This window comes from Pseudomonas sp. S150 (assembly GCF_004526365.1).
Lineage (GTDB): Bacteria > Pseudomonadota > Gammaproteobacteria > Pseudomonadales > Pseudomonadaceae > Aquipseudomonas > Aquipseudomonas putida_A.
In genome coordinates this window covers 6,231,189-6,288,859 of sequence record NZ_CP038207.1, presented here as the reverse complement: position 1 = coordinate 6,288,859, position 57,671 = coordinate 6,231,189, and the positions used below count along the sequence as shown (strand labels likewise).

The 57,671-nt window shown below is 61.1% G+C and carries 42 protein-coding genes and 2 pseudogenes (2 of these 44 cut by a window edge); 21 read left to right on the top strand and 23 right to left on the bottom strand.

Annotation, left to right across the window (positions count from 1 at the left end):
- From dbpA to betI, 7 genes are all read right to left on the bottom strand, one after another.
- Positions 1–1,236, bottom strand: the 5' portion of a protein-coding gene (gene dbpA, locus E3Z29_RS29260) for an ATP-dependent RNA helicase DbpA (protein ID WP_007962660.1). The gene continues 150 nt to the left of window position 1, outside the view; only the first 1,236 of its 1,386 coding nucleotides appear in the window; its start codon is at positions 1,234–1,236; the stop codon falls past the left edge of the window.
- A 299-nt stretch (positions 1,237–1,535) separates the two neighbouring features.
- Positions 1,536–2,975, bottom strand: coding sequence for a multidrug transporter subunit MdtD (gene mdtD / locus E3Z29_RS29255; RefSeq protein ID WP_047596520.1), 1,440 nt, complete (start codon positions 2,973–2,975; stop codon positions 1,536–1,538).
- A gap of 202 nt (positions 2,976–3,177) precedes the next feature.
- Positions 3,178–4,515, bottom strand: coding sequence for a TldD/PmbA family protein (locus E3Z29_RS29250; protein WP_134787519.1), 1,338 nt, complete (start codon positions 4,513–4,515; stop codon positions 3,178–3,180).
- The gene (locus E3Z29_RS29245; RefSeq protein ID WP_134787518.1) at positions 4,515–5,957 is read right to left on the bottom strand and encodes a TldD/PmbA family protein; all 1,443 of its coding nucleotides are present in this window, start codon (positions 5,955–5,957) and stop codon (positions 4,515–4,517) included. Before E3Z29_RS29245 ends, E3Z29_RS29250 begins: the two co-directional genes overlap by 1 nt.
- A gap of 271 nt (positions 5,958–6,228) precedes the next feature.
- Positions 6,229–7,932 (bottom strand): choline dehydrogenase, encoded by a 1,704-nt coding sequence (gene betA / locus E3Z29_RS29240; protein WP_098966005.1) that lies wholly within the window; start codon positions 7,930–7,932, stop codon positions 6,229–6,231.
- 210 nt (positions 7,933–8,142) lie between these two features.
- Positions 8,143–9,615, bottom strand: a complete 1,473-nt coding sequence (gene betB / locus E3Z29_RS29235) for a betaine-aldehyde dehydrogenase (protein WP_027610639.1) — start codon at positions 9,613–9,615, stop codon at positions 8,143–8,145.
- A gap of 62 nt (positions 9,616–9,677) precedes the next feature.
- Complete coding sequence (betI, locus tag E3Z29_RS29230) at positions 9,678–10,298, bottom strand: transcriptional regulator BetI (RefSeq protein WP_041063389.1); 621 nt, start codon at positions 10,296–10,298, stop codon at positions 9,678–9,680.
- 485 nt (positions 10,299–10,783) lie between these two features.
- Here betI and E3Z29_RS29225 point away from each other — a divergent pair, with 485 nt between their 5' ends.
- Positions 10,784–12,724, top strand: coding sequence for a BCCT family transporter (locus tag E3Z29_RS29225; RefSeq protein WP_256662092.1), 1,941 nt, complete (start codon positions 10,784–10,786; stop codon positions 12,722–12,724).
- Positions 12,725–12,923: 199 nt separating this feature from the next.
- Here E3Z29_RS29225 and choV read toward each other — a convergent pair whose 3' ends face one another.
- The 3 genes from choV to E3Z29_RS29210 all read right to left on the bottom strand — a co-directional run bounded on the left by choV (position 12,924) and on the right by E3Z29_RS29210 (position 15,958).
- Positions 12,924–14,102 carry a choline ABC transporter ATP-binding protein gene (gene choV, locus E3Z29_RS29220; RefSeq protein WP_007962646.1) on the bottom strand — a complete coding sequence of 393 codons (1,179 nt, stop codon included), beginning with the start codon at positions 14,100–14,102 and terminating at the stop codon, positions 12,924–12,926.
- On the bottom strand, positions 14,099–14,944 hold the full coding sequence (gene choW / locus E3Z29_RS29215; protein ID WP_007962645.1) for a choline ABC transporter permease subunit: 846 nt from the start codon (positions 14,942–14,944) through the stop codon (positions 14,099–14,101). The genes choV and choW overlap by 4 nt, the downstream gene beginning before the upstream one ends.
- A 66-nt stretch (positions 14,945–15,010) precedes the next feature.
- Positions 15,011–15,958 carry a choline ABC transporter substrate-binding protein gene (locus tag E3Z29_RS29210; protein WP_027610641.1) on the bottom strand — a complete coding sequence of 316 codons (948 nt, stop codon included), beginning with the start codon at positions 15,956–15,958 and terminating at the stop codon, positions 15,011–15,013.
- 436 nt (positions 15,959–16,394) lie between these two features.
- Here E3Z29_RS29210 and E3Z29_RS29205 point away from each other — a divergent pair, with 436 nt between their 5' ends.
- Positions 16,395–17,771 (top strand): L-serine ammonia-lyase, encoded by a 1,377-nt coding sequence (locus E3Z29_RS29205; protein ID WP_007962642.1) that lies wholly within the window; start codon positions 16,395–16,397, stop codon positions 17,769–17,771.
- Between the two features lie 600 nt (positions 17,772–18,371).
- Positions 18,372–19,475 carry a GlxA family transcriptional regulator gene (locus E3Z29_RS29200; protein ID WP_007949927.1) on the top strand — a complete coding sequence of 368 codons (1,104 nt, stop codon included), beginning with the start codon at positions 18,372–18,374 and terminating at the stop codon, positions 19,473–19,475.
- A 153-nt stretch (positions 19,476–19,628) separates the two neighbouring features.
- On the opposite strand, the gene E3Z29_RS29195 is transcribed toward E3Z29_RS29200, so the two are convergent.
- The 6 genes from E3Z29_RS29195 to E3Z29_RS29170 all read right to left on the bottom strand — a co-directional run bounded on the left by E3Z29_RS29195 (position 19,629) and on the right by E3Z29_RS29170 (position 25,111).
- Positions 19,629–19,892 carry a hypothetical protein gene (locus E3Z29_RS29195; RefSeq protein WP_103304375.1) on the bottom strand — a complete coding sequence of 88 codons (264 nt, stop codon included), beginning with the start codon at positions 19,890–19,892 and terminating at the stop codon, positions 19,629–19,631.
- 369 nt (positions 19,893–20,261) lie between these two features.
- Positions 20,262–21,425, bottom strand: a complete 1,164-nt coding sequence (locus E3Z29_RS29190; protein WP_134787516.1) for a gamma-butyrobetaine dioxygenase — start codon at positions 21,423–21,425, stop codon at positions 20,262–20,264.
- Between the two features lie 23 nt (positions 21,426–21,448).
- The gene (locus tag E3Z29_RS29185; protein WP_103368835.1) at positions 21,449–21,925 is read right to left on the bottom strand and encodes a thioesterase family protein; all 477 of its coding nucleotides are present in this window, start codon (positions 21,923–21,925) and stop codon (positions 21,449–21,451) included.
- 127 nt (positions 21,926–22,052) lie between these two features.
- A complete protein-coding gene (locus E3Z29_RS29180) occupies positions 22,053–23,018 on the bottom strand; it encodes an L-carnitine dehydrogenase (RefSeq protein WP_134787515.1) in 966 nt (321 codons plus the stop codon).
- A gap of 142 nt (positions 23,019–23,160) precedes the next feature.
- Positions 23,161–24,048 (bottom strand): 3-keto-5-aminohexanoate cleavage protein, encoded by an 888-nt coding sequence (locus E3Z29_RS29175; RefSeq protein WP_086793588.1) that lies wholly within the window; start codon positions 24,046–24,048, stop codon positions 23,161–23,163.
- A gap of 118 nt (positions 24,049–24,166) precedes the next feature.
- Entirely contained in the window at positions 24,167–25,111 is a 945-nt protein-coding gene (locus E3Z29_RS29170; protein ID WP_134787514.1) for a choline ABC transporter substrate-binding protein, read from the bottom strand.
- 191 nt (positions 25,112–25,302) lie between these two features.
- Between E3Z29_RS29170 and E3Z29_RS29165 the strand changes: the two genes are divergently transcribed.
- Entirely contained in the window at positions 25,303–26,247 is a 945-nt protein-coding gene (locus E3Z29_RS29165) for a GlxA family transcriptional regulator (protein WP_134787513.1), read from the top strand.
- A 139-nt stretch (positions 26,248–26,386) separates the two neighbouring features.
- Here E3Z29_RS29165 and E3Z29_RS29160 read toward each other — a convergent pair whose 3' ends face one another.
- From E3Z29_RS29160 to E3Z29_RS29145, 4 genes are all read right to left on the bottom strand, one after another.
- Complete coding sequence (locus tag E3Z29_RS29160; RefSeq protein WP_098965993.1) at positions 26,387–26,803, bottom strand: DUF3010 family protein; 417 nt, start codon at positions 26,801–26,803, stop codon at positions 26,387–26,389.
- A 28-nt stretch (positions 26,804–26,831) separates the two neighbouring features.
- Positions 26,832–27,155 carry a helix-turn-helix domain-containing protein gene (locus E3Z29_RS29155; protein WP_098965992.1) on the bottom strand — a complete coding sequence of 108 codons (324 nt, stop codon included), beginning with the start codon at positions 27,153–27,155 and terminating at the stop codon, positions 26,832–26,834.
- A complete protein-coding gene (locus E3Z29_RS29150; protein ID WP_098965990.1) occupies positions 27,139–27,393 on the bottom strand; it encodes a type II toxin-antitoxin system RelE/ParE family toxin in 255 nt (84 codons plus the stop codon). The genes E3Z29_RS29155 and E3Z29_RS29150 overlap by 17 nt, the downstream gene beginning before the upstream one ends.
- Positions 27,394–27,605: 212 nt before the next feature.
- On the bottom strand, positions 27,606–28,007 hold the full coding sequence (locus E3Z29_RS29145; RefSeq protein ID WP_027610649.1) for a lysozyme inhibitor LprI family protein: 402 nt from the start codon (positions 28,005–28,007) through the stop codon (positions 27,606–27,608).
- A gap of 234 nt (positions 28,008–28,241) precedes the next feature.
- Here E3Z29_RS29145 and E3Z29_RS29140 point away from each other — a divergent pair, with 234 nt between their 5' ends.
- The 9 genes and pseudogenes from E3Z29_RS29140 (at position 28,242) to E3Z29_RS29100 (ending at position 43,964) form a co-directional block, all read left to right on the top strand.
- A complete protein-coding gene (locus E3Z29_RS29140) occupies positions 28,242–29,219 on the top strand; it encodes a dipeptidase (protein ID WP_007962626.1) in 978 nt (325 codons plus the stop codon).
- Between the two features lie 106 nt (positions 29,220–29,325).
- Positions 29,326–29,856 carry a DUF5943 domain-containing protein gene (locus tag E3Z29_RS29135; RefSeq protein ID WP_008083165.1) on the top strand — a complete coding sequence of 177 codons (531 nt, stop codon included), beginning with the start codon at positions 29,326–29,328 and terminating at the stop codon, positions 29,854–29,856.
- 15 nt (positions 29,857–29,871) lie between these two features.
- The gene (dgcA, locus tag E3Z29_RS29130; protein WP_134787512.1) at positions 29,872–31,932 is read left to right on the top strand and encodes a dimethylglycine demethylation protein DgcA; all 2,061 of its coding nucleotides are present in this window, start codon (positions 29,872–29,874) and stop codon (positions 31,930–31,932) included.
- Between the two features lie 154 nt (positions 31,933–32,086).
- Positions 32,087–34,036: a dimethylglycine demethylation protein DgcB gene (gene dgcB, locus E3Z29_RS29125; protein WP_134787511.1), complete on the top strand. Its 1,950-nt coding sequence runs from the start codon at positions 32,087–32,089 to the stop codon at positions 34,034–34,036.
- Complete coding sequence (locus E3Z29_RS29120; RefSeq protein WP_134787510.1) at positions 34,036–35,256, top strand: electron transfer flavoprotein subunit alpha/FixB family protein; 1,221 nt, start codon at positions 34,036–34,038, stop codon at positions 35,254–35,256. The genes dgcB and E3Z29_RS29120 overlap by 1 nt, the downstream gene beginning before the upstream one ends.
- A 10-nt stretch (positions 35,257–35,266) precedes the next feature.
- Positions 35,267–36,037 carry an electron transfer flavoprotein subunit beta gene (locus E3Z29_RS29115; RefSeq protein ID WP_134787509.1) on the top strand — a complete coding sequence of 257 codons (771 nt, stop codon included), beginning with the start codon at positions 35,267–35,269 and terminating at the stop codon, positions 36,035–36,037.
- A gap of 1,126 nt (positions 36,038–37,163) precedes the next feature.
- Positions 37,164–40,617: pseudogene (locus E3Z29_RS29110) on the top strand (GMC oxidoreductase).
- A 208-nt stretch (positions 40,618–40,825) separates the two neighbouring features.
- A pseudogene (locus E3Z29_RS29105) lies at positions 40,826–42,694 on the top strand (hypothetical protein).
- A 25-nt stretch (positions 42,695–42,719) separates the two neighbouring features.
- Positions 42,720–43,964 (top strand): metallophosphoesterase, encoded by a 1,245-nt coding sequence (locus tag E3Z29_RS29100; protein ID WP_134787508.1) that lies wholly within the window; start codon positions 42,720–42,722, stop codon positions 43,962–43,964.
- Positions 43,965–44,060: 96 nt separating this feature from the next.
- Here E3Z29_RS29100 and gbcA read toward each other — a convergent pair whose 3' ends face one another.
- Positions 44,061–45,356, bottom strand: a complete 1,296-nt coding sequence (gbcA, locus tag E3Z29_RS29095) for a glycine-betaine demethylase subunit GbcA (protein WP_027610658.1) — start codon at positions 45,354–45,356, stop codon at positions 44,061–44,063.
- A 281-nt stretch (positions 45,357–45,637) separates the two neighbouring features.
- Between gbcA and gbcB the strand changes: the two genes are divergently transcribed.
- The gene (gene gbcB, locus E3Z29_RS29085) at positions 45,638–46,738 is read left to right on the top strand and encodes a glycine-betaine demethylase subunit GbcB (RefSeq protein WP_095187122.1); all 1,101 of its coding nucleotides are present in this window, start codon (positions 45,638–45,640) and stop codon (positions 46,736–46,738) included.
- A gap of 214 nt (positions 46,739–46,952) precedes the next feature.
- Here the strand turns inward: gbcB and E3Z29_RS29080 are convergent, their stop codons facing one another.
- Positions 46,953–47,777, bottom strand: coding sequence for an NAD(P)-dependent oxidoreductase (locus E3Z29_RS29080; protein WP_134787507.1), 825 nt, complete (start codon positions 47,775–47,777; stop codon positions 46,953–46,955).
- 164 nt (positions 47,778–47,941) lie between these two features.
- Positions 47,942–48,982, bottom strand: a complete 1,041-nt coding sequence (locus E3Z29_RS29075) for a low specificity L-threonine aldolase (protein WP_003228968.1) — start codon at positions 48,980–48,982, stop codon at positions 47,942–47,944.
- Positions 48,983–49,108: 126 nt separating this feature from the next.
- On the opposite strand from E3Z29_RS29075, the gene E3Z29_RS29070 reads away from it, so the two are divergent.
- The 7 genes from E3Z29_RS29070 to purU form a co-directional block, all read left to right on the top strand.
- Positions 49,109–49,819 carry a TraX family protein gene (locus E3Z29_RS29070; RefSeq protein ID WP_134787506.1) on the top strand — a complete coding sequence of 237 codons (711 nt, stop codon included), beginning with the start codon at positions 49,109–49,111 and terminating at the stop codon, positions 49,817–49,819.
- Positions 49,820–50,105: 286 nt separating this feature from the next.
- Complete coding sequence (glyA, locus tag E3Z29_RS29060) at positions 50,106–51,359, top strand: serine hydroxymethyltransferase (RefSeq protein ID WP_027610662.1); 1,254 nt, start codon at positions 50,106–50,108, stop codon at positions 51,357–51,359.
- 20 nt (positions 51,360–51,379) lie between these two features.
- Positions 51,380–52,630 carry a sarcosine oxidase subunit beta gene (locus E3Z29_RS29055; RefSeq protein WP_003206307.1) on the top strand — a complete coding sequence of 417 codons (1,251 nt, stop codon included), beginning with the start codon at positions 51,380–51,382 and terminating at the stop codon, positions 52,628–52,630.
- Positions 52,631–52,644: 14 nt separating this feature from the next.
- A complete protein-coding gene (locus E3Z29_RS29050) occupies positions 52,645–52,974 on the top strand; it encodes a sarcosine oxidase subunit delta (RefSeq protein WP_007962600.1) in 330 nt (109 codons plus the stop codon).
- Complete coding sequence (locus E3Z29_RS29045) at positions 52,971–55,988, top strand: sarcosine oxidase subunit alpha (protein ID WP_027610663.1); 3,018 nt, start codon at positions 52,971–52,973, stop codon at positions 55,986–55,988. The genes E3Z29_RS29050 and E3Z29_RS29045 overlap by 4 nt, the downstream gene beginning before the upstream one ends.
- 160 nt (positions 55,989–56,148) lie before the next feature.
- On the top strand, positions 56,149–56,781 hold the full coding sequence (locus tag E3Z29_RS29040; protein ID WP_134787505.1) for a sarcosine oxidase subunit gamma: 633 nt from the start codon (positions 56,149–56,151) through the stop codon (positions 56,779–56,781).
- 216 nt (positions 56,782–56,997) lie between these two features.
- Positions 56,998–57,671: the 5' portion of a formyltetrahydrofolate deformylase gene (gene purU, locus E3Z29_RS29035; protein ID WP_027610664.1), read on the top strand. Its footprint extends 184 nt past the window's final position; the window shows 674 of its 858 coding nt (coding positions 1–674); its start codon is at positions 56,998–57,000; the stop codon falls past the right edge of the window.

Below are 57,671 nucleotides of genomic sequence, written 5' to 3'. Positions count from 1 at the left end.
GTCGCCGGTCAGTGCGCCGAGGATGTCGCCCGGACGCACTTTGTCTTTACGCCCGCCGGCGATGCACAGCGTGCTCATCGGTGGCTGCAGCGGGGCGCCGCCCTGGGACTTGAGGTTGTCGACCTGATCCCAGTTCAGCGGAGCTTTCTGCAACTGTTCGATGGCTTGCGCGCGATGCGCTTCGGACGGCGCAACGAGGCTGACCGCGATGCCTTTCTCGCCGGCACGACCGGTACGGCCAACGCGGTGAATGTGGATTTCCGAATCGCGGGCCAGCTCGACGTTGATCACCATGTCCAGCGCATCGATGTCCAGACCACGGGCGGCCACGTCGGTGGCGACCAGGACCGAGGTACTGCGGTTGGCGAACATCGCCAGCACCTGATCGCGATCACGCTGTTCCAGATCGCCGTGCAGGCCGACGGCGGAAATGCCTTTGGAGGTCAGGTGGTCAACGGTTTCCTGCACTTGCTGCTTGGTGAAGCAGAACGCCACGCAGGAAGCCGGGCGGAAGTGGTGCAGGACTTTGGTCACTGCGCTCATGCGCTCTTCCGGAGAAATTTCGTAGAAGCGCTGTTCGATCTGCGTGTCGTCGTGGAACGCTTCGGCTTTCACCGTTTGCGGATCTCGCATGAATTTCGACGCCAGTTGCTTGATGCCCACCGGGTATGTGGCGGAGAACAGCAGGGTCTGACGGCGTGCCGGAGTCTTTTCGATGATGTCTTCGATCGCGTCGTAAAAGCCCATGTCGAGCATGCGGTCGGCTTCGTCGAGGATCAGCGTGTTCAGACCGTCGAGCACCAGCGAACCCTTGCGCAGGTGCTGCTGAATACGTCCCGGGGTGCCGACGATGATGTGCGCGCCGTGCTCCAGCGAAGCGATCTGCGGGCCGAACGACACGCCGCCGCACAGGGTCAGGACCTTGATGTTGTCTTCGGCACGGGCCAGACGCCGGACTTCCTTGGCGACCTGGTCGGCCAGCTCACGGGTCGGGCAGATCACCAGCGCCTGGCAACCGAAGTAGCGCGGGTTGATCGGGTTGAGCAGGCCGATGCCGAACGCGGCGGTCTTGCCGCTGCCGGTCTTGGCCTGGGCGATCAGGTCCATCCCCTTGAGGATCACCGGCAAGCTCTGCGCCTGGATCGGCGTCATCTGGGCATAACCGAGGGATTCGAGGTTAGCCAGCATGGCGGCGGACAGCGGCAGAGTATTAAAAGCGGTGGCGATGGTGGTCACGGGACTGGCCTGCAAAACAAAATGTCGCGCAGTGTAGCAGCCCCGTGCCACTTTCCTCGAAAGTTCTGGACGAACAGTGCCTGATTTCATTCCCCCAGGCTTTCCTTGAATGAAGATAAACCTGTGGCGAGGGAGCCTTTGTGGCGAGGGGATTTATCCCCGATGGGGTGCGCAGCACCCCCTGAAAAGGTTGAACGCGATCAGCCAGATGTACTGAGGCGGCAGATTATGGGGCTGCTGCGCAGCCCATCGGGGATAAACCCCCTCACCACAAAAGCATTCACAAGACATGACACTGCCTAGTGTTCAATGTGCTCATCCGGATGTTCATCCGGGCGTTTGACCCGACGACCGTCCTCTTTCGACAGTTGCGAGAAGATCGTCGCCGCCAGCATCGCCATGATTCCGACCGTGACAAACGTCAGCTGGAACGCGCCCAGTACGGTCTCGACGCCATCGTTGCCGATCTCCGCCGTGAAGCCACCAAGCAGCGCACCGGCACAGGCCACGCCCAGACTCAGCGACAATTGCGCCACCACCGACAGCAAGCTGTTGCCGCTGCTGGCGCTGGCGTCGTCGAGGTCGATCAGGGTCACGGTGTTCATCGCGGTGAATTGCAGCGAGTTGATCGCGCCGAGAACCGCCAGCAGGCACAGCAGCAGCCAGTAAGGTGTCTGCTCGCTGACCAGGCCCATGCTCGCCAGCATGATCCCCAGCGCCAGGGTGTTGCCGGTGAGCACGATGCGATAGCCAAGGCGTTCGATCAGCGGCCGCGCCATCCACTTGGCAAACATCGCCGCTGCAGCCAGCGGCAACATGCTCATTCCGGCTTGCGATGGCGAATAACCCAGCGCCACCTGTAGCAGCAATGGCACCAGAAACGGCAGGGCGCCGCTGCCCAGACGGGCGAACAGGTTGCCGATAATTCCGACCGCGAAGGTTCGGGTCTTGAACAACGACGGGGCGAACAGCGGATTCTCGACACGCCCGGCGCGCAGCCAGTACGCCGCCAGACAGGCCAGACCGCCGAACAGCAGCAGCATCACCCGCAGGTGCGGCAAGTGCAATTCGCCCAGACCTTCCATGGCGATGGTGATCAGGATCATCGCCGCGCCAAACAGCAGGAAACCGAGGCTGTCGAAGCGCGTGCGTTCAGTACCGCGCAGGTCGGGGATGAATTTCCACACCGCGTAGCAGCCGAGAACACCGACCGGCAGGTTGATCAGAAAGATCCAGTGCCACGTCAGGTATTGCACCATCCAGCCGCCCATGGTCGGACCGATCAGCGGGCCGAGCAGGCCGGGAATGGTGATGAAGCCCATGATCCGCACCAGCTCCGAACGCGGATAGGCGCGCAGCACCACCAGCCGTCCGACCGGCAGCATCAATGCGCCGCCCAGACCCTGGATCACCCGCGCGCCGACCAGCATGCTCAGGCTGCTGGACAAGGCGCAGAGCAGCGAGCCGAAACTGAACAGCAGGATCGCGCCGAAGAAGATTTTCTTGGTGCCGAAGCGATCGGCGATCCAGCCCGAGGCCGGAATCAGCAAGGCCACGGTGAGCATGTAGGCGATGACCACACCTTGCATGCGCAACGGGTCTTCGGCCAGATCCCGGGCCATGGCCGGCAGGGCGGTGTTGAGGATGGTCCCGTCGAGGGACTGCATGAAGAAAGCAATGGCGACGACCCACGGCAACCAGCGGGCGGTGATGGCGTCGAGAGGCGGGCGAGTGGGCATGGAACCTCTTGTGGGTGGTTAATCCAAATGGCTTGTTGTGCATGAAACTCTGTGGTGAGGGGATTTATCCCCGATGGACTGCGCAGCAGTCCCCTGCATTTGATTTTAAAAGCGGGGCCGCTACGCGACCCATCGGGGATAAATCCCCTCGCCACAGGGTTCACTCCAGTACTTGATCCCAAGGTGTGCTGGAGGTTTGCGTTTACAGGGTCAAGGTCAGTCGGCTCACCAGCGCCCCCGGCAACAACGCCGACGAGGTATTGCGCTGGCTATACGTGCTCGCCGACAGCAGCAACTCACGCTCGGCGGTCAATGCTTCCAGCTGCGAACCCAGCAGACTGTAGGCGCTGTCGTCGAAGCGCATGGTGCTGACCGGCGCCTGAATCTCGCCGTTCTCGACCCAGAAAGTTGCGAAGCGGGTCATGCCGGTCAGGCGCGCCGCCGGTTGATCCGAGTAGTTCAGGTACCACAGATTGCTGATGTACAGCCCGGTGCCCAACTGCTTGAGGATCTCTGCCTGTGACAGATCACCGGCGGCCATGTTCAGCGCACTTGGCATTTCACCGCCGCTGGCGCCGTTGGCGGTCAGGCCGTACTCGGCGGCACTGCGCGAACCGACCAGTTGATCGCCGGCCTTGCCTTCGACAATCAGCCGCAGATCGCTGCGCGGATAACCCTCGCCGGAGAATGCCGGGCTCAACGAACCGCTGACTTGCTCATCCAGCGAGACCAGCGGACTGAACGTCTGATCGCCGACATACAGCTTCTGCAGCGGGCTGCTTTTGCTGGCAATCGACTGCGCCGAGAAGCCGCCCCAGCTGAGCATGCCCATGATTTCTTCCAGCGCGGCCGGCGCCAGGTACGCGCGGTATTGCCCCGGTGCGAGGGTGCGTAACGGTCGACCAAGGAACGCCAGTTGCTCGCGGGCCTGCTGGAAGCGTCGGGTGAAGCCTTCGCTGCTCCACTCGTGCCCGGCGTAGCTGGCTTTCACTGCTTCGCCGTTGTCGTGGAACAGGCTGAAGTCGAAGTTGAAGCTGTTGGCCTGATGCCAGCCGAACGCCCCCGAGGAACTGGCGAAACCGCGGCTGATCGGGCCGGCAGCATAGAATCCGACCAGATCCAGACCTTCAGCAGCGGTGCAGATTTCCTCGACTACCTGCTCGGTGTCCGGCAGCGGATGTTCCTGCACGTTGTTGCTCTGCCAGCCGTTGTGGTTGAGCAGCAGGTACGGATCCTGTGGCAGCAGCGGCAGGGTTTCGCGCAGTTGTTGCAGGCCTTCGGCGAGGCGTTGCAGATCGGCTTCCTGATCACCGGACAGGGTGATGTGCAGATCGGCGTGACGCCCGTCGTTGATCAGCTTCAGCCCGACGTCGGCTTGCTGCACCTGGCCGGCCTGACGCACCTTGGCGTGATTGAAACGCACGAACGCCGAGGATTCGGCGGCATAGCTGAGGGTGAATTGTTCCGGCTCGCGCACGCTGTCGCGCAGCCAATTGACCATGACCTTGAAGGCGTCGGACTGACTCTTCGAAATGCTCATCAGGCGTCTCCCCCAAACACATCAACGTTGCTGAATACGCAGGCCGGTGAAGCGTGGCCGACGCGGATCACCTGGTTCGGCTCGCCCTTGCCGCAGTTTGGCGTGCCCAGCACCCTACGGGTGCCGGCATCGCCGACCGCGCGCAGACTCTTCCAGAAGTGCGCGGATATGCCCCGGTAGTTCGGATTTTTCACCACACCTTTAAGTTCACCGTTCTCGATCAACTGACCCCACTCGCAACCGAACTGGAATTTGTTGCGCGCGTCGTCAATCGACCACGAACGGTTGGTGCTCATCAGAATGCCATGCTCGATGCCGCTGATCAGTTGCGTCAGCGACTGATCGCCCGGCTCGATGTTGAGGTTGGCCATGCGGTCGATCGGCGGCCGGTTCCAGCCGCAGGCGCGGCTGTTGGCAACGCCGTCGAGACCGGCGCGGAACTGCGACAGCGCGCCCCCCAGTGGCCGCAGCAGCAAGCCTTCGCGAATCAGGAATTGTTTGCTGGCCTTGGTCCCGTCGTCATCGTGGCCGTAGCTGGCCAGCTCTTCGGGAATGTCCGGGTCGAAGGTCACGTTGAGCAGCTTCGAGCCGTATTGCAGGCTGCCGAAGTCGCTGGTTTTGACGAAGCTGGTGCCGGCGTAATTGCGCTCGTCACCGAGGATGCGGTCGAGCTCCAGCGGGTGCCCGATCGACTCGTGGATCTGCAGCATCATCTGGTCAGGCATCAGCAACAGATCGCGCGGCCCTTGCGGGGTGTTCGGCGCGAGCAGCAGTTGCAGGGCCTGATCGGCCACTTTCGGGCCGGCGCCGACCAGGCCGCAACGGCTGATCACGTCCGCGCCGCCCTGCTGGCCGAAGTTCTCGCGGCCGAGGGAGCGGGTCTGGCTGTCGTGGCCGTCGTAGGCGGTGACATCCAGGCTCGGATAGACGAAGCGCTGGGCCTGGCGCAATTCGGCACCGGCGCTGCTCAGGTAGATCTGCTCGACGTGGGTGATGCCGATGCTCGCTTCCCAGTTCACCAGGCGCTCATCCTTTGGCACCGAGGCGGATTCCGCGCCGAGCAGCTCGAAGCATTCGCTCAGGGACGGGAAGGGTTGCTCAAGATTGGGCGAAAAGTAATCAGCGCGATCGCTCGACACCGGCTGGTTGCGCAGGTCGAGCAAGGCGTGCGGCTTCAGTCGCCGGGCCTGCTGTTCGGCGCGCTCAAGGGTGGCTTGCAGGCCTTGCTGCGACAGGTCGTTGGTCGCCGCGTAAGCCTCGACGCCGTTGACGCGCACAGTGAGCATCGCGCCTTCGTCGCGGCTCAGGCTTGGCGGCTCGGCGACGTTCTTGCGCACCGACAGGTACTGGCCGGACTCGCGTACATACCGCAGGGAAAAAAACTCGGCGCCCGTGCGCAAGGCAGCGAAGCGCTGCTTGAGCTGGGGGTGGAAATCGAACATTCGGGAACCTCCTTGTTATGGAGTTGCGGGGTGAAGCGATTCGGCGGGGAGGGGGGAAACGATTGCGCGAGGTCTAGAGTAGGCCTGCGTGGGGGTAGGATCAAGTGAAGAGGGGGTGTAGGAGGATTTACTGTGCAGCAGGGGAATTTGTGCTGAATGTGAGGGCCCCTTCGCGAGCAAGCTCGCTCCCACCTTTGAAATGCATTCCAATGTGGGAGCGAGCTTGTCTCCGGGCGGCGTTCCGACGAAGGTAGCGCCTCGGTATTACGTCTTACTGAGCAGCCGGGGTGATATCACGCATCGGCTTGCCCTTCACTGGCGCACCGCCAGCAACGTAGTAGGCAGCATTGCTACGCGGCAGAGGCTTGCGGCCACGGATCTTGTCGGCGATTTTCTCGGCGATCATGATCGTCGGCGCGTTCAGGTTACCGGTGGTGATGATCGGCATGATCGAAGCGTCGACCACACGCAGGCTCTGCATACCGTGCACGCGACCTTCGCCATCCACTACGGCCATCTCGTCGGTGCCCATCTTGCACGAGCAGGACGGGTGGAACGCGGTTTCGGCGTGCTCGCGGATGAACTTGTCCAGCTGCTCATCGGTTTGCACGTCGATGCCCGGGCTGATTTCGCGGCCACGGAAAGCGTCCAGCGCAGGCTGTTGCATGATTTCGCGGGTCAGGCGGATGCCGTCACGGAACTCCTGCCAGTCCTGCTCGGTGGCCATGTAGTTGAACAGGATGCTCGGGTGCTGACGCGGATCCTTGGACTTCAACTGGATGCGACCACGGCTCGGCGAACGCATGGAACCCATGTGTGCCTGGAAGCCGTGCTCTTTCACACCGTTGCTGCCGTTGTAGTTAATCGCTACCGGCAGGAAGTGGTACTGGATGTTCGGCCACTCGAATTCCGGACGCGAACGGATGAAACCGCCAGCTTCGAACTGGTTGCTGGCGCCGATGCCGGTGCCGTTGAACAGCCACTCGGCACCGATGGCCGGCTGGTTGTACCAGAGCAGCGACGGGTACAGGGAGACCGGTTGGGTGCAAGCGTATTGCAGGTACAACTCAAGGTGATCCTGCAGGTTTTCACCGACGCCCGGCAGGTCATGCACCACCGGGATGTCGAGGCTTTCCAGCAGTTTTGCCGGGCCGACACCGGAGCGCTGCAGAATCTGCGGCGAAGCGATGGCGCCGGAGCACAGCAGGACTTCCTTGCGCGCTTTGGCTTCAACACGCTCTTCTGCCGAACCGACCAGGTACCGCACGCCGACCGCACGCTTGCCTTCGAACAGAATCTTGTCGGTCAGGGCGTGGGTGACGATGGTCAGGGTCGAGCGCTTTTTGGCGACGTCGAGGTAGCCACGGGCGGTGGAAGCACGACGGCCGTTCGGCGTCACGGTGCGGTCCATCGGGCCGAAGCCTTCCTGCTGGTAGCCGTTCAAGTCTTCGGTGCGCGGGTAACCGGCCTGCACGCCGGCTTCAACCATGGCGTGGAACAGCGGGTTGTTGCCCGCCTTCGGCGTGGTCACGCTGACCGGGCCGTCGCCACCGTGGTAGTCGTTCGGGCCGATATCGCGGGTTTCCGCTTTACGGAAGTACGGCAGGCAGTCGAGGTACGACCAGTCTTCCAGACCTGGCAGCTTCGCCCAGCCGTCGTAGTCCATCGCGTTGCCACGGATGTAGCACATGCCGTTGATCAGCGAGGAGCCGCCAAGGCCTTTGCCGCGACCGCACTCCATCCGGCGGCCGTCCATGTGTGGCTCCGGATCGGTTTCGTACGCCCAGTTGTAGCGACGACCCTGCAGCGGGAATGCAAGCGCGGCCGGCATTTGCGTGCGGAAGTCGAAGCGGTAGTCCGGGCCGCCTGCTTCGAGCAGCAGCACGGTGACGCCTTCGTCTTCAGTCAGACGGGTCGCCAGGGTGTTACCGGCCGAGCCGGCACCGATGATGATGTAATCGAATTCTTGGGACATTGAATGCACCCTCTTTAGATGTGGTCAGGTCAAGATCGCCGGAACACTGCAAAACCTGTGCTGAGGAGAAAATCCCCTGTGGAGAGGGGATTTATCCCCGACCGGCTGCGCAGCAGTCCTGAAATCAGCGATTGAGATCTATCTGGAGAACAGCAGTGTCTGGAGGGGGGCTGCTTCGCAGCCCATCGGGGATAAATCCCCTCGCCACAATCAGAACACCGAGACGTAATCGCCCAGCTCGACCTGTACCGATTTGATGCGTGTGTAGTTGGTCAGCGAGCTGATGCCGTTTTCACGGCCCACGCCCGACTGCTTGTAACCGCCAACCGGCATCTTCGCGTCGGACTCGCCCCAGGCGTTGATCCAGCAGATACCGGCTTCCAGTTGATGAATCACGCGGTGCGCGCGGTTCAGGTCTTTGGTGACGATACCGGCGGCCAGGCCGAAGTCGGTGTCATTGGCGCGGCGGATCACTTCTTCTTCGGTCTCGTAGGAGAGGATCGCCATCACCGGGCCAAAGATTTCTTCACGAACGATGGTCATTTCGTCGGTGCAGTCGGTGAACACGGTCGGCGCGACGAATGCGCCTTTGGCGAATTCACCGTCGGTCAGACGCTCGCCGCCGCACAGCACGCGGGCACCTTCTTCTTTACCCTTGGCGATGTAGCCCAGCACGCTTTCCATGTGGGCGAAGCTGACCAGTGGGCCGAAGTTGGTGTTTTCGTCTTCCGGGTTGCCGATGCGGATGCGCGCTACGCGCTCGACGATCTTGGCTTCGAAAGCGGCTTTCAGGTGGCTCGGTACGAATACGCGAGTACCGTTGGTGCAGACCTGACCGGAGCTGTAGAAGTTGGCCATCATCGCGGTGTCGGCGGCGCGATCCAGGTCGGCGTCGTCGCAGATGATCAGCGGCGACTTGCCGCCCAGTTCCATGGTCACGTCTTTCAGCGACGAAGCCGAAGCGCTGGCCATGACTTTCTTGCCGGTGTCGGTGCCGCCGGTGAAGGAGACTTTCTCGATGCGCGGGTGCTCGGTCAGCCAGGTGCCGACTTCACGGCCGCTGCCGGTCAGCACGTTGAACACGCCGTTTGGCAGGCCGGCTTCGGTGTAGATTTCGGCCAGTTTCAGGGTGGTCAGCGAGGTGACTTCGCTTGGCTTGAAGATCATCGCGTTACCAGCAGCCAGGGCCGGTGCGGATTTCCACAGCGCGATCTGGATCGGGTAGTTCCACGCGCCGATACCGGCGACCACGCCCAGTGGCTCGCGACGGGTGTAGACGAAGGAAGTGTCGCGCAGCGGAATCTGCTCGCCTTCGATCGCCGGCACCAGGCCTGCGTAGTATTCCAGCACGTCGGCGCCGGTGACGATGTCGACGTATTTGGTTTCGGAGAAGGCTTTACCGGTGTCGAGGGTTTCCAGAGCAGCCAGCTCATCGTTGCGCTCGCGCAGGATGTCGACGGCGCGACGCAGGATGCGCGAACGCTCCATGGCGGTCATCGCGGCCCAGATTTTCTGGCCCTTTTCAGCGCTGACCACAGCACGCTCGACGTCTTCCTTGGTCGCACGTTGCACTTGGGCGAGGACTTCACCGTTCGCCGGGTTGATGGCTTCGAAAGTGGCATCGCTGCCAGCGTCGGAGTACGCGCCATCGATGTAGAGTTTTTGCAGTTCGAAACGGGCCATAGTGTCCTCGCAAGTGCATTAGTGGTTGGCGTCGACCACCGCGCTGAAACTGCGGTGGCGGTTCAGGTACCGAGCGTTTTCTGTGTGCTCTGGCTCACCTGCTTGGCCAATTGGAAATCCATGTATTCGTACGCGATCTGTTGCGCCTGCGCTGTGTCGAAAGCGTCTCCCGACAGCGCGCCGCGCAACCACAAGCCGTCGATCAACGCTGCCAGTCCACGCGCGGCGCTGCGCGCATCTTCGAGCGGCAACACACGGCGGAACTCGCAGCACAGGTTGGAATACAGACGGTGATCGTTGATCCGCTGCAACCTGTGCAAAGACGGCTGGTGCATGCTGGTGGCCCAGAAGGCCAGCCAAGTTTTCATTGCCGGGCCATTGACCTGGCTGGCGTCGAAGTTGCCTTCGATGATCACCTGCAGATGCGCCCGTGGGCTGCTGTCTGCCAGCGCCTGCCGGCGCGCGGTGACGTTCTCGCTGAGGACGTTCATCAGATACCGCATCGTGGCGGCAATCAGGCCGTTCTTGTCCTGAAAGTAGTGACTGATGATGCCATTCGAGACACCGGCCAAACGGGCGATCAGCGCAATGCTGGCGTCCCCCATACCGACCTGATCGACCGCCTGCAACGTGGCTTCGATCAGTTGTTGGCGGCGGATGGGTTGCATACCGACCTTGGGCATCTTGCACATCTCCTTAGGCCTTCCGAAGGGCGATAAACGCCTATCGGATTGAGGGCCAGTCTATTTTGTTTTGATTGAACGTTCAATCAACAAAGAATAAGATCTGCGACAAATCGTCGCTGCCTACAGATTTTTTCTGCTTGTAAATGGCGATAAAACGACATCCGAAAATGCTTGAAACCTGCGTGGGGCATGGCGCGGTTCGCTGTTCGATGGACGTGTTGAATGGGCAAGACGCTCGGGGCCAGGTTTCGGATGAACGTCCGCACAGCTTTGGCCACGAAAGCGATTCGCAACGCCATTTCGGCAGGTTCGGGCTTTTTTCGGGGTGTCTTTATATCACCCGCCGGTCGGCTGCCAACTAACCGATTGGTCGGGTTCCGTGTTGCCTTGTGTTCTTCTCTCGCACTGCCTGGAGCATTTGTGCCATGAGTTCTGCCTCTCTTATAAAGACCCCGCCCGAGAAGGTGACGGTCAACGGTTGGGTGTTTTACACCTCTACCGCGTTGATTCTGTTGTTGACCGCCATTCTGATCATCGCCCCGCAAGAGGCCGGCAGATTGTTGGGTATCGCTCAGGCCTGGTTGTCGCGCAGCTTCGGCTGGTACTACATGGTGGTGATCGCCGCCTACCTGGTGTTTGTGGTGGGCCTGGCGTTTTCCTCCTACGGCAAACTCAAACTGGGCAGCAAGGACGACACTCCGGATTTCAGTTACGGCGCCTGGGCGGGGATGCTGTTCTCGTCGGGTATCGGCATTTCGCTGCTGTACTTCGGCGCCTCCGAGCCGCTGGACCACTACTTCAATCCGCCGGAAGGCGCATCGGCCACCAACCTGGCCGCGCGTCAGGCGGTGCAACTGACCTTCCTGCACTGGGGCCTGCACGGCTGGGCGATCTATGCGCTGGTCGGTCTGGCCGTGGCGTACTTCGCTTACCGTCATAACCAGCCATTGGCCCTGCGTTCGGCGCTGTATCCGCTGGTCGGCGAGCGTTGGGTCAAAGGCGCGGCCGGTCACGCGGTGGACGGCTTCGGCATGTTCGTGACCCTGCTGGGTCTGGTGACCAACCTGGGGATCGGCTCGTTGCAGGTGTCCTCGGGTCTGGAAAACCTGTTCGGCATGGAGCACAGCAACACCAACCTGCTGATCGTGATCATCGTGATGAGCACCGTGGCGACCATTGCTGCCGTGTCCGGCGTGGAAAATGGCATTCGTCGTCTGTCCAACCTGAACATCGTGCTGTTCAGCGGTCTGCTGATTTTTGTCCTGCTGTTCGGCCCGACCCTGCACCTGCTCAACGGCTTCGTGCAGAACATCGGCGACTACCTCAACGGCGTGGTGCTGAAGACCTTCGACCTGTACGTCTATGAAGGTGACAGCGCCAAGTCCGACCGCTGGCTGGGCCTGTGGACCCTGTTCTACTGGGCGTGGTGGATTTCCTGGGCACCATTCGTCGGCATGTTCATCGCGCGTATTTCCCGTGGTCGTACCGTGCGTGAGCTGGTCGCTGGCGTACTGCTGATCCCGTTGGGTTTCACCCTGGCGTGGCTGTCGATCTTCGGTAACTCGGCACTGGATCTGGTGATGAACCAGGGGGCGGTGGAACTCGGCAAGACGGCGCTGGAACAACCGTCGATGGCGATCTACCAGTTGCTGGAACACTACCCGGCGTCGAAAGTCGTCATCGGTGTGTCGATCTTCGTCGGTTTCGTGCTGTTCCTGACCCCGGCCGACTCCGGCGCGGTGATGATGGCGAATCTGTCCTGCAAGGGCGGCAACGTTGATGAAGATGCGCCGCACTGGCTGCGGATCTTCTGGTCGGTGGTGATCACGCTGGTGACCATCGGTCTGCTGTTCGCCGGTAACTTCGAAGCCATGCAAACCATGGTGGTGCTGGCCGGTCTGCCGTTCTCGGTGGTGCTGGTGTTCTTCATGTTCGGCTTGCACAAGGCCATGCGCCAGGACGTGCAAATCGAACAGGAGCAGGCGCAACTGGCTGAGCGCGGTCGTCGTGGTTTCAGCGAGCGTCTGACGCAGCTGGATCTGCAACCGAGCCAATCGGTGGTGCAGCGTTTCATGGACAAGCAGGTCAGCCCGGCGCTGGAAGACGCTGCCGCACAAATGCGTGCGCAGGGTCTGGAAGTGCAGACGCTGCTGGGCAAATCCAAGCGCTGCATGGGCGTGCGCGTCGAGATGGAAGAGGGTAACCCTTTCGTCTACGAAGTGAGCCTGGACGGCTATCTGGCGACCCCGACCGAATCGGCCCAGTCCGATGAAGCTCGCCAGCGTTACTACCGCGCCGAGGTGTATTTGCACAACGGCAGCCAGGACTACGACCTGATGGGCTTCACGCAGGATCAGATCACACGCGATGTGCTCGATCAGTTTGAAAGCCATCGGCAGCTCCTTGGCCGGGTGTATAGCTAAGTTGTAGGTGGTGCGGTGTTTCTGTCTGAAGCACCGTGCCGCATTCTTCGCGAGCAAGCCCGCTCCCACATTGGAATGCATTTTAACTGTGGGAGCGGGCTTGCTCGCGAAGGGGCCATCAGCTCCAACGCTGAACGCCCTGTATTCCGATAAACAAAAACGCCGCGATCCTCTCGCGGCGTTTTTGTGTCTGTGGTTCTTACCCCAGGTTCTTGCCCAGCAACGCGTGATACAGCTCGCTGTCGCCCAGAATCCCCACCACATGGTTGTTGTCGTGCAGCACCAGTTTGTTGCCGGTCTGGTAGCGAATCTGCAGCGCATCGCGCATGCCGATGTTCGAGTCCACCAGTGTCGGCTTGCGCTCCAGCGCTTCCACTGCTTGCCCCGGTGCCCAGTTCTGCAGGTTCAGTACCGAACCGTTCTGCCGCGCACCCTTGATCGTGTTGCCTTCGGCCAGGTCCAGCCACGAATCGCCACCCGGGTCGAGGCATACCGAACCGTTGATGCGTTTGCAGTTGTCCAGCGTGCGCATCAGGCTGCGGCCACACAGGACGTTGAGCGGATTGGTGTGGGCCACGAAGGTGCGCACATAGTCGTCCGCCGGGTTCAGTACGATCTCTTCCGGCACGCTGTACTGGATGATCCGGCCGTCCTTCATGATCGCGATGCGGCTACCCAGTTTGAGTGCCTCGTCGAGATCGTGACTCACAAAAACGATGGTCTTGCTCAGCTTGCGTTGCAATTCCAGCAGTTCATCCTGCAGGCCCTGACGGATCAGCGGGTCGAGTGCCGAGAACGGTTCGTCCATCAGCAGAATGTCGGCGTCCATCGCCAGCGCCCGGGCCAGGCCGACACGCTGCTGCATGCCGCCGGAGAGTTCATCGGGCTTCTTGTTGCGCCATTGGGTCAGGCCCACCAGTTCGAGCTTGTCGTCGACCAGCTTGCGCCGTTCCTTTTCCGGTCGGCCCTGCATTTCCAGACCGAAGCTGATGTTCTCGCGCACCGTCAGCCACGGCATCAGGGCGAACTTCTGGAACACCATGGCGATGCGTTTGGTGCGCATCATTTTCAGTTCGGCCGGGGTGCAGGAAGCGATGTCGATCTGCTTGCCTTCGTGCTCGACGAACAGCTTGCCGCGACTCACGGTGTTGAGGCCGTTGATGCAGCGCAGCAGGCTTGACTTGCCGGAGCCGGACAGGCCCATCAGTACGCAGATCTCGCCCTTGTTGATGTCCAGACTGGCCTTTTCCACGCCGACGATCTGCCCGGTCTTTTTCAGGATCTCGCTGCGGGTCAAACCTTGATCGAGAAGTTTCAGTGCTTCGCGCGGATCCTTGGTGAAGATCACGTCAACGTTATCGAAGCGAATTATGCTCATGCGTCACCCCCTACTTTGGCGTCGGGTTGTTTGCAGATACGGTCGAGCATGATCGCCAGCAGTACGATCGCCAGGCCCGCTTCGAAGCCCAGGGCGATATCAGCAGTGTTCAGTGCGTTGACCACCGGTTTGCCGAGTCCGTCGGCGCCTACCAGTGCCGCGATCACCACCATCGACAGCGACAGCATGATGCACTGGGTGATGCCGGCAGCGATGCTCGGCATGGCGTGAGGCAGTTCGATCCGTGAGAGCAATTGGCGACGCGAGCAGCCGAAGGCCTTGCCGGCGTCCATCAGTTCTTGCGGGACATCGCGGATGCCCAGGTAGGTCAGGCGGATCGGCGCAGCGATGGCGAACACCACCGTGGAGATCAGGCCCGGCACCACACCCAACCCGAAGAGGGTCAGGGTAGGAATGAGGTAAACGAAGGTCGGTACGGTCTGCATCAGATCGAGTACCGGACGCATTAAAGTGTAGAACATCGGCTTGTGGGCGGCGACGATGCCCAACGGCACGCCGATGACCACGCAGACCAGGGTCGCGAACATGACCTGGGCGAGGGTTTCCATGGTTTCCTGCCAGTACCCCAGGTTGAGGATCAGCAGGAACGAGGCAATCACAAAAACAGTCAGCCCCCATTTGCGCTGGATGAAATGCGCGAGCAGGGCGATGAGGCCGATCAAGACAAAGGGATTGAACCAGGTCAGCGCAAACGTCACGCCGTGGATCATCGTTTCCAGTGTCACGGCGATTGCGTCGAAGGTGCTGGCGCCGTGTTGCGTCAACCATTCAACGAAGCCCGCGATGTACTGGCCTAAAGGGATTTTCTGATCAATCAGCATGGTAGTGAACGTCCGCATGCAAGGAATAAACAGCCCGGGCGAGCGAACTCGCCCGGCGTAAGGCAATTACTGTGCGAGCTTGGCTTTCACGGCCTCCAGGCCTGGTTTACCGTCAATGGTGGTCACGCCAGCGAGCCAGGTATCGAGCACCTGAGGGTTCTTTTTCAGCCAGGCCTTGGCGGCCGCTTCAGGCTTCATCTTGTCGTCGAGGATGTTGCCCATCAGGGTACTTTCCATGTCGACGGTGAACTCCAGGTTCTTCAGCAACTGACCGACGTTGCTGCATTCGGTGGTGTAGCCCTTGCGGGTGTTGGTCGCCACGGTGGCAGCACCGAAATCGGGTCCGAAGAAGTCATCGCCGCCGGTCAGGTATTGAATCTTGAAGCGCTTGTTCATCGGGTGCGGCGCCCAGCCGAGGAAGACCACGGCGGTGTCGCGTTTCTGCGCGCGGTCGACCTGCGAGAGCATGCCCGCTTCGGACGATTCGACGACCTTGAAGCCGGCGGTTTTCAAACCGAAAGCGTCCTTGTCGATCATGCTCTGGATCAGACGGTTGCCGTCGTTGCCAGGCTCGATGCCGTAGATCTTGCCATCGAGCTCTTTCTTGAATTTGGCGATGTCGGCGAAGTCATGCAGTCCCTTGTCGTACAGGGCTTGCGGTACGGCGAGGGTGTACTTGGCACCTTTGAGATTGGTGCGCACCACTTCGACGGTGCCGGCATCGCGGTAGGCCTTGATGTCGTTTTCCATGGTCGGCATCCAGTTACCGAGGAACACGTCCATGTTCTTGCCGTCGGCCAGCGACTTGTAGGTCACGGGCACGGAGATCATGGTGGTCTTGGTCTTGTAGCCGAGGGCGTCGAGCACCACCGACGTGGTGGCGGTGGTGGCGGTGATGTCGGTCCAGCCGACATCGGAGAAATTTACGGTACTGCACTGCGCCGGTTCTGCGGCTTGAGCCAGTAACGGCAGACTCAGCATGGCGGCCAACAACAACGACGGGGAACCTTTCATGGATGGACTCCTTGGTGTTTTTTTTGGCAGTGTTCCGACTGTGGACCACCGCACTTATAGGTTGCGGTTGGATGGCGTTCTGGAGACAGCTCTACCACGGCGCCTTGCAATCGAGTCATAACGATCATGTACCAGTGAAAATCTGACGCCTACAGGGTGGGTCGTATCCAGTACAGGGATGGTCGCATCCAGTGTCAGTGACGTCGTTTACAGCTTTTTTCCACCCCGTTTGGCCATCTGAACCGCATAAAAACGGCGAAAACACGGGAGGAAACCGGCACGGCGTTGGTGGGCATGAGTGCGTCGGTGTCAGACGCCGAGCGACCTGACAAAAGCCTGATGATGCGGGCATTCCGGCGGATCGCAGCTTGAGCGTAGCAGCTCCGCCAGCGGGCGCTTAACGCCCGGGAACGGCATCCTCAGGAGCTCTGCAGCAATGGCTATCAGCGTTTTCGACCTGTTCAAAATCGGCATCGGCCCGTCCAGTTCCCACACCGTCGGCCCGATGCGCGCCGCCGCCCTGTTTGTCGAAGCGCTGCGCGACCGGCACCTGCTCGAACAGGTACGGCGTATAGAAGTGCAACTGTTCGGCTCGCTGTCGGCCACCGGTATCGGCCACGGCAGCGACAACGCAGTGATCATGGGACTGATGGGCGAATGGCCGGACGCAATCGACCCGTCGCAGATCGGCCCGCGCATTCAGGCGCTGCGCGAAACTCACACGCTGTTATTGGATGGTCGTCTGTCGGTGCCGTTTGTCTGGGCTCGCGACATGCGCCTGATCGACGAGAACCTGCCGTTCCATCCCAACGCCATGACTCTGGTTGCCGAAGGCGATCACGGCGAGATTCATCGCGACACCTACTATTCGGTCGGTGGCGGTTTTGTCGTGGATCAGGCGCAGGCATCCAGCGGTGTGGTCGATCTGGATCGCACGGAATTGCCTTATGACTTTTCCAGCGCGGTGGAACTGCTGCAGCTGTGCCAAAAGAACAACCTGCGTGTCGCCGAACTGATGATGGCCAACGAAAAGGTCTGGCGCAGCGAAGAGGAAATCCGTGCCGGGCTGATGAAGCTGTGGCGGGCGATGCAGGATTGCGTCGAGCAGGGCCTCAAGCACGAAGGCATCCTCCCCGGCGGCCTCAATGTGCGTCGCCGTGCAGCCAAGTTGCATCGCAGCCTGCAGGAGTTGAACAAGCCCAACGTGATCGGCTCGACCCTCAGTGCCATGGAGTGGGTCAACCTGTTTGCCCTCGCGGTCAATGAAGAAAATGCGGCGGGCGGGCGCATGGTCACCGCACCGACCAATGGCGCGGCGGGGATCATCCCGGCGGTGTTGCACTACTTTATGAAGTTCAGCGAAGCGGTCACCGACGCCAATGTGGTCGATTACTTCCTGGGCGCGGCGGCGGTGGGGATTCTGTGCAAGAAGAACGCCTCGATCTCCGGTGCCGAAGTCGGCTGCCAGGGCGAGGTTGGTTCGGCCTGCGCGATGGCGGCGGCGGGACTGGCGGAGATCCTCGGTGCCACTCCGGAGCAACTGTGCAACGCGGCGGAAATCGGCCTGGAACATAACCTCGGCCTGACCTGTGATCCGGTCGGCGGCCTGGTGCAGGTGCCGTGCATCGAGCGCAACGCAATTGCCGCTGTGAAGGCGATCAACGCGGCGCAGATGGCCCTGCGCGGCGATGGTCAGCACTTCATCTCGCTGGACCGGGTGATCCGCACCATGCGTGATACCGGCGCCGATATGCATGACAAATATAAAGAGACCTCGCGGGGTGGTTTGGCGGTTAGCGCCGTAGAATGCTGAGACCGAGATGTCCTGTGGCGAGGGGATTTATCCCCGATGGGCTGCGAAGCGGCCCCAAATCCTGCAATCGAGTGTTGCCTGACACACCGCGCTGAATGGTTTACGGCTGCTGCGCAGCCGATCGGGGATAAATCCCCTCGCCACAGGATTTATGTTTGATTTGGAAGCGCCAGACCAGTCAAAACTGCTCGCTAACGGAACACACATAACCGCAGGCGCCACCTTTTAGCGCGTCGCAATCAGATAAGAGCTTTTCCCACTCGCAGTGCGCCATTCGCACTCCCTACCGTCCGTCACCCGTGCTTGCGGTGACACTCTGAAACAACTGCGCGCAAGCCCGTTCCCACAAGTGCTACCGATCTGCTCACGGGCAGCGGGGCAGGGCTCTCGGCGCCGCTGATGGCACTTCGAAACACCGTGTGTCCGACGTCTTGAATAGACACGTCGCGACGTCGTTTTCAGGAGTTATTGAACAGCCATTCAATTTTAGGCATGGCAATTGCTCTGTCATAACAAAGCCCGTCTCCCACGCGAGAACGCCGGCAATAACAAGAGCCTCCGCCTGAGGCCATCACCCGCTTTGTGTGAGGAGATACCGCGATGACGTCGTTCAACTCCGGGGCCCAACCCCAGAACCGTGCGCCTCAATCCATCGGCTTTCTGCTGCTGGACAATTTCACGCTGATTTCTCTGGCCTCCGCAGTCGAGCCCCTGCGCATGGCCAACCAATTGTCCGGTCGTGAGCTGTATCGCTGGAGCACACTGACCGTCGATGGCGGTCAGGTGTGGGCCAGTGACGGTCTGCAAATCACCCCCGATGCCTCCATGCACAAAGCTCCGCCCCTGGACACCGTGATCGTCTGCGGCGGGATCGGCATTCAACGCACCGTGACCCGTGAACACGTGTCATGGCTGCAGAGCCAGGCGCGTCAGTCCAAGCGTCTGGGCGCAGTGTGCACCGGCAGTTGGGCTTTGGCTTGCGCCGGTCTGCTCGACGGTTTCGATTGCAGTGTGCACTGGGAATGTCTGGCGGCGATGCAGGAAGCATTCCCGCGCGTGGCGATGAGCACCCGTCTGTTCACCCTCGACCGTAACCGTTTCACCAGCTCCGGCGGCACCGCGCCATTGGACATGATGCTGCACCTGATCAGCCGCGATCATGGGCGTGAGCTGTCCGCCGCGATCTCGGAAATGTTCGTTTACGAACGCATCCGCAACGAGCAGGATCATCAGCGTGTGCCGCTCAAGCATATGCTCGGCACCAACCAGCCGAAGCTGCAGGAAATCGTCGCGCTGATGGAAGCCAATCTGGAAGAGCCGATCGACCTCGACGAACTGGCGGTGTACGTCGCCGTGTCGCGTCGCCAGCTGGAGCGGCTGTTCCAGAAATACCTGCACTGCTCGCCGTCGCGCTACTACTTGAAGCTGCGCCTGATCCGCGCGCGGCAGTTGCTCAAGCAAACGCCGATGTCGATCATCGAAGTGGCGTCGGTGTGTGGGTTCGTCTCGACGCCGCACTTCTCCAAGTGCTACCGCGAATACTTCGGCATTCCGCCGCGTGACGAACGCGTAGGCTCCAACACCACCCAGCAAGTGGCGATGCTGCCGCTGCCGCAGGCGATCGTGATGTCGCCGCTATCGGGACCGATGTCGGCGTTGAGTCAGGCGCGTAATGAGTCGACGTTTGCCAGCGTAAGGCTGTAGACCGGAAAGTTTTTGTGGCGAGGGAGCTTGCTCCCGCTCGGGCGCGAAGCGCTCGTTAAACCTGCGAATGCGATTTATCTGGAATAGAGCATCTGCCGGTTTGGGGCCGCTTCGCGGCCCAGCGGGAGCAAGCTCCCTCGCCACAGTTGCTCGTCAGGCGCTGTGGGTCTGTTGGTATTGCGCCAACGCCGGCAACAACTGTTTGTCGATCGCCTGGCGCACCGCAGGCTGGATACTGGCGCCGCTGGTGTACATGTCCTTGACCATCTTGCGCAATTCAAACGCGCGAACATTGTCCAGACCACGCACCGCACACTCACAGGCCTGCTCGGCGGTCGAACCGCTCGGCACTTGAAAACCCAATGCCTTGAGCTGGCCCAACAAGTCTTCCTGATCGATCAAATCGGCATACATCATGGCGCGCTTCCTTCTTCGGCAACGGAGGTCGTGACTCGATTCTGGTGGGCATGTGGAGGCACGGCAAGGGCGATTTGTCACAGTGGCCGCGACGGCTATGAACAGGTCGTTTTCGGCTAACTCAGTGCCCGGGGGAGTCGGCACACTGACCTCAGCTCGCTACAGACGGTTTGGTCACCCTCGACTGGCAGCTCCTCAACAGTACCCTCTGCCCCGATCCTGTCACGGCTTGTATCGGGGCTTTTTTTGCCTGTGAATCCGGGAGAGGGATGTGGTTGGCGCTGACGCCTTCGCGAGCAGGCTCGCTCCCACATTTGAAATGCATTCCAGTGTGGGAGCGGGCTTGCTCGCGAAGAACGATGACGCGGTTTACCTTTGCAACACCAGAATCCGCGACAACAACTCATCCCGATCGATGTAGCAACCCTGGAAATGCCGCGCCCCGGTCGCTGGATCAAACGCATTGCGCGCATGCAGCGTGCGGCGATTATCGAAGCACCACAGTTCACCCGGATTGAGTCGCTGCATCAGGCGAAAACGTGGCTCACGGGTCATGGCGATCAAGCGCCGATAGGCCCGGTACAGCAGCGGCATTTGCTCCACCGATGTATCGAACGCTCCGCGCAGAAAGTTCGCCATGCGAACCTCCGCGACCCGGCCCAACGCGTCCAGCGCAATGATCGGCGCCAGGCAGCGATAGTCGCTGTGGCGATCCTTGTTGCGGAATTCCACGGGGATTTCGCACAGCGCCTGAAACAGCTCCGGTGCTTCCTGACGCAACGCGTCGGCAATCGCAAAACCGTCGACAAAAATACTCTCGCCACCCTCGGCATCATTCACCAGGCAATGCAGAAATTGCAGACCCGGTTGCAGTTCGCGAGTCGGCAAGTCGGTGTGCAACGGCAGGTTGAAAGCGGTGTAGGCGTTGCTGTCGGCATCGGCCTTGGACTGCACGTTGAACAGCACGCCGAAGTTGCTCTCGCGGATGAACGAAATGCGCTGCGCGATCAGCTTCAGCGAACCCGGCTCGGTGGGCACGCCGCGTACTTGCGTCAGGCCGATGTCGCGCACCGCGATCAGCCATTGCAGCAGCGCGCCGTTGTCGTTCATCAGCGCTGAATATTCGAATACCGGTAGCTGCAAATCGCTGCGCCACAGGTAAGCCTTGGGTTTGGCGGCCAGACGTTCGGCGCGGGACTCGTCGTCATAGGCGTGCGCGCGCAGCCAGCCCGGATCGAAGCGACTGCGATGGCCATCCTGCCAATCGATCTGCAGACAGCCGTCGCTGTCGATGTGCGCGTTGGCGGGGACGAGATCCGGCGCAGCATCGACGATCTCGAATACCTGTTCACGGGTGACGTTGTAGACGCATTGCGGGCACGGACAGTTGTCCCGCAGCCAGGCATGGTGGAACGGGCTGACGCGGCCATCGGCCCAGGCAATCGACACGCGATCCGTCAGGTTCTGCACGCCGCTCAGCGCGCTGATCAACGGATAAGTACGGAAATCGGCAACAGCGGCAGCGGTGTGCATGGCGGCTCCTTGCGTGGGAGGGATTAACGGGCGGGTGGCAGGGCGATGACCCGACCGATGTAAGCCGGGGCGGGCAGATCGACTTGCTCGGCGGCGATGGCTTGCAGGCGGCTCAAGGTGTCCGGGGTGAACGGCGCGGAACGTGGGCCGGCGAGATCGACGTGCAACAGCATCTGCTCGTTACCGGCCAGTTCCTTGTCGTCGCCGGCCAGGTGCAGGCTGTGATAGAGGTGCAGGCGTTTGCTGTCGTGACCGATGATCTGCGTGCGCACCTCGACCTCGGCGTCGAGCTTCACTTCGTGCAGGTAATTCAGGTGCAGTTCAAGGGTAAACAGCGAGTGGCCGCTGGCTTCGCGGTTGTTGCTGTCCATGCCGAGACGGTCCATCAGCGCGTCGGTGGCGTAGCTGAAAATCAGCAGGTAGAACGCGTCGCGCAGATGGCCGTTGTAGTCGACCCAGTCGGGGATGATGGTGGTTTGGTAGGTGGTGAGAGTGGGCATGATGTCAGATCCAACATTAATAGTGACTGGGCTGCCGTCTTCGCGAGCAAGCCCGCTCCCACATTGGAATGCGCTCACCTGTGGGAGCGGGCTTGCTCGCGAAGGGGCCGGAACTGCTGAGCAAGGATTACTCGCTGAAACTCATTCCGTGCTTCTCCTTGGTGGTCCTCACCGCCTCCAGCACCGCCAGCAGGCAATCATCACGATAGCGCTCCAGTGCTGAAATGCTGTGGCGGCCGAGCTGGTCGCTGGTGCCATCGACCACATCGTCGATCAGCTTGTCGGTCAGTTCCGGTGCCGGCAGATAGGTCCACGGCAACTGCAACGCCGGGCCGAACTGCGACATGAAGTGACGCATTCCGGCATCGCCACCCGCGAGGGTGTAGGTCAGGAAGGTACCCATGAATGACCAGCGCAGACCGGCGCCAAAGCGGATCGCGTCGTCGATCTCGCCAGTCGTCGCCACGCCGTCGTTGACCAGGTGCAGCGCCTCACGCCACAGCGCTTCGAGCAGACGGTCAGCGATGAATCCCGGTACTTCCTTGCGCACATGCAGCGGACGCATGCCGAGTGATTCGTAGACTTTCATTGCCGCTTGTATAGCTTCCGGTGCGGTGTTCTTGCCACCGACCACTTCCACCAGCGGCAACAGGTAAACCGGATTGAACGGATGGCCGACCACGCAGCGTTCCGGGTGGGTCGAGCTCTCGTAGAACTCGCTCGGCAACAGGCCGGAAGTGCTCGATCCGATCAAGGCATTAGGCTTGGCCGCTGCGCTGATTTTGCTGTGCAGATCGAGTTTCAGCTTGAGGCGTTCCGGGGCTCTTTCCTGAATGAAATCGGCATCGCGCACGCATTCTTCGATGGTCGCGACAAAACGCAGACGATCCTGCGAAGCACCGGGCGCCAGACCGTTTTTCTCCAACGCGCCCCAGGCATTGGCCACGCGTTTGCGCAGCGCGGCTTCAGCGCCAGGCGCCGGATCCCAGGCCACCACGTCGAGGCCATGGGCGAGGGCACGCGCGACCCAGCCGCTGCCGATGACACCGCTGCCGAGGGCGGCGAAGGTTTTGATGTCGGTGATAAAGCTCATGGTGATTTCCTGAAAGAATTCGCAGAACCCTGTGGGAGCGGGCTTGCTCGCGAAGAGGCCGGTACATCCCACGCATCTTTATGGGCAGAGCCACCGCCTTCGCGAGCAAGCCCGCTCCCACAGGGGGGAAATGAGTGATGATTTAGCCGCGCTGGGTCAGGCCCATCTTTTTGCGGCCCTCAGCCGGGGTCAGCACGCGAGCGCCGAGGCGGCTGAGGATCTCGCTGGCGCGTTCGACCAGTTGGCCGTTGGTGGCCAGCACGCCCTTGTCCAGCCACAGGTTGTCTTCCAGGCCGACCCGCACGTTGCCGCCGAGCAGCACCGCTTGCGCGGCCATCGGCATCTGCATGCGGCCGATGCCGAACCCGGCCCACACCGCATCGGCGGGCAGGTTGTCGACCATGGCTTTCATGGTGGTGGTGTCGGCCGGCGCACCCCACGGGATGCCCAGGCACAGCTGGAACAGCGGGTTGTCGAGCAAGCCTTCCTTGATCATCTGCTTGGCGAACCACAGGTGGCCGGTGTCGAAAATTTCCAGCTCGGCCTTCACCCCCAGCTCGGTGATGCGCTTGGCGCCGGCGCGCAGTTGCGCCGGGGTCGAGACGTAAATGGTGTCTCCGTCGCCGAAGTTCAGCGTGCCGCAATCGAGGGTGCAGATTTCCGGCAGCAGTTCTTCAACGTGGGCCAGACGGGTCAGCGGGCCGACCAGATCGGTGTTCGGGCCGAACTCCATCGGGTGCTCGCCAGCGCCGATTTCGAGGTCGCCGCCCATGCCGGCGGTGAGGTTGACGATGATGTCGACGTCGGCCTCACGGATGCGCTCCATCACTTCGCGGTACAGCGCCACGTCACGGCTGAACTTGCCGGTCTGCGGGTCACGCACATGGCAATGCACGACGGTGGCGCCGGCCTTGGCCGCTTCCACGGCAGCCGCGGCGATCTGTTTCGGGGTGACCGGCACGTGGGGGCTTTTGGCGGTCGTGTCGCCAGCACCGGTGAGTGCGCAGGTGATGATGACGTCATGGTTCATGGTGCGGTTTCCTTCAGGCGTGATGGGTCTGTTCGCAGCCCTTTTCGGGGCTGCGAAGCGTCGGTCAGTCCCCTCTCCCTGGGGAGAGGGTTAGGGTGAGGGGCTTTTCAAACGGGGGTTATTTACTGGTCAGTTGCAGGTTTTCAGCGGCCGGTTTGCCGTCGAACGTGGTTACACCTTCCAGCCAGCGCTGCTTGTCTTCGGGGTGATCCTTGAGCCATTGCTTGGCCGACTCGAAGGCGTCCTTGTGATCGAGCAGCGGTTGCATCATCCGGCTCTCGTCTTCGGCGGTGAACGTCAGGTTGCTCAGCAGGCGACCGACGTTCGGGCATTGCTCGGCGTATTTCGGCGCGGTGACGGTCCACACCGTGGCCATGCCTTCGTTCGGGCCGAGGGCGTCTTCGCTGCCGGTGAGGTAAGTCATCTTGACGTTGACGTTCATCGGGTGCGGCGCCCAGCCGAAGAACACCACGGCCTCCTTGCGGCGTACGGCGCGGTCAACGGCGGCGAGCATCCCGGCTTCGCTGGACTCGACCAGCTGGAATTTGCCGAGACCGAACTGGTTCTTGGTGATCATCGCCTTGATCTGCGTGTTGGCGCCCGAGCCCGGTTCGATGCCGTAGATCTTGCCGCCCAGTTCCTTCTCGAACTTGGCGATGTCGGCGAAAGTCTTCAGGCCCTTGTCGGCCAGATAAGTCGGCACGGCGAGGGTGGCGCGGGCGTCCTTCAGGCTTGGTGCCGGCAGGACTTTGACCTGGTTGGCGTCGACGAACGGGGTGATGGTCTGGGTCATCAGCGGGTTCCAGTAACCGAGGAACAGGTCCAGACGCTGATCGCGGATCCCGGCGAAGATGATTTGCTGGGACGCGCTGGTCTGTTTGGTGTTGTAGCCGAGGCCATCGAGCAGCACTTGGGTCATGGCACTGGTGGCGATCACGTCAGTCCAGTTGACGACGCCCATGCGCACGTTCTGGCACGAGGCGGGTTCGGCTGCCATGACGCTGGCGCTCAAGAAAGCGGTACCGCTGAGTGCAAGAACACAGCTGCTGATCAGTCGTTTCATGTCGGGTTCCTCGGCAGGTCGTTATTGTGAGTTCCGGCATCTGGCGTGCCGGTGATGCAAAGTTACGCAGCTGTAGGCCTTTGAAAGCGCACTGCGGCGACTGGCTCTTGCACTGTAGCGACCTGTGCGCTTGAACGCTGACGACAATCGGCGTATCAACGATCCACGCTACCCGCTAACCGAGTGCGCACATGTCCCAGGATTTTTACTTTCTGCTGATGCCGGGGTTTTCCGCCATCGGCTTTATCTCCGCGATCGAACCGCTGCGGGTAGCCAACCGTTTTCGTGGCGAGCTGTACCGCTGGCACGTGCTCAGCGCCGATGGCGGGGCAGTGCTGGCGAGCAATGGCATGTCGGTCAACGCCGACGCGGCGCTGGAGCCGCTGAAGAAAGGTGCGACGCTGTTAGTGGTGGCCGGATTCGAACCGCTGAAGTTCGCCACGCCAACCCTTGAACACTGGCTGCGTCGCCTGGACAACGAAGGCGTGACCCTCGGTGCCATCGACACCGGCAGTTTCGTCCTCGCCGAAGCCGGCCTGCTCGACGGCCATCGCCTGACCCTGCACTGGGAAGCCATCGATGCGTTCAAGGAATCTTATCCACAGCTCAGCGTCACCCAGGAACTGTTCGAGATCGACCGGCGGCGCATCACCTCGGCGGGTGGCACGGCGTCGATCGATTTGATGCTCGACCTGATCGCCCAGGCCCACGGCCCGCAACTGGCGATTCAGGTCAGCGAGCAGTTTGTATTGGGGCGGATTCGTCCGCGCAAAGACCACCAGCTCATGGAAGTCGCCACGCGTTACGGCATCAGCAACAAGAAACTGGTGCAAGTGATTGGCGAGATGGAGCAGCACAGCGAACCACCGCTGACCACACTGCAACTGGCAGAATCGATCAAGGTGACGCGGCGACAGCTGGAGCGCCTGTTTCGGCTGCATCTGAACGACACACCGAGCAATTTTTATCTGCGCCTGCGATTGGAAAAAGCCCGGCAGCTGTTGCGCCAGACCGATATGAGCGTGCTCGAAGTCAGCATCGCCTGCGGCTTTGAATCGCCCTCGTACTTCACCCGTAGCTACCGCGCGAAGTTCGCCCGCTGCCCCCGCGAAGACCGGCGTACCGCCCAAGCCTGAATGAATGTACACAAAACCTATGTGGGAGCGGGCTTGCTCGCGAATGCGGTGGATCAGTCAACTCATGTGTCGACTGACACTCCGCATTCGCGAGCAAGCCCGCTCCCACATGTTTGATCTTCAGTGTCTGAAGAAAAGGTTACTTCTTCACCAACGCCGAACACGCCGCTTTATAAGCCTCATGCTGATACTTGTTCAACGTCACCGGCAGCTCGAAATTGTGCTTCTTGGCCTGCGCATTGATCGTCTGCGGCGACAATAGCGTCACCTCGCACCCATCCAGCAACTGAAACACACCCTCGATCTTGAACGTGGTCGGCCCACCGGCAAACTCGCCCTTCTTGCTGCGCTTCTTGATCGCAATCCGGTCAATCGAATGCTCGCGCACAAACGAAGCGACCTGCGCCGCGAAGCGTTTGACGTTGGCAGGCTCGTCATCATCGTCGAGGGCGATTTTCTTGGTGCTCAGTGCCACGTGGCTCAAGGCCGAACCGTCGAGGGAGGCCACGGCGATGATCGCTTCGCTGCCTTTGATTTCGATGCCGCAGATGTTCATGGGATTTCCTTTGAATGAAGAGGGCAGCCTACAACTCAAGCTGATTGGCCGTGATGCCGAACGCCGCTGCAATTTTCTCGCGGGTTGCCTTGCGTGGCTTCGCTACCGTCTCCTGTTGAGCGAACGCCGGCTGGGAAATTCCCAGACGTTTCGCCACTTCTTCCTGAGTCAGGTTCAGGTGTTCGCGCCAGGCACGGATCGGTGTCGCCCCGTCGACCATTCGACTGACCACCTCATGCGGGATCAGATCGGGCTGCAATTTCTGCGCAACGTATTGAGCGTAGGGAATGACTACGAAGGCGGGGTTGCCTTCGGCATCATTGATGATTTGGATGTCAGTAGGTGCGTTCATCGCGTTTTTTGACCTCTTGAATACTGACCACTTTGATTGCGCCTTCCCAGTCGAACATGACTCGATAATTGCCAACGCGCAGGCGGTAGGCATAGTCATGGCCAATCAGTGCTTTGACATTGCCAACATCAGGCATGTCGGCAAGCGCCGTGACGGCATCTCTAACCTGTCCCTGATGAACGGTGTGCAATTTCAAGAGTTGCTTAACGGCCTTTCGCGTCCAGTGGATGCTGTTCATGGAAGAATATAAGTCTTTTATAAGATTCGCGAATCTTTGCTTATGCTTCTTCGGAGGCCAATCAACAATCGTTGACAGCATGTTGCGTGAAAGGCCCGCAGCTTCGGGCGTTCAAGAAATTTGTGTAGGCGAGGTCGGAGTACTTTGTAGGAAGAGGGGATAGTGCGGCTGAAAGCTGGAGGCAGTTCCAGCTTTCAGCGGAACATTCAGGATCATTCCTGCCCAATCGACTCCAAAAACTCCGACCGTTCGTCACTCATCCGTGCCACACAGTCATTCTGCGCAATCTTGAACGCCTTGCTGCCTTCGGTGGCGGGGAATGCTTCCACGGCGCAATCGGCGTCGCGGGTTTTCAGCCATTGTTGCTGGGCGGTTTTCAGTTTGGCGGTGATGTCGGCCAGTTGCGCGGCGTTTTTGCCGTATGTGGCCTGCATGCGCTCGTTGAGGCTGGCGTAATTGTCCTTGAGCAGGTCTTCGGCGGTGCTGCGGCTGTAGGTCGAGCATTCCAGGGTCTGGACGTCGTTTTCCACCGCGTCGCACGGGTTGTTGTCGGTCTCTTCGGCGGCGTGTACGCCGGTCGCCATCAGTGCCAAAGCCAGGAAGATCGATTTCATGGTTGTCGCCGCTCTAATCCAGTGGTGTATCCAAGATGCGCCAGATTCTGGCTCAAGCGTGCGGGCTTGAACAGGTAGCTGATCGGAGCGCCTGGCGACCCTTTGTCGCGGATTGACGCTTTCGGCAATTCCCCTGTCGTTTTTGCACCCGGTCGCCCCGGCACCGAGGCATATGCTGGCCCCAAAGCGCCGGCAGACGATTCGGCGCATGAATCGCCAATAAGGGGACGCCTGATGAGCCCAGCCGAATTACACGCCGACAGCATCGTTATCGACGGTCTGATCATTGCCAAATGGAACCGCGAGCTGTTCGAAGACATGCGCAAGGGCGGTCTGACGGCGGCCAACTGCACTGTGTCGGTGTGGGAAGGCTTTCAGGCGACCGTGAACAATATTGCCGCCAGCCAGAAGCTGATCCGCGAAAACAGTGACCTGGTGATGCCGGTGCGCACCACCGCCGACATCCGTCGTGCCAAGGAGCAGGGCAAGACCGGCATCCTTTTCGGCTTCCAGAATGCCCACGCGTTTGAAGACCAGATCGGCTATGTCGAGGTGTTCAAGCAGCTCGGCGTCGGCATCGTGCAGATGTGCTACAACACCCAGAACCTGGTCGGCACCGGTTGCTACGAGCGTGACGGCGGCCTGTCGGGCTTCGGTCGCGAAATCGTCGCCGAGATGAACCGCGTCGGCGTCATGTGCGACCTGTCCCACGTCGGCTCCAAGACGTCCGAAGAAGTCATCCTCGAATCGAAAAAACCGGTCTGCTATTCCCACTGCCTGCCGTCGGGTCTGAAAGAGCACCCACGCAACAAGTCCGATGCTGAACTGAAGTTCATTGCTGACCACGGCGGTTTTGTCGGCGTGACCATGTTCGCGCCATTCCTCGCCAAGGGCATCGATTCGACCATCGACGATTACGCCGAAGCCATCGAATACACCATGAACATCGTCGGCGAAGACGCCATCGGCATCGGCACCGACTTCACCCAGGGTCACGGCCAGGACTTCTTCGAATACCTGACCCACGACAAGGGCTACGCCCGTCGTCTGACCAGCTTCGGCAAGATCATCAACCCGCTGGGCATCCGCACCGTCGGCGAGTTCCCGAATCTGACCGAAACCCTGCTCAAGCGCGGCCACTCCGAGCGTGTGGTGCGCAAGATCATGGGCGAGAACTGGGTCAACGTCCTGAAAGACGTCTGGGGCGAGTAACGCTTACTCAAGACCGCCGCCGATCTGCCCCCTCTCCCTCGGGGAGAGGGCTGGGGTGAGGGCTGCGGCCAACACTGAATCTAAATTTTTCTGGAGTTAAGTTTCCATGGCCAAGATCGCCCCGCAATTGCCAATCGAAGTCGACAGCGAGACCGGTGTCTGGACCTCCGACGCCCTGCCGATGCTCTATGTGCCACGGCATTTCTTCGTCAATAACCACATGGGTATCGAGGAAGTGCTGGGCGCCGAAGCCTATGCCGAAATCCTCTACAAGGCTGGCTACAAGTCCGCCTGGCACTGGTGTGAAAAAGAAGCCGAATGCCACGGCCTGGAAGGCGTCGCGGTGTTCGAACACTACATGAAACGCCTGTCGCAACGCGGCTGGGGCCTGTTCAAGATTCAGGACATCGACCTCGACAAAGGCACCGCCAGCGTCAAGCTCGAACACTCGGCATTCGTCTATGTGTACGGCAAGGTCGGGCGCAAGGTCGATTACATGTTCACTGGCTGGTTTGCCGGCGCCATGGATCAGATTCTTGAGGCGCGCGGCAGCAAAATTCGCACCGTTGCCGAGCAAGTCTACGGTGGCTCCGAAGAAGGCCACGACGACGGCCTGTTCACCGTCAAGCCGTTGTAAGTCGAGGAACCCGCCATGGCTTTCGAAGCAATGTTCCAGCCGATCCAGATCGGCAAACTGACCATCCGCAACCGCGTGCTCAGCACCGCGCACGCTGAGGTCTACGCGACTGACGGTGGCATGACCACCGAGCGCTACGTCAAATACTACGAAGAGAAAGCCAAGGGCGGCATTGGCCTGGCGATCTGCGGCGGTTCGTCGGTGGTCGCCATCGACAGTCCGCAGCAATGGTGGAGTTCGGTCAACCTGTCCACCGACCGGATCATTCCGCACTTCCAGAATCTGGCCGACGCCATGCACAAGCACGGCGCCAAGATCATGATCCAGATTACCCACATGGGCCGACGCTCGCGTTGGGATGGTTTCCACTGGCCGACCCTGATGTCGCCGTCGGGTATCCGTGAACCGGTGCACCGTGCGACCTGCAAGACCATCGAGCCGGAAGAAATCTGGCGGGTGATCGGCAACTACGCGCAAGCGGCGCGTCGCGCCAAGGCCGGTGGCCTGGACGGCGTCGAGCTGTCGGCCGTACACCAGCACATGATCGACCAGTTCTGGAGCCCGCGCGTCAACAAGCGTACCGACGAATGGGGTGGCAGCTTCGAAGGCCGGATGAAATTCGGCCTGGAAGTGCTGAAAGCCGTGCGTGCCGAGGTCGGTGACGACTTCTGCGTGGGCATGCGTATCTGCGGTGACGAGTTCCACCCGGACGGTCTGTCGCACGAGGACATGAAGCAGATCGCCAAGTATTACGACGACACCGGGATGCTCGATTTCATCGGCGTCGTCGGCTCGGGTTGCGACACCCACAACACCCTGGCCAACGTGATTCCGAACATGAGCTATCCGCCGGAGCCGTTCCTGCACCTGGCGGCCGGGATCAAGGAAGTGGTCAAGGTGCCGGTGCTGCACGCGCAGAACATCAAGGACCCGAACCAGGCCACGCGCATCCTTGAAGGCGGTTACGTCGACATGGTCGGCATGACCCGCGCGCACATCGCCGACCCGCACCTGATCGCCAAGATCAAGATGGGCCAGATCGACCAGATCAAACAGTGCGTCGGCGCCAACTACTGCATCGACCGTCAGTATCAAGGTCTGGACGTGCTGTGCATCCAGAACGCCGCGACCTCCCGTGAATACATGGGCGTGCCGCACATCATCGAAAAGTCCACCGGGCCGAAACGCAAGGTTGTGATCGTCGGTGCCGGACCGGCCGGGATGGAAGCAGCACGCGTCTCTGCCGAGCGTGGCCACGACGTGACCCTGTTCGAGAAGAAAGAATTCATCGGCGGGCAGATCACTACCGCGTCGAAAGCGCCGCAACGTGACCAGATCGCTGGCATCACTCGTTGGTTCCAGCTGGAGCTGGCGCGGCTGAAAGTCGACCTGCGTCTGGGCACTGCTGCAGATGCCGACACCATCATGGACTTGCGTCCGGACGTGGTGGTGCTGGCAGTCGGTGGGCATCCATTCCTTGAGCAGAACGAACACTGGGGCGCCGCCGAAGGGTTGGTAGTCAGCAGCTGGGACGTGCTCGACGGCAAGGTCGCGCCGGGCAAGAACGTGCTGGTCTACGACACCATTTGCGAGTTCACCGGGATGTCGGTGGCCGACTTCCTCGCCGACAAGGGCAGCCAGGTCGAGATCGTCACCGACGACATCAAACCGGGCGTGGCCATCGGCGGTACATCGTTCCCGACTTACTACCGCAGCATGTACCCGAAAGAAGTGATCATGACCGGCGACATGATGCTGGAAAAGGTCTACCGCGAAGGCGACAAGCTGGTGGCGGTGCTGGAGAACGAATACACCGGCGCCAAAGAGGAGCGGGTGGTCGATCAGGTGGTGGTGGAAAACGGCGTGCGTCCGGATGAGGAAATCTACTACGCGCTCAAGGAAGGCTCGCGCAACAAGGGCCAGATCGACGTGGAAGCGCTGTTCGCGATCCAGCCGCAACCTTCGTTGAGCAGCAATGGCGACGGTTACTTGCTGTTCCGCATTGGCGACTGCGTGGCGCAGCGTAATACCCACGCCGCCATCTACGACGCCCTGCGGTTGTGCAAAGACTTCTAAGGACTTGCACATGACCCCTGTGGGAGCGGGCTTGCTCGCGAATGCATTCTGTCAGTTCTGCATGAGTTGACTGATCCAGCGCTTTCGCGAGCAAGCCCGCTCCCACAGAAATGCAGACCGTGTTTCTCCAGGCTGTACTGGTGGGAGCTTCACCATGTTGAACACCCTTCTTCCAATCCTGTTGTTCGCAGCTCTGGCCCTTGCGGTGCTGGGTGCGTTGCGGCGGGTGGCTATGTGGCGTCGGGGCCGGGCCTCGAAGGTCGATCTGATCGGCGGCCTGTTCGCCATGCCCAAGCGTTATATGGTCGACTTGCACCACGTGGTGGCGCGGGATAAATACATCGCCAACACCCACGTCGCCACAGCTGGCGGTGCGGTGGCGTCGATCGTGCTGGCGATTCTGGTGCACGGTTTCGGCCTGCATAACCGTATCCTCGGCTATGCGCTGCTGCTGATGACGGCGGTGATGTTCGTCGGTGCGCTCTTCGTTTATCGGCGCCGGCTCAATCCGCCGGCACGGTTGTCGAAAGGCCCGTGGATGCGCCTGCCGAAAAGCCTGCTGGCTTTCTCCGCCTCGTTCTTCCTGGTGACCCTGCCGGTGGCCGGGATCCTCCCGGAAAACTTCGGCGGCTGGCTGCTCGCGGCCATTCTCGGGCTCGGCGTTTTGTGGGGCGTGTCGGAGCTGTTCTTCGGCATGACTTGGGGCGGGCCGATGAAGCACGCCTTCGCCGGCGCCCTGCACCTGGCTTGGCACCGCCGCGCCGAGCGCTTTGGCGGCGGTCGTTCCACCGGTTTGAAACCGCTGGACCTCAACGATCCATCCGCACCGCTGGGCGTGGAAAAACCCAAGGATTTCACCTGGAACCAGTTGCTCGGTTTTGACGCCTGCGTGCAGTGCGGCAAGTGCGAAGCGGCGTGCCCGGCCTTCGCTGCCGGCCAGCCGCTGAACCCGAAAAAGCTGATTCAGGACATGGTCGTCGGCCTGGCTGGCGGCACTGACGCGAAGTTTGCCGGTAGCCCTTATCCGGGCAAGCCAATCGGTGAGCACAGCGGCAATCCGCATCAACCTATCGTCAATGGTCTGGTCGATGCCGAAACCCTGTGGTCGTGCACCACTTGCCGCGCCTGCGTCGAGGAATGCCCGATGATGATCGAGCATGTCGACGCCATCGTCGACATGCGCCGCCATCTGACGCTGGAAAAAGGCGCGACCCCGAACAAGGGGGCCGAGGTCCTGGAAAACCTGATCGCCACTGACAACCCCGGCGGTTTCGCTCCGGGCGGGCGGATGAACTGGGCGGCGGATCTGAACCTCACTCTGCTTAGCGAAAAGAAATCCACCGACGTGCTGTTCTGGGTCGGCGACGGTGCCTTCGACATGCGTAACCAGCGCACCCTGCGCGCGTTCGTCAAAGTGCTGAAAGCCGCGAAGGTCGACTTCGCCGTACTCGGCCTGGAAGAGCGCGACAGCGGTGATGTGGCCCGGCGTCTCGGTGACGAAGCGACGTTCCAATTGCTCGCCAAACGCAATATCCAGACGTTGGCCAAATACAGCTTCAACCGCATCGTCACCTGCGATCCGCACAGTTTCCATGTGTTGAAGAACGAGTACGGCGCCTTCGACGGCAACTACCTGGTGCAGCACCACAGCACCTACATGGCGGAAATCATTCAGGCCGGTGCGCTCAATCTCGGTCAGCACAAAGGCAACAGCGTGACCTATCACGACCCGTGCTACCTCGGTCGCTACAACGGCGAGTACGAGGCACCGCGCGAAGTGCTGCGCGCCCTCGGCATCGAGGTCAAAGAGATGCAACGTTCCGGCTTCCGCTCACGCTGCTGCGGCGGTGGTGGCGGTGCGCCGATCACTGACATTCCCGGCAAGCAGCGGATTCCCGACATGCGCATGGATGACATCCGCGAGACCGGCGCCGAGCTGGTGGCAGTAGGTTGTCCACAGTGCACTGCGATGCTCGAGGGCGTGGTCGAACCGCGTCCGTTGATCAAGGACATCGCCGAGCTGGTGGCCGATGCGCTGCTCGAAGACGCCGCGCCGGGCAAGCCGACTGCACCGGCCAAACGTGAACCTGCGGAGGCCCACTGATGAGCGACATTATCCGCCGCGACCCGCGCGCCGAATGGATTGCGCGTAACCGTCTGCATCCGCTGCACGCGGCGATGCAACCGGCGCAACACAGCTGGATGGGCCCCAATGGTGTCATCCGCAAGAACCTGCACGGCATCGGTTTCATCGGCCCCAACGGCATCAAGCGTATCGATCGCAGCGGCGCGCAACAGGGCGGGGCGGTCAAACGCTCGGCCACGGTTGAAGTGCAGTTGCCGCTGCATCAGGTGCCAGCCCCGGCGTTCTATATCAGCGTGGTGCCGGACATGGTCGGCGGCCGCCTGAGCAGCCACGACCGTGACCTGTTGGGCCTGGCTCATCAACTGGCCGGCAACGACGGTGCGGTGCTGGCGGTGGTGTTTGGCGAACACAAAGAGAGCGCCTTCGCCACGGCCGGCGTCGATCGCTTGCTGGTACTGGAGGGCGACCAATTCAGCGGTTATGCACCGGAGCAACGGGTGCAGGGCCTGCGGGCTGTGGATAACCAGTTCAATCCACGCCACTGGCTGCTACCGGACAGCCGCAGCGGTGGTGGTGAACTCGGTCGGCGTTTTGCCGCGGCACTGGGCGAACGCCCGGCGACGCGAGTCTGGCAGGTCAAGGATCAGGAATGCATCGGTCGCGCTGGCGCAGGCCTGCAAGACCTGGCGCGACCGGTCGCACGCTTGATTCTGGCCGCAGCCGAATGCGCGGAACCGGTCAGCGAAACCCGTCATGAGGCACTGCCGGTGGAGTTATCCACAACGGTGGCGCGCAGCCTGTCGCGGATCGAGGATCTTGGCGCGGTCGCGGTGGACCCGGCGGCGATTCCGATGGCCGAAGCCGAGTTCATTTTCTCCGGCGGCAACGGGGTCAAGGACTGGGCGCTGTTCCACGAAACCGCTGCCGCCCTCGGTGCCACCGAAGGCGCCTCGCGGGTCGCGGTGGACGATGGCTTCATGGCGCGTGATCGGCAGGTCGGTGCGTCCGGCACTTGGGTCACCGCACGGGTTTATGTGGCTGTGGGTATCTCCGGGGCGATCCAGCACCTGCAAGGCATCGGTGCCTGCGACAAGGTGGTGGCGATCAACCTCGACCCCGGTTGCGACATGATCAAACGCGCCGATCTTTCGGTGATTGGCGAGAGCGCGGAAATTCTTCAGGCGTTGATCGCGGCGGTAGCGGCTTACCGCAACGAAGCCAAGCGCGATGCGGCTTAAGGAACGGGTTATGAGCACAAAGATCATCAGTCTGGTTTCCATCGGTGCCCACCCGACGTCGGGCCGGCCACGCCGCGCCGAACAGGACGCCCGCGCCGTGGAACTGGGCCTGCAACTGGCTGGGGATAACCTGCAAGTGCTGCATGCCGGGGATGTCGCGGAACCGGCACTGCGCGCCTATCTGGGCATGGGCCTGGAACAGCTGCATGTGCTGGAGCAACCCGCTGGCGCCGACGCCTTGCCGGCGCTGACCGCGTATCTGCGTGATGCCGGCGCCCAGGTAGTGCTGACCGGCAGTCAGGCGGAAACCGGCGAAGGCTCGGGCATGTTGCCGTTCTTGCTCGCCGAAGGGCTGGGCTGGCCGCTGGTGGTGGGGCTGGCGCAGGTCGAGTCGATCAATGATGGTTCGGCGCTGGTGCTGCAAGCCTTGCCCCGTGGGCAGCGGCGCCGGTTGAAGGTGAAGCTGCCGTTTCTGGCGACTGTGGATAACGCCGCGCCCAAACCTCGGCAGAGTGCCTACGGTCCGGCGCGACGCGGGGTGTTGAATGCCGAAGACGTTGAGGTGCTGGACGATGAACTGCTGGCCGTCTCCACACTGCAACCGGCCAAGCCACGGCCGAAACGTTTGAAGGTGATCAAGGCCAAGAGCGGTGCGGACCGCATGAAAGCTGCCACCGCTAAAGCCAGTGGCGGCGGTGGACAAGTGCTTAAAGGCGTCACCGCGCAGGCCGGCGCTGAAGCGATCCTCAAACTACTGATCGAAGAAGGGGTTGTTCGCTGAAAAGCCCCTCACCCTAGCCCTCTCCCGGAGGGAGAGGGGACCGACCGAGTGGTATTGGCTAATTACATCGACCTGCGATTGCGCAGTGACCTTGGTCTGGCCAAGCCTGAGATCACAACGTTCGTTCAGGTCGGTGGAGTTTGAACAGGCGATGCGGTCGGCTCCCTCTTCCTTTGGGAGAGGGCTGGGGTGAGGGGTAGTGTTTACCCACAATCCCTGTTGGCGGATCTGTGGATAACGTGTTTGCCTTTGCCCGCACCCCACGCCAATCAAGCCCTCCAGGCCCCAGCTCAAAAAACAACCAGCCTAAGTCACGGTTTTACCGGGCTTTTTCTCCTGAATAACTTCAAGAGTTGCCCCCAATCTCTGTTGGCGCTTCTGTGGACAAGATGTTCGCTGTTCGCTGCAAGGTATATAAAACGTGGCTTGCAGGGATTTGATCAATAAATGATCGATGAAGCGTTTCAGGCTGATAATCCCTGCGCTACGCCCGATTTCCCACAGTCCTCAGCACTTTTCCACAGCAGCCACAAAGTTACCCCCGAACTCTGTTGGTGCTTCTGTGGATAACGTGTTCGCCATCCTCTACAAGCCATGAAAACCGTGGCTTACAAAGACTTGATCAAAAAATAGCCAATGTGTCTGGCAAACCATAATTTTGGATAAGTCACGATTTTTTCTTCACAAATCAGCGAGTTATTTTTCCAGTCATCCACAGTTACCCCCAATTGCTGTGGGCGGTTATGTGGATAACTTGTTTGCCAAACCCTGCAAGGCCCGCCCGGTATAGTCCAAACCGCAATTGATCAGATTTCATACAGTTCTAAAGCGTTGCCTTGACTTCGATTCCTGCGCTGTCTTCACTGCAATGGCACAAGGACAGCCGTCACTTATCCACATCAGGTTCTGGGAGAACGCATGATGGATAGCCGCCCACACCGCCATCCCCCCTCGCCACGCAAGCGCACGTTACGTCGTGCGGCCAATCAACGCGCTCGTCTGTAGCGACCTCCTGCTTTAACCGCTGTGCTGTCGCCGGGCTCGACCCGGAGGCCAGGTGCCCGTTCGCCCATTGATTGCAGGCAACCGCAGAGTTGCCCCATCTGCCTGAGAGAGGAACACCCTCATGACACGCATCGCAACGCCCATCAGCGAGATCAAGGAACACTACGACGTGATCGTCATCGGCTCCGGTTATGGCGGCGGCATTGCTGCGTCGCGCCTGTCCCGGGCCGGTAAGCAGGTGTGCCTGCTCGAACGCGGGCGGGAAATCCAGCCCGGTGAATACCCCAACACCATGATCGCCGCGACCGAAGAGTTGCAGGTGCATGACCCGGACGGCCACATTGGCTCGCGCACCGGGCTGTTCGATCTGCACGTCAACGCCCAGCAGAACGTGGTGGTCGGCTGCGGCCTCGGCGGTACATCGCTGATCAACGCCAACGTTGCCCTGGAGCCGGAACCCGGGGTGTTCGAGGATCCACGCTGGCCGCAGGCGGTACGCGATCATCGCGATACGCTGCTCAAGGACGGTTACGCCCGCGCCCGGGAAATGCTCAAGCCCAATCCGTACCCGAACAACGCGCCGAACCTGCCCAAGCTCGACGCCAACAAAAAGTCTGCGGACTACCTCAAGCAAGGCGCGCATTTCTACAAGCCACCGATCAACGTGACCTTCGACAAACTGCCGAACAACCTCAACCACGTCGGCGTCGAGCAACTGCCGTGCAACCAGTGCGGCGACTGCGTCTCGGGCTGTAACAACAAGGCCAAGAACACCACGCTGATGAACTATCTGCCGGATGCCTGGAACCATGGCGCGGAGATTTTCTGCCAGGCTGAGGTGCGGCATCTGGAGCGCGACGGCGATGGCTGGATCGTGCACTTCCAGTACCTCGACAGCGGGCGCGAGAAATTCGACGCGCCGACGCTGTTCGTGAAGGCCGATATCGTCGTGGTCTCCGCCGGCACCCTCGGCTCTACCGAAATTCTGCTGCGTTCGCGGGACAAGGGTCTGGTGATGTCCGGTCAGCTCGGCGAGAACATGAGCGGTAACGGCGACATCCTCGGTTTCGGCCACAACTGCGAGCAGACCATCAACGGCATCGGTTTCGGTGCGCATTCGGCCAAGGAACTGCACCCGGTCGGCCCGTGCATCACCTCGATCATCGACATGCGCACCGAAGGTGACTGGCGCAGCCGCATGGTCATCGAGGAAGGCTCGATCCCCGGCGCCCTCGGCCGGCCGATGGTGCCGGCAATGGCCGGGTTTGCCGAGATGATCGGCGTGGCCACCGACGACAGTTTCAGCGGCAAGCTCGGCTACAAGGAGCGCGAGGCCGAAAGCTTCCTGCGCGGCCCCTATTACGGCGCGCTGCACAATATGCAGACCTACCTGATCATGAGCCACGACAGCGGCCAGGGCCGGATGATTCTCGACAACAAGGACCAGTTGCGCATCGACTGGCCGGGTGTCGGCGAGCAGGAAAACTTCAAGCTTGGCAACGAACGTTTGTACCAGAGTACCAAGGCACTGGGCGGGGTCTGGGTCGAGAATCCGATCTGGACCCAACTGCTCAAGCACAGCATCGTCTCGGTGCATCCGCTGGGCGGTTGCGTGATGGGCGAGGACGCCGCGCAAGGCGTGGTCAATCACAAGGGCCAGGTGTTCAGCGGCGCCAACGGCACTGATGTCTACGCCAGCCTCTACGTGACCGATGGCGCGGTGATTCCGACCTCGCTGGCGGTCAATCCGCTGCTGACCATCTCCGCTGTGAGTGAACGCAACATGGGCCTGCTGGCCGCCGACCGTGGCTGGAAGATCGACTACACGCTGCCGTCGGCACCGCGCAAACAGGTAGCGCCGCCGACCCTCGGCGTGCAGTTCACCGAAACCATGAAAGGCTATTTCTCCCGCGCCTTCACCGCCGCGCAAAGCACCGATCTGAAAGTCTACGAAGCGGCGGCCAAACGCGGCGAGGCGGACAACTCGCCAATCGACTTCACCCTGACCATCACCGCCAACGACCTCAACCGGATGATCAAGGAACCGGAGCACGCCGCGACCATTGTCGGTACGGTCAATGCCCCGGCGCTGTCGCCGCAACCGCTGACCGCCAGCAACGGCGTGTTCAATCTGTTCGAACAATTCGAGCAGCAGGTCGACACACGGCACATGAAATACGACATGAAACTGACCGCCGAGGACGGCAACGACTATTTCTTCAGCGCCTTCAAAACCGTGCCGGAAGACAACGGCGTGCTCAACATCTGGCACGACACCAGCACCCTGTACGTGACGCTGTATCGCGGGCCGGACAAGTCGGGCGAGGTGATCGGCTCCGGAGTGATGCACATTCATCCGATCGATTTCGCCAAGCAGATGACCACCATGAAAGTGCTCAACGCGCGCAACGAGCGCGAGCGCATCGAAGGCCTGGCGCGCTTCGGCAAGTTCTTCGCCGGAATTCTCTGGGAGAGTTACGGCGGGGTCTTCGCCGGTGACAAATACTTCAACCCCGACGCGCCGCCACGCCTGAAACGGCCGCTGGACGCGCCGATCCCGGCGGTGCATTTCTTCCCCACCGAGGACGGCGTCGAATTGCGCCTGACCCGATACCAGGCCGGCAGCAAAGGCCCGGTGATGCTGGTGCACGGCCTGGGCGTCGGCTCGAATATCTTTTCCACCGACACCATCCAGACCAACCTGCTGGAGTACCTGTGCAAGCACGACTATGACGTGTGGCTGCTGGATTTCCGGGTGAGCATTCTGCTGCCGGCGAGCAAGAAAAGAGTGGAATGGCGACCAGATCGCCCACTACGACTTCAAGGCTGCCATTGCGCAAATTCAGCAGGAGACGCAGGCCAAAGACGTGCAGTGCGTGGTGCATTGCTACGGCGCGACGACATTCTTCATGTCGTTGCTGGCGGGGCTGCAAGGGGTGCGTTCGGTGGTCTGCTCGCAGATTGCCGCTGACACCGTGGTCGCCACAGCCACCGGATTGAAGGCTGGTCTGCACTTGCCGGGAATGCTCGATGCGATCGGCATCAAATCGATGACCGCTTACGCCGACAGCAAGGAGAACTGGTTCAACCGCCTCTACGACAAGGCCCTCAACGGCTACGCGCGGATCGAGGCGCAGGGCTATTGCACCAACCCGGTGTGCCACCGCATCACTTTCATGTACGCCTCGCTGTATCGCCACGACACCCTCAACGAAACCCTGCACGACAACCTGCACGAGCTGTTCGGCGAGTCGAACATCGAGACCTTCGAGCACCTGGCGCTGATCGTGCGCAAAGGGCATCTGGTGGATTTCAAAGGCAACGATGTGTACATGCCGCACTTCCAGCGGCTGACGATGCCGATCTGCTTTATCAGCGGCGCGGAGAACCAGTGCTATCTGCCGGAAAGCACGCTCAAGACCTACCAGCGAGTCTGCGAAGTCCACGGGCCGGAGCGCTACAGCCGGCACGTAGTGCCGGGTTACGGCCACATCGACTGCATGTTCGGCAAGAACGCGGTGGTGGATGTGTATCCGCTCATCCTTGAGCACCTGGAGAAAACGGCCCTCGGCTGAGATCGATTACTGATTTCTGTGTTGAGGAGATTCTCTGTGGCGAGGGGATTTATCCCCGATCGGCTGCGCAGCAGTCGTAAAACCTGAGTGCGCGATCATCCTGACAGACCGCGCCGGCAGGGTTTGGGGCCGCTTCGCGACCCATCGGGGATAAATCCCCTCACCACAGGGGACATCGCTGGTTGGTGGTCAGAAGGAAATGGATGATATGGACAGCTACATCCGCTGGTTTCAACGCTTCATCTGGATCGGCATTGCGATGAACATGGTGTTCGCGATCCCGGCGCTGTTCGCGCCGGGGTTGCTGACATCGGTGGTCGGTCTGCCGCCGCAACTCTCCGACCCGTGGCTGGAAAACGCCGGGATGCTGCTGGTGGGCATCAGCGTGTTTTACATGCCGTCGGGCTTCAATGCGCCGCGCTATGTGGTGCATTCCTGGCTGTGCGTGCTGACGCGGCTGATCGCCGTGGTGTTCTGGATTTACCTGATCAATACGAGCATTCAGGGTTCGGTGTTCGTGCCGATGCTGATGGGCGATCTGAGCTTCTTCCTGATCCTCGGTATTCTGCTGTACCTCGGCACCACGCCCGCGAACCGGCCATGGGCGCTGCTCTGCGATGGCTGTCGCGAGTGGCGCGCGGCCTGGGCGCGGCAATGGCAGAGCCATGCCTTCAAGGTCGGCACCTTGATCGTGGTGGCGCTGCTCGGTTTCATCGGTTACCAGACCTGGTACCAGATGCTGCGGGTGGTGCCGGAGCAGGAATACGCCTCCGACGAAGACCACTACAAATACGCCGCCATCGGCCTCGGTATCGAAGCGCGGATCCCGTATTACCTGTTCGCCGTGCTGCCGCAGATGTGCCCGGAAAAACTGCCCAAACCCGGCGACTGGGAAGTCTTCGGCTTTCTCTATGAAAACGGCAAGGACCTGCCGATCGGCATGGCCAAGCGGCAGATCGGTTACCCGACCGTGGAACCGAACTGCGCGCTGTGTCACACCGGCTCCTACCGGGCCAATGCCAGCGACGTTGCGGTCAACGTGCCGAGCGCGCCGGCCAACACCCTGCAACTGCAGGCCTTCCAGTGGTTCGCCTACGATTGCGCCAGCGACCCGAAATTCACCACCGACGCGGTGATGGCGGCGATCAACGGCAAATTCCAGCTGGGCTTTTTCGAGAAGCTCTAAAACCGCTATCTGATTATTCCGATGGCGAAGAGCGCTTTGCTCAAGCAGAAACAGGCCTACGCCTGGCAGAAGCTGCGGCCGCAACAGGGCCCGGGCCGCACCGACACCTTCAACCCGACGAAAATGGTGGTGTTCGGCTTCCCGGATGACTCGACCATCGGCACCGTCGATCTGCCGCAAGTGTGGAACCAGAAGCCGCGGGAATCGATGTACCTGCACTGGGACGGCAATAACAACAAGATCCACGAGCGCAACTACGCCGCCGCGATGGCCGTGGGCGCAACGCCGGAGTCGGTGCTGCCGCCGAGCTTCAACCGAGTGACCAACTGGCTGCTCGGGCACAAGGCGCCGGCGTGGCCGTGGGCGCTGGATCAGGCGAAAGTCGCGCAAGGCAAGCCGATCTGGGATGCAAATTGCGCCGCGTGCCACGACTTCGGACGCGCCGACACCGGGCAAGTGACCACCAACATCGACCAGCTCGGCACCGATCCACATCGGCTCGATTCGTTCACCACCGGTCTGGTGACGGCGTTCCATACCTTCAAGAAACCGCCGTTCGACTTCGGCGCGTATCGCAAGACCCAGAGCTACAGCAACACGCCGACTGACGGTATCTGGCTGCGCGCGCCTTACCTGCACAACGGTTCGGTGCCGACCCTGTGGGATCTGCTGCAACCGCCGGAAAAACGTCCGGTGGTGTTCATCACCGGCTCCGACGTCTACGACCCGGTCAACGTCGGTTTCGTCACCACGGGCGCTCAGGCCAAAGCCTCGGCGGATTTCAAATACGACACGCGGCTGGAGGGCAACCACAACACCGGTCACTTGTATGGCACGCAGCTTTCGGACACCGACAAGCGTGCGCTGATCGAATTCATGAAAACCCTGTGAGCCCTTACGGATAGAGGATTACGCCATGTCAGCGGTCGGTCATCTGAAACACGAGTACGACAAGGTCAAAGTGCGCATTCACGGCTTGTTCACGCGCATGGAAATGGCCTGGATGAAGCTCATCAGCGAACTTGAACCGAAGGAGTTCGAGGCCATTATCAAGTTGCTGCAGCGTGGTCACGATCAGGCGCAGTACGTGCTGAAAAACGGCGAGTTGCCGGACGACGAGCCGAGCGTACCCTGGGAGTTGTCCCACGGGTTGTCGATCCTGCGTATCGGCAATGCCACACCGTTGCCGCAATCGCCCGATCAACTGGCAACCCGGGTGTTGCAGGACGGCAGCCTGCTCGGCTGTCGCAAGTGGGAATTGCTTGATCTGCTGTGGAGCGAGGCATTGCTCAAGTGGATTGAAAACCTGCGCCATCACGCGACCTTCGGCACTGACCCGGCGGTGGTGCAGATGGAGCGCGACGTGACTTTGGCGATTGCCGGCGACTGGGGCACCGGCCCCTTCGACAGTCATGCGCCGGCAGTTTCAGTCGCCAACCAGATGCAGCTGGCGCAAGCGGATTTCACCATCCATCTGGGCGACGTCTACTACGCCGGCAGCCATTCGCAGGAAGACGTCGACATGGCCGGCTGGCCGATGGGCAGCCACGGCTCGTTCACCCTCAACTCCAACCACGAGATGTACAGCGGCGCCCACGGCTATTTCAAGGAACTGGCCAAGCGCTTTCCGGGGCAGCAGGGCACCAGTTATTTCGCCTTGATCAACGACGACTGGCTGGTGGTCGGCCTCGATTCGGCCTACGCCTCGGATGCGATGAACTTGTACATGGATGGCACGCTGAATGAGCCGCAGATCGTCTGGATGAAAGGCCTGCCGAAACGCAAAAAAATCATGGTGCTCAGCCATCACCAGGGCTTCGACATTTCCGGGCACAACAAGACCGCGCTGTATCAACCGGTGTGCGATGCACTGGGGCGCGAGCCGGATTATTGGTACTGGGGACATCTGCACAACGGCATCGTCTACGCACAACAGGGCGGTTTGCATGCGCGCTGCGCCGGGCATGGGGCGATTCCATACGGCAACGCCAGCGAGCTGGACGGGCATTCGCGGGTATTGTGGTCGGAGACGCAGGATGCCAACGACCCGGCGTATCCGCTGCGGGTGTTGAATGGCTACGCGAAAATCAGGCTGGTGGGGGAGGATATTTTTGAGGAGTTTATTGGTGAGGATGGCAGTGTGAGGTGGTCATCCAAGTGAGGCGGTGAATGTGATGACGTCATCGCGAGCAGGCTCACTCCTACAATTGGAATGCATTCCCCTGTAGGAGTGAGCCTGCTCGCGATGCTTTTGCTTTTAGCCCTGAACCGGGACGCCCTTGAGGTACGGCGCAGGCTCGGCCCCAAGGTTGTTGAGCATCCGCTCGCTGTACCAATCCACGAAGTTGACCACGCCAAACTCATAGGTCTTCGAGTACGGCCCAGGCTGATAGGCGGTGGAGTTGATCCCGCGCTGGTTCTCTTCGGCCAGACGCCGGTCCTGATCGTTGGTCGCGTCCCACACCTGGCGCATGCGCTCGACGTCGTAATCCACGCCTTCGACCGCGTCCTTGTGCACCAGCCATTTGGTGGTGACCATGGTTTCCTGGGCGCTGATCGGCCATACGGTGAAGACGATGATGTGGTCGCCCATGCAGTGGTTCCACGAGTGCGGCAGGTGCAGGATGCGCATCGAACCGAGATCCGGGTTCTTGATCCGGCCCATCAGTTTGGCGCAGCCCTGTTTGCCGTCCAGGGTCATCGACACGGTGCCCTTGAGCAGCGGCATGCGCACGATGCGGTTGCGCAGGCCGAAGCTGGCGTGGGCGTAAGGGATCTTCTCGGCTTCCCACGCAGCAGCAGACGCGGCGACGTGATCCTTGAACGCCTGATCGGCACGCGGGTCGGTGACGTCGTCCCATTCCAGCAGGGTTTTCAGCAGTTCCGGGTGCGACGCGTTGCAGTGGTAGCACTCGCGGTTGTTTTCCAGCACCAGTTTCCAGTTGGCCTTTTCCATCAAGGTGGTGGTGATCGCCACCTTGGTGTTCTCCATGTCGTACGGTTCCATGTAGTGGTTCAGCGTCGACAGGAAGTCATCGATGGCCGGCGGATTCTCCGCCAGGCTGATGAAGATGTAGCCGCCGGCAGTCTTCACGTTCACCGGTTTGAGGCCGTATTGCTTCATGTCGAAGTCGGCGCCCATCTCGGTGCCGGCGAACAGCAGGCGCCCGTCCAGCTCGTAGGTCCACTGGTGGTAGTGGCAGACCAGTTTGGCAACCTTGCCCTTTTCGCTGGTGCACAGACGCGAGCCACGGTGGCGACAGACGTTGTGGAACGCGTGGACCACGCCGTCGGCGCCACGAATGACGATGATCGGGTTCTTGCCGACCTGCAGGGTCAGGTAGTTGCCCTTGGCCGGGATCTCGCAGGTCATGCCGGCGATCAACCACTCTTTCTGGAAGATCTCCTGCATGTCGATATCGAACAGGCGTTCGTCGCTGTAGAACGGCTGCGGCAGCGAGAAAGTGCGCTCGCGCTCCTGCAGCATCTGTGCGGTGGCCTTGCGTGCGGGTTCCAGCGGATCGCCCAGGCTGATTTTTGCGGTGACGTCCATCGATGTATTCCTCAAGGCCATCTGCGTGGCCGCGAAAGTGGCTGATCAGGGTTGCTACGCAAGGTGTAAAGAATTCGTCTTGGTGTGGGGCGAGTGTGGGGCCGGCGCTGCCCGGAACCTTATCCATGGGCGACATGGTGCAATCTGTTCCCGACGCGCAACCCCCGGCGGTTGGGGGCTGGTCGCGATAAGTATGCCGATGTCGCGGATAGGTAAACGGACGGTTCACGCTATACGCAGAATCGCCACATGAAGGCCGACAGTCGGCCGTGGAGAACAGCATGTCCAACAGCTTCCTGAATCCGGTCACCACCCAGACCTGGGCCAATGGCCGACACATCGTCCGTTGCGTCAAAGTCATCCAGGAAACCTGGGACGTGCGCACCTTCTGTTTCATGGCCGACCAGCCGATCCTGTTCTTCTTCAAGCCCGGGCAGTTCGTGACCCTGGAGCTGGAAATCGACGGCCAGCCGATCATGCGCTCGTACACCATTTCCAGTTCGCCGTCGGTGCCGTACAGCTTCTCGGTGACCATCAAGCGTGTGCCGGGGGGCAAGGTCTCCAACTGGCTGCACGACACCCTGCATGAAGGCCAGGAGCTGGCGGTGCACGGGCCGGTCGGGCTGTTCAACGCCATCGACTTCCCGAGTCCGAAAGTGCTGTATCTCAGCGGGGGCGTGGGGATCACCCCGTGCATGTCGATGGCGCGCTGGTTCTACGACACCAACGCCAATGTCGACATGACCTTTATCCACAGTGCGCGCTCGCCAAAAGACATCATTTACCACCGCGAGCTGGAACACATGGCGTCGCGGATCGACAACTTCAGCCTGCACCTGATCTGCGAGAAACACGGGCTGGGCGAGCCGTGGGCCGGTTATCGCGGCTACCTCAATCACAAGATGCTGGAACTGATGGTGCCGGACTTCCTCGAGCGCGAAGTGTTCTGCTGCGGCCCGACGCCGTACATGAACGCGGTGAAGCGCCTGCTGGAAGTGGCCGGTTACGACATGTCGCGTTATCACGAGGAATCCTTCGGCGCCACGCCACCGGAAGCTCGTGCCGATGCGGTGGAACAGGCCGAGCAGGCCGCCGATGCACCGGAAATCGATGCGGCGGATCTGCATCAGGTCGAGTTCACCGCCTCCGGCAAGAGCATTCGCGTGGCACCGGGCGAAACCGTGCACGCGGCGGCGGCCAAGCTTGGCCTGATGATCCCGAAAGCTTGCGGCATGGGTATCTGCGGCACGTGCAAGGTGATGAAGCTTGGCGGCGAAGTAGAGATGGAGCACAACGGCGGGATTACCGAGGACGACGAGGCGGAAGGTTTTATCTTGTCGTGCTGCAGCGTGCCGAAGGGCGACGTCAGAATCGAATTCTGAGCTGGGGCGAATTTTGCGTACGGCTTGCCCCTCACCCCAGCCAGCCCTCTCCCAGAGGGAGAGGGGGCCGACCGAGGTGTCTGGCGCTATACATCGACCCTGAAAGACCTTATCGATTATGGATTCGGTAAAGCAGATTCAGGTCGGGGTAATTCTCAAATATCCCCCAATCAGTCCCCTCTCCCTCCGGGAGAGGGTTAGGGTGAGGGGCTTTTCAGTCGATAAACAAATCCGTCATCAACGCCGCATCACTCCCCGGTTCGAAGCGGTAATGCTTGAACTCAGTCACGCCGTGCTCACGCAAAATTTCTTCGTCGATAAGCAGTCGTCCAGTGATCTGTCGTGCGCTGCTTCCCAGGATCACATGCGCCGCATCCGCCATGATCGCCGGCGTGCGCGCATGCTTGAACGACTCGCGGTTGCCCAGCTGAAATTCGATGGCGGCGGTGGCAATCATGGTCTGTGGCCACAGTGAATTGACGCTGATGCCGTAACTGGCGAACTCCTCGCTCATCCCGATCGTCAGCATGCTCATGCCGTATTTGGTCACGGTGTAGGGGCTGAACTGGGCAAACCACTTGTTCGCCATGTTCAGCGGTGGCGACAAGTTGAGAATGTGTCCGGCGGATTTCTTCAGATAGGGCAGGGCGGCCTGGCTGCACAGCAGTACCGCGCGGGTGTTGATCTGGTGCATCAGGTCGAAACGCTTGAGTTCGATGTGCTGCACGCCAGTCAACTTGATCGCCCCGGCGTTATTGACCAGCGCATCGATACCGCCGAAATGCTCGTTGGCCTGGGCCAGCGCATTGCGCACCGCGTCTTCATCACGCACATCGACTTGCAGGGCCAATGCCTTGCCGCCAGCGGCTTCGACTTCCTTGGCTACGCTGTGGATGGTGCCGGGCAGTTTGGGATGGGCTTCGGCGCTTTTGGCCGCAATCGCGATATTGGCCCCGTCTTTCGCGGCACGCAGCGCAATCTCACGCCCGATGCCACGGCTGGCGCCGGTGATGAACAGGGTTTTGCCTTGTAGCGACATGCCGATGCTCCTGCTTCTTGTTATGTGAGCGGAGGGCTCGACAGACAATGTAGACCAAGAGTCATCGCCATCCCTGTAGGAGCTGCCGCAGGCCGCGATCTTTTGATCTTGTTTTTAAGATCAAAATCAAAAGATCGCAGCCTGCGGCAGCTCCTACAGGGGAATCAGGCGGACATCACTTCGCGGATGTCGCGGGCCAGTTCGCGTACGCGTTCTTCTTCGGTGTCCCACGAGCACATGAAACGTGCGCCGCCCTTGCCGATGAAGGTGTAGAAGCGCCAGTTTTTCGCGGTCAGCGCGGCGATGGCCGGTTCCGAGAGTTGCAGGAATACGCCGTTGGCCTGCACCGGGAACATCAGTTCCACGCCCGGAATGTCGCTGACCAGCTCGGCCAGCAGTTGCGCGCAGTGGTTGGCGTGGCGAGCGTATTTGAGCCAGGCGTCGTTTTCGAGGATGCCGACCCACGGTGCCGAGAGGAAGCGCATTTTCGACGCCAGTTGCCCGGCCTGCTTGCAGCGGTAATCGAAGTCTTCGGCCAGTTTGTGGTTGAAGAACAGGATCGCTTCACCCACGGCCATGCCGTTTTTCGTACCGCCGAAGCACAGCACATCGACGCCGGCCTTCCAGGTCAGGTCGGCCGGCGAGCAGCCGAGGAATGCGCAGGCGTTGGAGAAACGCGCGCCGTCCATGTGCAGGTGCAGGCCCAGTTCCTTGCAGGTGGCGCTGATGGCGCGGACTTCTTCCGGGGTGTAGACGCTGCCGACTTCAGTGGCCTGAGTCAGGGTCACGACGCGCGGTTTCGGGTAGTGGATGTCCTGGCGCTTGAGCGCGACTTCACGGATCGACTGCGGGGTGATCTTGCCGTTTTCGGTGCCGGCGATCAGCAGTTTCGAGCCGTTGGAGAAAAATTCCGGGGCGCCGCATTCATCGGTTTCGACGTGGGCGGTTTCCGAGCAGATCACGCTGTGGTAACTCTGGCACAGCGACGACAGCGCCAGCGAGTTGGCGGCGGTGCCGTTGAAGGCGAAGAACACTTCGCAGTCGGTTTCGAACAATTTGCGGAAATAGTCCGAAGCGCGTGCGGTCCATTCATCGTCGCCATAAGCGCGCTGGTGGCCGTGGTTGGCCTGTTCCATGGCGGCCCAGGCTTCAGGGCAGATACCGGAGTAGTTGTCGCTGGCGAATTGTTGGCTCTTGTCGGTCATGGCCGGCTTCCGTGGTCGAGACTCTTGTGAAGGCTCGTGGTCAATGAGGATGCGCACTTTACCGAAGATCTTCCGGGGAGCACACGGGATGTCGCTGTCAGAAAATTACCAGTTTGTTACCCGATTATGCACGTGACTAAACGCGACGGCGCGCTGGATCTGCTCAAGTGGCTGGCGCTGCTGAGCATGCTGCTCGATCACCTGCGATATGTCGGGATCAGCGCCGATTGGCTGTATGTGCCGGGACGTCTGGCGTTCCCGTGGTTCTGCCTGGCGATGGCGGCGAATCTTGCCAGGGCCGGTGCGCAGAAGACCGAGTGGCGCTATCTGGGCTGGCTGCTGCTGTTCAGTGCGGTCAGCGAAATTCCCTACCGCTTGTACATTCCTGATCCCGACACCTTGAACGTGATGCCCACCCTAGCGCTGGGGTTGCTGGTGGCGCGGGGCTGGCAGGACCGGACGCTGCTGTCACGACTGTTGGGCGTCGGTGCCTTGCTGCTGGCGGCGCTGTTGTCGCAATGGCTGATGTTCGGCGTGTTTGGCGTGTTGCTGCCGCTGGCGCTGCTGTGGGTGATCCGTCGTCCCTGGTATTTCGGCTTGCTGCCGGGGTTGGTATGTCTGGCGGGGAATCAGTGGCAGGTGCTGTATGAGGCGGCGGAGTTTGGCAACCACGTGGCGGTGTTCGGCATCGCGGCATGCCTGATTGCGCCAATGCTCGGGCTGTTCTTGTTGCGACACTTCAGATCTATCCATCCGCTGCCCATGCGCCGTTGGGCGTACGCGCTCTATCCCCTGCATTTCCTCTTGCTGCTCGCCATTCGCACGGCCTGCACATAACCCCTGTGGGAGCGGGCTTGCTCGCGAAAGCGGTGTGTCAGGCGGTATTGATGTCGACTGACACGGCCTCTTCGCGAGCAAGCCCGCTCCCACAGGGGATCTCCGCAGTTTTGGATGATGTGTCCGACCAACCATTTCAGGCCATGTCGTAAACGCACCTTTGCGTGGCGTCCGCAGGCATTTGAGCTGTCTGCGCCGGTCATACCATCGGCATCAAAGGGCACTGCCTTCATTGCCAGTGCCTTACCGAGACGAATGGCGCACAGATGCCGCTGGGAGAGACGCGATGTTCAGCAAGCAAGACCAGATCCAGGGTTACGACGATGCACTGCTGGCGGCAATGAATGCCGAGGAGCAACGTCAGGAAGATCACATCGAGCTGATCGCGTCGGAGAACTACACCAGCAAACGCGTGATGCAAGCGCAGGGCAGTGGCCTGACCAACAAATACGCCGAAGGTTATCCGGGCAAGCGCTATTACGGCGGCTGCGAGCATGTGGATAAAGTCGAAGCGCTGGCCATCGAACGCGCCAAGCAGCTGTTCGGCGCCGATTACGCCAACGTCCAGCCGCACTCCGGTTCCTCGGCCAACAGCGCGGTGTACCTGGCGCTGATCCAGCCGGGCGACACCATTCTCGGCATGAGTCTGGCCCACGGCGGTCACCTGACCCACGGCGCCAAAGTCTCGTCCTCGGGCAAGCTTTACAACGCGGTGCAGTACGGGATCAACACCGACACCGGGCTGATCGATTACGACGAAGTCGAGCGTCTGGCCGTCGAGTGCAAGCCGAAGATGATCGTTGCCGGGTTCTCCGCCTACTCCAAGACCCTGGACTTCCCGCGCTTCCGCCAGATCGCCGACAAGGTCGGTGCGCTGCTGTTCGTCGACATGGCTCACGTGGCCGGTCTGGTCGCTGCTGGCCTGTACCCGAATCCGCTGCCGTACGCCGACGTGGTCACCACCACCACCCACAAGACCCTGCGCGGTCCGCGTGGCGGGCTGATCCTGGCCAAGTCCAACGAAGAGATCGAGAAGAAGCTCAACGCCGCGGTATTTCCCGGTGCCCAGGGCGGCCCGCTGATGCACGTCATCGCCGGTAAAGCCGTGTGCTTCAAGGAAGCGCTGGAGCCAGGCTTCAAGGCCTATCAGCAGCAAGTGATCGACAACGCCAAGGCGATGGCCAGCGTGTTTATCAAACGTGGCTACGATGTAGTGTCCGGCGGCACCGACAACCACCTGTTCCTGGTCAGCCTGATCCGTCAGGGCCTGACCGGCAAAGATGCTGACGCTGCCCTCGGCCGTGCGCACATCACCGTCAACAAGAACGCCGTGCCGAACGACCCGCAGTCGCCGTTCGTGACCTCGGGCCTGCGCATCGGCACCCCGGCCGTCACCACGCGTGGCTTCAAGGTCGCCCAGTGCGAAGTGCTGGCCGGCTGGATCTGCGACATCCTCGACAACCTCGGTGACGCCGACGTTGAAGCGAATGTGGCCAAGAACGTCGCGGCACTGTGCGCCGACTACCCGGTTTATCGCTGAGCGGTTTGGAGTAAATGACTATGCAACGCTATTCGGGCTTCGGCCTCTTCAAACACTCCCTCAGCCACCACGAGAACTGGCAGCGCATGTGGCGCACGCCGACGCCGAAGAAGGTCTACGACGTGGTCATCGTCGGCGGTGGCGGGCACGGTCTGGCGACCGCCTACTACCTGGCGAAAGAGCACGGCATCACCAACGTCGCCGTGGTCGAGAAGGGCTGGCTGGGCGGCGGTAACACCGCGCGCAACACCACCATCGTGCGCTCGAACTACCTGTGGGACGAGTCGGCGCACCTGTACGAACACGCGATGAAACTGTGGGAAGGTCTGTCGCAGGATCTGAACTACAACGTGATGTTCTCCCAGCGCGGTGTCTACAACCTTTGCCACACCCTGCAGGACATCCGTGATTCCGAGCGTCGGGTCAGCGCCAACCGCCTCAACGGCGTCGACGGCGAATTGCTCAATGCCAAGCAAGTGGCCGACGAGATCCCATACCTCGACTGCTCGAAAAACACTCGCTACCCGGTGATGGGCGCGACCGTTCAGCGTCGTGGTGGCGTCGCTCGTCACGACGCCGTGGCCTGGGGCTTTGCCCGTGCCGCCGACGCCTTGGGCGTGGATCTGATCCAGCAGACCGAAGTGATCGGTTTCCGCAAGGAAAACGGCGTGTGCATCGGCGTTGAAACCAACAAGGGTTTCATCGGCGCCAAGCGTGTCGGTGTGGTCACCGCCGGTAACTCCGGGCACATGGCCAAGCTCGCCGGTTTCCGTCTGCCGATCGAATCCCACCCGCTGCAAGCGCTGGTGTCCGAGCCGATCAAACCGATTATCGACAGCGTGATCATGTCCAACGCCGTGCACGGTTACATCAGCCAGTCCGACAAGGGCGACCTGGTGATCGGCGCCGGTATCGACGGCTACAACGGCTACGGCCAGCGCGGTTCGTACCCGGTGATCGAGCACACCATTCAGGCCATCGTCGAGATGTTCCCGGTGCTGTCGCGGGTGCGCATGAACCGCCAGTGGGGCGGCATCGTCGACACCACGCCGGACGCATGCCCGATCATTTCGAAAACCCCGGTACCGAACATGTTCTTCAACTGCGGTTGGGGCACCGGTGGCTTCAAGGCCACTCCTGGCTCGGGCAACGTGTTTGCCGCCAGCCTGGCTAAGGGTGAAATGCACCCATTGGCTGCACCGTTTTCCATCGACCGTTTCCACAACGGCGCACTCATCGACGAACACGGCGCTGCTGCCGTCGCCCACTAACAGGAGAAATCCCCATGTTGCATATCTTCTGTCCTCACTGCGGCGAACTGCGCTCCGAAGAGGAATTCCATGCATCCGGTCAGGCGCACATCCCGCGTCCGCTGGATCCTGCCGCCTGCACCGATGAAGAGTGGGGCGATTACATGTTCTTCCGCGACAACCCGCGTGGTCTGCACCACGAACTGTGGGATCACGTCGCCGGTTGCCGCCAGTACTTCAACGTCACCCGCGACACCGTGACCTACGAGATTCTCGAAACCTACAAGATCGGCACCAAGCCGCAATTCACCGACAAGGCTGATACGGCGAAAACAGCCACGACGGCGCTGGGAGAGAAGGTATGAGCCAGACCAATCGCCTGTCCAACGGTGGACGGATCGACCGCAACAAAGTGCTGAGCTTCACCTTCAACGGTCAGAGCTACAAAGGCTTCGAGGGCGACTCGTTGGCCTCGGCACTGATCGCCAACGGCGTCGACATCATCGGCCGCAGCTTCAAGTATTCGCGTCCACGCGGGATCTTCGCCGCCGGTGCCGAAGAGCCGAACGCCGTGCTGCAGATCGGTGCCACCGAAGCCACGCAGATTCCCAACGTGCGCGCCACGCAACAGGCGCTGTATCAAGGCCTGGTCGCCACCAGCACCAACGGCTGGCCGAGCGTCAACAACGACATGATGGGGATTCTCGGCAAGGTCGGCGGCAAGCTGATGCCGCCGGGTTTCTACTACAAAACCTTCATGTACCCGCAATCGTTCTGGATGACCTACGAGAAGTACATTCGCAAGGCTGCAGGGCTTGGCCGTTCGCCGACCGAAGTCGATCCGGACACCTACGACTACATGAACCAGCACTGCGACGTGCTGATCGTCGGCGCCGGCCCTGCCGGGCTCGCCGCGGCCCTGGCGGCTGCACGCAGCGGTGCGCGGGTGATCCTCGCCGATGAGCAGGAAGAGTTCGGCGGCAGTCTGCTCGATTCCCGCGAAAGCCTCGATGGCAAACCGGCGATCGAGTGGGTGGCCAGCGTTATCGCTGAATTGAAAAACACCCCGGACGTGCTGCTGTTGCCGCGCGCCACGGTCAACGGCTACCACGACCACAACTTCCTGACCATTCACGAACGCCTCACCGATCACCTCGGTGACCGTGCGCCAATCGGTCAGGTGCGTCAGCGCATCCACCGGGTTCGCGCCAAGCGTGTAGTACTGGCGACCGGCGCCCACGAGCGTCCGCTGGTCTACGGCAACAACGACGTGCCGGGCAACATGCTCGCCGGTGCGGTCTCGACTTACGTGCGCCGTTACGGTGTGGCACCGGGCAAGAAGCTGGTGCTGACCACCAACAACGATCACGCCTATCGCGTTGCGCTGGATTGGCTCGACGCCAGCCTGCAAGTGGTGGCCATCGCCGATGCACGGAGCAATCCGCGTGGTGCGCTGGTGGAAGAAGCCCGCGCCAAAGGCATTCGCATCCTCACCGGCAGCGCCGTGATCGAGGCCCGTGGCAGCAAGCGCGTCACCGCTGCCCGCATCGCCGCGATTGACGTCAAAGCGCACACCGTGACCAGCCCGGGCGAATGGCTCGACTGCGACGTGATCGCCAGTTCCGGCGGTTACAGCCCTGTCGTGCACCTGGCTTCGCACCTCGGTGGCAAGCCGATCTGGCGTGAAGACATCCTCGGTTTCGTACCGGGCGAAGCACCGCAGAAGCGTGTGTGCGTCGGCGGCATCAACGGCGTTTACGGCCTCGGCGATTCGCTGGCCGATGGTTTCGAAGGTGGCGCACGCGCTGCCAGTGAAGCCGGTTTTGCGGTGGTCGAAGGCACGCTGCCAAAAGCGCTGAGCCGTCTCGAAGAAGCGACCCTGGCGCTGTTCCAGGTGCCGCACGAGAAGGGCACCTCGCGTGCGCCGAAGCAATTCGTCGACCTGCAGAACGACGTCACCGCCGCCGCCATCGAACTGGCGACCCGCGAAGGTTTCGAGTCGGTCGAACACGTCAAACGCTACACCGCGCTGGGTTTCGGCACCGATCAGGGCAAGCTCGGCAACGTCAACGGCCTGGCCATCGCCGCCCGTTCGCTGAACGTGACCATCCCGCAGATGGGCACCACGATGTTCCGCCCCAACTACACGCCGGTAACGTTCGGCGCGGTAGCGGGCCGTCACTGTGGGCACATTTTCGAACCGGTGCGCTACACCGCTCTGCATCAATGGCACCTGAAAAACGGCGCCGAGTTTGAAGACGTCGGCCAGTGGAAACGTCCATGGTACTTCCCGAAAAACGGTGAAGACATGCATGCGGCGGTGAAGCGCGAATGCAAAGCCGTGCGCGACAGCGTCGGTCTGCTCGACGCCTCGACCCTGGGCAAGATCGACATTCAGGGCCCGGATGCCCGCGAGTTCCTCAACCGCGTGTACACCAACGCCTGGACCAAGCTCGACGTGGGCAAGGCGCGTTACGGCCTGATGTGCAAAGAAGACGGCATGGTTTTCGACGACGGGGTGACGGCGTGTCTGGCCGACAACCATTTCGTCATGACCACCACCACGGGCGGCGCGGCTCGCGTGCTGCAATGGCTGGAGCTGTACCACCAGACCGAATGGCCGGAGATGAAGGTGTACTTCACTTCCGTCACCGACCATTGGGCGACCATGACCCTGTCCGGGCCGAACAGCCGCAAGCTGCTCAGCGCCGTGACCGACATCGATCTGAGCAACGAAGCCTTCCCGTTCATGACCTGGAAAGAAGGTCTGGTCGGCGGTGTGCCGGCGCGGGTGTTCCGTATCTCGTTCACCGGTGAGCTGTCGTACGAAGTCAACGTGCAGGCCGACTACGCGATGGGCGTGCTGGAGAAAATCGTCGAGGCTGGCAAGCAGTACAACCTGACGCCGTACGGCACTGAAACCATGCACGTGCTGCGCGCCGAGAAGGGTTTCATCATTGTCGGTCAGGACACTGACGGCTCGATGACCCCGGACGACCTGAACATGGGCTGGTGCGTCGGTCGCACCAAACCGTTCTCGTGGATCGGCCAGCGCGGCATGAACCGAGAAGACTGCGTGAAGGATCAGCGTAAACAACTGGTGGGCCTGAAGCCGATCGACCCGAATGTGTGGCTGCCGGAAGGTGCGCAACTGGTGTTCAACACCAAGCAGGCGATTCCGATGACCATGGTCGGCCACGTGACCTCCAGCTACGCGCACAACTCCCTCGGCTATTCGTTTGCCATGGGCGTGGTCAAGGGCGGTCTGAAGCGCATGGGCGAGCGGGTGTTTGCACCGCTGGCCGATGGCAGCGTGATCGAGGCGGAGATTGTTTCTTCGGTGTTCTTCGATCCGAAGGGTGATCGGCAGAATATTTGAGGGTTCGGCTCCTGTGGAGTGCCAGTCGCACCGCGGTGACTTCATCGCGAGCAGGCTCACTCCTACAGGTGATCGCGTACCCCTTGTAGGAGTGAGCCTGCTCGCGATAGCGGTAGATCTGCTTGCAAAGGGTTCAAGTCAGAATTAAGGAAGGTGCTTTATGACCACAGCCAACGTATACCAACAACGCCCGACCACCGGGGCCAAGGCCGAGTCGTCGCTGCACCATGCCGACCTCGCCAGCCTGGTCGGCAAGGGTCGCAAGAACGCCGGCGTCATCGTGCGTGAAAAGAAACTCCTCGGTCACCTGACCATTCGTGGCGATGGCCACGATGCAGCCTTCGCCGCCGGCGTGCACAAGGCCCTCGGCATTGAGTTGCCGGGTGCCCTGAGTGTCATCGTCAAAGGCGAAACCAGCCTGCAATGGATGGGCCCGGGCGAGTGGCTGCTGATCGTGCCAAGCGGTGAAGAATTCGCCGCCGAGCAGAAACTGCGCGAAGCGCTGGGCGACCTGCACATCGCGATCGTCAACGTCAGCGGCGGCCAGCAAGTGCTCGAACTGAGCGGGCCGAACGTGCGTCAGGTGCTGATGAAATCCACCAGCTACGACGTGCACCCGAACAACTTCCCGGTCGGCAAAGCGGTGGGCACGGTGTTCGCCAAGTCGCAGCTGATGATTCGCCATACCGCCGAAGACACCTGGGAACTGCTGATCCGCCGCAGCTTCTCGGACTACTGGTGGTTGTGGTTGCAGGATGCGTCGGCCGAGTACGGGTTGAGCGTACAAGCCTAAAAGCTTACCCCCTCACCCCAGCCCTCTCCCCCAGGGGGGAGAGGGGGGAAGGGAGCAGATTTGTGTGGTTTTCGAGCCTGAGTTCGCCGCGATATTTCAGGTCGGCGTAGCTCGAAAGAACACCTCGGTCAGTCCCCTCTACCTCCGGGAGAGGGCTAGGGTGAGGGGCAAAAATCCCCCAGACACCGCGCACAAAAGAACAGGAGTCACCGCACCATGAGCCGCGCCCCAGACACATGGATTCTGACCGCCGACTGCCCCAGCGTGCTCGGCACGGTGGACGCGGTGACGCGTTTTCTGTTCGAGCAGGGTTGCTACGTCACCGAGCACCATTCGTTCGATGACCGGCTCTCGGGCCGTTTCTTCATTCGCGTGGAATTCCGTCAGCCCGACGGTTTCGACGAGCAGTCCTTCCGCGCCGGCCTCGCCGAGCGCGGAGAGGCATTCGGCATGGTCTTCGAGCTGACCGCGCCGAACTACCGGCCAAAAGTGGTGATCATGGTCTCCAAGGCCGATCACTGCCTCAACGATTTGCTTTACCGCCAGCGCATCGGCCAGTTGTCGATGGATGTCGCGGCGGTGGTGTCCAACCATCCGGACCTCAAGCCGCTGGCCGACTGGCACCAGATTCCCTACTACCATTTCCCCCTCGACCCCAACGACAAGCCGGCGCAGGAGCGTCAGGTGTGGCAGGTGATCGAAGAGTCCGGCGCCGAACTGGTGATCCTCGCCCGCTACATGCAGGTGCTGTCACCGGAGCTGTGCCGCAAGCTCGATGGCAAGGCGATCAACATTCACCACTCGCTGCTGCCGGGGTTCAAGGGTGCCAAGCCGTATCACCAGGCCTACAACAAGGGCGTGAAGCTGGTCGGCGCGACGGCGCATTACAT

Coding starts and splice junctions, on each gene's coding strand:
- mdtD (WP_047596520.1), bottom strand. CDS start 2,975: ATGCCCACTCGCCCGCCTCTCGACGCCATCACCGCCCGCTGGTTGCCG.
- E3Z29_RS29250 (WP_134787519.1), bottom strand. CDS start 4,515: ATGAGCATTTCGAAGAGTCAGTCCGACGCCTTCAAGGTCATGGTCAAT.
- E3Z29_RS29245 (WP_134787518.1), bottom strand. CDS start 5,957: ATGTTCGATTTCCACCCCCAGCTCAAGCAGCGCTTCGCTGCCTTGCGC.
- betA (WP_098966005.1), bottom strand. CDS start 7,932: ATGTCCCAAGAATTCGATTACATCATCATCGGTGCCGGCTCGGCCGGT.
- betB (WP_027610639.1), bottom strand. CDS start 9,615: ATGGCCCGTTTCGAACTGCAAAAACTCTACATCGATGGCGCGTACTCC.
- betI (WP_041063389.1), bottom strand. CDS start 10,298: ATGCCCAAGGTCGGTATGCAACCCATCCGCCGCCAACAACTGATCGAA.
- choV (WP_007962646.1), bottom strand. CDS start 14,102: ATGAGCATAATTCGCTTCGATAACGTTGACGTGATCTTCACCAAGGAT.
- choW (WP_007962645.1), bottom strand. CDS start 14,944: ATGCTGATTGATCAGAAAATCCCTTTAGGCCAGTACATCGCGGGCTTC.
- E3Z29_RS29210 (WP_027610641.1), bottom strand. CDS start 15,958: ATGAAAGGTTCCCCGTCGTTGTTGTTGGCCGCCATGCTGAGTCTGCCG.
- E3Z29_RS29205 (WP_007962642.1), top strand. CDS start 16,395: ATGGCTATCAGCGTTTTCGACCTGTTCAAAATCGGCATCGGCCCGTCC.
- E3Z29_RS29200 (WP_007949927.1), top strand. CDS start 18,372: ATGACGTCGTTCAACTCCGGGGCCCAACCCCAGAACCGTGCGCCTCAA.
- E3Z29_RS29195 (WP_103304375.1), bottom strand. CDS start 19,892: ATGATGTATGCCGATTTGATCGATCAGGAAGACTTGTTGGGCCAGCTC.
- E3Z29_RS29190 (WP_134787516.1), bottom strand. CDS start 21,425: ATGCACACCGCTGCCGCTGTTGCCGATTTCCGTACTTATCCGTTGATC.
- E3Z29_RS29185 (WP_103368835.1), bottom strand. CDS start 21,925: ATGCCCACTCTCACCACCTACCAAACCACCATCATCCCCGACTGGGTC.
- E3Z29_RS29180 (WP_134787515.1), bottom strand. CDS start 23,018: ATGAGCTTTATCACCGACATCAAAACCTTCGCCGCCCTCGGCAGCGGT.
- E3Z29_RS29175 (WP_086793588.1), bottom strand. CDS start 24,048: ATGAACCATGACGTCATCATCACCTGCGCACTCACCGGTGCTGGCGAC.
- E3Z29_RS29170 (WP_134787514.1), bottom strand. CDS start 25,111: ATGAAACGACTGATCAGCAGCTGTGTTCTTGCACTCAGCGGTACCGCT.
- E3Z29_RS29165 (WP_134787513.1), top strand. CDS start 25,303: ATGTCCCAGGATTTTTACTTTCTGCTGATGCCGGGGTTTTCCGCCATC.
- E3Z29_RS29160 (WP_098965993.1), bottom strand. CDS start 26,803: ATGAACATCTGCGGCATCGAAATCAAAGGCAGCGAAGCGATCATCGCC.
- E3Z29_RS29155 (WP_098965992.1), bottom strand. CDS start 27,155: ATGAACGCACCTACTGACATCCAAATCATCAATGATGCCGAAGGCAAC.
- E3Z29_RS29150 (WP_098965990.1), bottom strand. CDS start 27,393: ATGAACAGCATCCACTGGACGCGAAAGGCCGTTAAGCAACTCTTGAAA.
- E3Z29_RS29145 (WP_027610649.1), bottom strand. CDS start 28,007: ATGAAATCGATCTTCCTGGCTTTGGCACTGATGGCGACCGGCGTACAC.
- E3Z29_RS29140 (WP_007962626.1), top strand. CDS start 28,242: ATGAGCCCAGCCGAATTACACGCCGACAGCATCGTTATCGACGGTCTG.
- E3Z29_RS29135 (WP_008083165.1), top strand. CDS start 29,326: ATGGCCAAGATCGCCCCGCAATTGCCAATCGAAGTCGACAGCGAGACC.
- dgcA (WP_134787512.1), top strand. CDS start 29,872: ATGGCTTTCGAAGCAATGTTCCAGCCGATCCAGATCGGCAAACTGACC.
- dgcB (WP_134787511.1), top strand. CDS start 32,087: ATGTTGAACACCCTTCTTCCAATCCTGTTGTTCGCAGCTCTGGCCCTT.
- E3Z29_RS29120 (WP_134787510.1), top strand. CDS start 34,036: ATGAGCGACATTATCCGCCGCGACCCGCGCGCCGAATGGATTGCGCGT.
- E3Z29_RS29115 (WP_134787509.1), top strand. CDS start 35,267: ATGAGCACAAAGATCATCAGTCTGGTTTCCATCGGTGCCCACCCGACG.
- E3Z29_RS29100 (WP_134787508.1), top strand. CDS start 42,720: ATGTCAGCGGTCGGTCATCTGAAACACGAGTACGACAAGGTCAAAGTG.
- gbcA (WP_027610658.1), bottom strand. CDS start 45,356: ATGGACGTCACCGCAAAAATCAGCCTGGGCGATCCGCTGGAACCCGCA.
- gbcB (WP_095187122.1), top strand. CDS start 45,638: ATGTCCAACAGCTTCCTGAATCCGGTCACCACCCAGACCTGGGCCAAT.
- E3Z29_RS29080 (WP_134787507.1), bottom strand. CDS start 47,777: ATGTCGCTACAAGGCAAAACCCTGTTCATCACCGGCGCCAGCCGTGGC.
- E3Z29_RS29075 (WP_003228968.1), bottom strand. CDS start 48,982: ATGACCGACAAGAGCCAACAATTCGCCAGCGACAACTACTCCGGTATC.
- E3Z29_RS29070 (WP_134787506.1), top strand. CDS start 49,109: ATGCACGTGACTAAACGCGACGGCGCGCTGGATCTGCTCAAGTGGCTG.
- glyA (WP_027610662.1), top strand. CDS start 50,106: ATGTTCAGCAAGCAAGACCAGATCCAGGGTTACGACGATGCACTGCTG.
- E3Z29_RS29055 (WP_003206307.1), top strand. CDS start 51,380: ATGCAACGCTATTCGGGCTTCGGCCTCTTCAAACACTCCCTCAGCCAC.
- E3Z29_RS29050 (WP_007962600.1), top strand. CDS start 52,645: ATGTTGCATATCTTCTGTCCTCACTGCGGCGAACTGCGCTCCGAAGAG.
- E3Z29_RS29045 (WP_027610663.1), top strand. CDS start 52,971: ATGAGCCAGACCAATCGCCTGTCCAACGGTGGACGGATCGACCGCAAC.
- E3Z29_RS29040 (WP_134787505.1), top strand. CDS start 56,149: ATGACCACAGCCAACGTATACCAACAACGCCCGACCACCGGGGCCAAG.